Source organism: Citrobacter sp. GW821-FHT07H02, assembly GCF_059418505.1.
Map to the genome: position 1 here is coordinate 114,833 of NZ_JBWKPZ010000005.1, position 56,868 is coordinate 171,700.

At 51.0% G+C, this 56,868-nt stretch carries 59 protein-coding genes and 3 pseudogenes (2 of these 62 only partly in view); 28 read left to right on the top strand and 34 right to left on the bottom strand.

Going from position 1 to position 56,868, the window contains the following annotated elements; translation table 11 throughout:
* The 4 genes from AC07NP_RS08595 to AC07NP_RS08610 all read left to right on the top strand — a co-directional run.
* Positions 1-773, top strand: partial view of a type II toxin-antitoxin system HipA family toxin gene (locus AC07NP_RS08595; RefSeq protein WP_494660225.1) — the 3' portion only. It extends 496 nt beyond the left edge of the window; 773 of the gene's 1,269 nt are visible here — the last part of the coding sequence; its start codon lies off the left edge, out of view; its stop codon occupies positions 771-773.
* Between the two features lie 197 nt (positions 774-970).
* Positions 971-1,369, top strand: a complete 399-nt coding sequence (locus tag AC07NP_RS08600; RefSeq protein WP_494660165.1) for a RidA family protein — start codon at positions 971-973, stop codon at positions 1,367-1,369.
* A gap of 19 nt (positions 1,370-1,388) precedes the next feature.
* On the top strand, positions 1,389-2,357 hold the full coding sequence (locus AC07NP_RS08605; protein WP_276291779.1) for a threo-3-hydroxy-L-aspartate ammonia-lyase: 969 nt from the start codon (positions 1,389-1,391) through the stop codon (positions 2,355-2,357).
* Between the two features lie 79 nt (positions 2,358-2,436).
* Entirely contained in the window at positions 2,437-3,072 is a 636-nt protein-coding gene (locus AC07NP_RS08610) for a helix-turn-helix transcriptional regulator (protein WP_494660166.1), read from the top strand.
* A 69-nt stretch (positions 3,073-3,141) separates the two neighbouring features.
* On the opposite strand, the gene AC07NP_RS08615 is transcribed toward AC07NP_RS08610, so the two are convergent.
* From AC07NP_RS08615 to AC07NP_RS08635, 5 genes are all read right to left on the bottom strand, one after another.
* Positions 3,142-4,458, bottom strand: a complete 1,317-nt coding sequence (locus AC07NP_RS08615; protein ID WP_494660226.1) for a glycoside hydrolase family 10-like protein — start codon at positions 4,456-4,458, stop codon at positions 3,142-3,144.
* Positions 4,459-4,563: 105 nt separating this feature from the next.
* Positions 4,564-4,851: a VF530 family protein gene (locus tag AC07NP_RS08620; RefSeq protein WP_494660167.1), complete on the bottom strand. Its 288-nt coding sequence runs from the start codon at positions 4,849-4,851 to the stop codon at positions 4,564-4,566.
* Positions 4,852-4,943: 92 nt separating this feature from the next.
* A complete protein-coding gene (locus tag AC07NP_RS08625; RefSeq protein WP_494660168.1) occupies positions 4,944-5,273 on the bottom strand; it encodes a hypothetical protein in 330 nt (109 codons plus the stop codon).
* The gene (locus AC07NP_RS08630; protein ID WP_494660169.1) at positions 5,267-5,443 is read right to left on the bottom strand and encodes a hypothetical protein; all 177 of its coding nucleotides are present in this window, start codon (positions 5,441-5,443) and stop codon (positions 5,267-5,269) included. Before AC07NP_RS08630 ends, AC07NP_RS08625 begins: the two co-directional genes overlap by 7 nt.
* Before the next feature lie 194 nt (positions 5,444-5,637).
* The gene (locus AC07NP_RS08635; protein ID WP_494660170.1) at positions 5,638-5,793 is read right to left on the bottom strand and encodes a hypothetical protein; all 156 of its coding nucleotides are present in this window, start codon (positions 5,791-5,793) and stop codon (positions 5,638-5,640) included.
* 342 nt (positions 5,794-6,135) lie between these two features.
* On the opposite strand from AC07NP_RS08635, the gene AC07NP_RS08640 reads away from it, so the two are divergent.
* Positions 6,136-6,987, top strand: coding sequence for an aldo/keto reductase (locus tag AC07NP_RS08640; RefSeq protein WP_494660171.1), 852 nt, complete (start codon positions 6,136-6,138; stop codon positions 6,985-6,987).
* Positions 6,988-7,012: 25 nt separating this feature from the next.
* Entirely contained in the window at positions 7,013-8,002 is a 990-nt protein-coding gene (locus AC07NP_RS08645; RefSeq protein WP_494660172.1) for an aldo/keto reductase, read from the top strand.
* Positions 8,003-8,035: 33 nt separating this feature from the next.
* Here the strand turns inward: AC07NP_RS08645 and AC07NP_RS08650 are convergent, their stop codons facing one another.
* Complete coding sequence (locus AC07NP_RS08650; protein ID WP_494660173.1) at positions 8,036-8,929, bottom strand: LysR family transcriptional regulator; 894 nt, start codon at positions 8,927-8,929, stop codon at positions 8,036-8,038.
* A 265-nt stretch (positions 8,930-9,194) separates the two neighbouring features.
* On the opposite strand from AC07NP_RS08650, the gene AC07NP_RS08655 reads away from it, so the two are divergent.
* Both AC07NP_RS08655 and AC07NP_RS08660 read left to right on the top strand, forming a co-directional pair.
* Positions 9,195-9,584, top strand: coding sequence for a hypothetical protein (locus AC07NP_RS08655; RefSeq protein ID WP_494660174.1), 390 nt, complete (start codon positions 9,195-9,197; stop codon positions 9,582-9,584).
* Positions 9,585-9,624: 40 nt separating this feature from the next.
* Positions 9,625-10,251, top strand: coding sequence for an SMI1/KNR4 family protein (locus AC07NP_RS08660; RefSeq protein WP_494660175.1), 627 nt, complete (start codon positions 9,625-9,627; stop codon positions 10,249-10,251).
* Between the two features lie 93 nt (positions 10,252-10,344).
* On the opposite strand, the gene AC07NP_RS08665 is transcribed toward AC07NP_RS08660, so the two are convergent.
* Complete coding sequence (locus AC07NP_RS08665; protein ID WP_494660176.1) at positions 10,345-11,076, bottom strand: hypothetical protein; 732 nt, start codon at positions 11,074-11,076, stop codon at positions 10,345-10,347.
* A gap of 171 nt (positions 11,077-11,247) precedes the next feature.
* Entirely contained in the window at positions 11,248-12,162 is a 915-nt protein-coding gene (locus AC07NP_RS08670; protein ID WP_494660177.1) for a M14 family metallopeptidase, read from the bottom strand.
* A 247-nt stretch (positions 12,163-12,409) separates the two neighbouring features.
* Here AC07NP_RS08670 and AC07NP_RS08675 point away from each other — a divergent pair, with 247 nt between their 5' ends.
* Positions 12,410-12,760, top strand: a complete 351-nt coding sequence (locus tag AC07NP_RS08675) for a GFA family protein (RefSeq protein WP_494660178.1) — start codon at positions 12,410-12,412, stop codon at positions 12,758-12,760.
* Here the strand turns inward: AC07NP_RS08675 and AC07NP_RS08680 are convergent.
* The 7 genes and pseudogenes from AC07NP_RS08680 to sad all read right to left on the bottom strand — a co-directional run bounded on the left by AC07NP_RS08680 (position 12,723) and on the right by sad (position 20,472).
* Positions 12,723-13,637 (bottom strand): bestrophin family protein, encoded by a 915-nt coding sequence (locus tag AC07NP_RS08680; RefSeq protein WP_304521073.1) that lies wholly within the window; start codon positions 13,635-13,637, stop codon positions 12,723-12,725. The genes AC07NP_RS08675 and AC07NP_RS08680 overlap by 38 nt on opposite strands.
* Positions 13,638-13,860: 223 nt before the next feature.
* Positions 13,861-15,315, bottom strand: a complete 1,455-nt coding sequence (locus tag AC07NP_RS08685) for a tagaturonate reductase (RefSeq protein ID WP_494660179.1) — start codon at positions 15,313-15,315, stop codon at positions 13,861-13,863.
* A gap of 106 nt (positions 15,316-15,421) precedes the next feature.
* A complete protein-coding gene (locus tag AC07NP_RS08690; protein WP_494660180.1) occupies positions 15,422-15,949 on the bottom strand; it encodes a GNAT family N-acetyltransferase in 528 nt (175 codons plus the stop codon).
* A gap of 86 nt (positions 15,950-16,035) precedes the next feature.
* Positions 16,036-17,473 (bottom strand): annotated as a pseudogene (locus tag AC07NP_RS08695) (sensor domain-containing diguanylate cyclase).
* Between the two features lie 214 nt (positions 17,474-17,687).
* Entirely contained in the window at positions 17,688-18,047 is a 360-nt protein-coding gene (locus AC07NP_RS08700) for a DUF4186 domain-containing protein (protein WP_494660181.1), read from the bottom strand.
* Positions 18,047-18,973, bottom strand: coding sequence for a glutaminase B (glsB, locus tag AC07NP_RS08705; protein ID WP_203357873.1), 927 nt, complete (start codon positions 18,971-18,973; stop codon positions 18,047-18,049). The genes AC07NP_RS08700 and glsB overlap by 1 nt, the downstream gene beginning before the upstream one ends.
* 110 nt (positions 18,974-19,083) lie before the next feature.
* Entirely contained in the window at positions 19,084-20,472 is a 1,389-nt protein-coding gene (sad, locus tag AC07NP_RS08710) for a succinate-semialdehyde dehydrogenase (RefSeq protein WP_494660182.1), read from the bottom strand.
* 102 nt (positions 20,473-20,574) lie between these two features.
* Between sad and ptrR the strand changes: the two genes are divergently transcribed.
* Complete coding sequence (ptrR, locus tag AC07NP_RS08715) at positions 20,575-21,441, top strand: putrescine utilization regulator PtrR (RefSeq protein ID WP_494660183.1); 867 nt, start codon at positions 20,575-20,577, stop codon at positions 21,439-21,441.
* A gap of 210 nt (positions 21,442-21,651) precedes the next feature.
* Complete coding sequence (locus tag AC07NP_RS08720; protein WP_494660184.1) at positions 21,652-22,848, top strand: sugar transporter; 1,197 nt, start codon at positions 21,652-21,654, stop codon at positions 22,846-22,848.
* A gap of 43 nt (positions 22,849-22,891) precedes the next feature.
* On the opposite strand, the gene AC07NP_RS08725 is transcribed toward AC07NP_RS08720, so the two are convergent.
* On the bottom strand, positions 22,892-23,557 hold the full coding sequence (locus tag AC07NP_RS08725; protein ID WP_192612175.1) for a MarC family NAAT transporter: 666 nt from the start codon (positions 23,555-23,557) through the stop codon (positions 22,892-22,894).
* 259 nt (positions 23,558-23,816) lie between these two features.
* Here AC07NP_RS08725 and marR point away from each other — a divergent pair, with 259 nt between their 5' ends.
* From marR to marB, 3 genes are read left to right on the top strand one after another with little or no spacing between them, the layout of a single operon-like run.
* Positions 23,817-24,251, top strand: coding sequence for a multiple antibiotic resistance transcriptional regulator MarR (gene marR / locus AC07NP_RS08730; protein ID WP_203357877.1), 435 nt, complete (start codon positions 23,817-23,819; stop codon positions 24,249-24,251).
* Between the two features lie 18 nt (positions 24,252-24,269).
* Entirely contained in the window at positions 24,270-24,650 is a 381-nt protein-coding gene (gene marA, locus AC07NP_RS08735) for an MDR efflux pump AcrAB transcriptional activator MarA (protein ID WP_192612173.1), read from the top strand.
* A gap of 33 nt (positions 24,651-24,683) precedes the next feature.
* Positions 24,684-24,902: a multiple antibiotic resistance protein MarB gene (gene marB / locus AC07NP_RS08740; protein ID WP_203357878.1), complete on the top strand. Its 219-nt coding sequence runs from the start codon at positions 24,684-24,686 to the stop codon at positions 24,900-24,902.
* Between the two features lie 31 nt (positions 24,903-24,933).
* On the opposite strand, the gene eamA is transcribed toward marB, so the two are convergent.
* On the bottom strand, positions 24,934-25,833 hold the full coding sequence (gene eamA, locus AC07NP_RS08745) for an O-acetylserine/cysteine exporter (RefSeq protein WP_494660185.1): 900 nt from the start codon (positions 25,831-25,833) through the stop codon (positions 24,934-24,936).
* A gap of 198 nt (positions 25,834-26,031) precedes the next feature.
* Here eamA and ydeE point away from each other — a divergent pair, with 198 nt between their 5' ends.
* The 3 genes from ydeE (at position 26,032) to AC07NP_RS08760 (ending at position 27,788) form a co-directional block, all read left to right on the top strand.
* Entirely contained in the window at positions 26,032-27,219 is a 1,188-nt protein-coding gene (gene ydeE / locus AC07NP_RS08750; protein ID WP_494660186.1) for an efflux MFS transporter YdeE, read from the top strand.
* A 273-nt stretch (positions 27,220-27,492) separates the two neighbouring features.
* Entirely contained in the window at positions 27,493-27,588 is a 96-nt protein-coding gene (gene mgtS, locus AC07NP_RS08755) for a protein MgtS (protein WP_000901367.1), read from the top strand.
* Positions 27,588-27,788 (top strand): hypothetical protein, encoded by a 201-nt coding sequence (locus AC07NP_RS08760; RefSeq protein ID WP_494660187.1) that lies wholly within the window; start codon positions 27,588-27,590, stop codon positions 27,786-27,788. The genes mgtS and AC07NP_RS08760 overlap by 1 nt, the downstream gene beginning before the upstream one ends.
* Before the next feature lie 107 nt (positions 27,789-27,895).
* Here the strand turns inward: AC07NP_RS08760 and AC07NP_RS08765 are convergent, their stop codons facing one another.
* The 6 genes and pseudogenes from AC07NP_RS08765 to AC07NP_RS08790 all read right to left on the bottom strand — a co-directional run bounded on the left by AC07NP_RS08765 (position 27,896) and on the right by AC07NP_RS08790 (position 33,612).
* Positions 27,896-28,762 carry a diguanylate cyclase gene (locus AC07NP_RS08765; protein WP_494660227.1) on the bottom strand — a complete coding sequence of 289 codons (867 nt, stop codon included), beginning with the start codon at positions 28,760-28,762 and terminating at the stop codon, positions 27,896-27,898.
* 382 nt (positions 28,763-29,144) lie between these two features.
* Positions 29,145-29,270 (bottom strand): annotated as a pseudogene (locus AC07NP_RS08770) (hypothetical protein); the annotation flags it as partial.
* A 243-nt stretch (positions 29,271-29,513) separates the two neighbouring features.
* Positions 29,514-31,196 (bottom strand): DUF1302 domain-containing protein, encoded by a 1,683-nt coding sequence (locus AC07NP_RS08775; RefSeq protein WP_494660188.1) that lies wholly within the window; start codon positions 31,194-31,196, stop codon positions 29,514-29,516.
* 326 nt (positions 31,197-31,522) lie between these two features.
* Positions 31,523-31,727: pseudogene (locus AC07NP_RS08780) on the bottom strand (DDE-type integrase/transposase/recombinase); the annotation flags it as partial.
* Positions 31,709-31,921 (bottom strand): hypothetical protein, encoded by a 213-nt coding sequence (locus AC07NP_RS08785; protein ID WP_494660189.1) that lies wholly within the window; start codon positions 31,919-31,921, stop codon positions 31,709-31,711. The gene AC07NP_RS08785 and the pseudogene AC07NP_RS08780, both read right to left, overlap by 19 nt.
* A 356-nt stretch (positions 31,922-32,277) precedes the next feature.
* Positions 32,278-33,612, bottom strand: coding sequence for an aminotransferase-like domain-containing protein (locus AC07NP_RS08790; RefSeq protein WP_494660190.1), 1,335 nt, complete (start codon positions 33,610-33,612; stop codon positions 32,278-32,280).
* Positions 33,613-33,716: 104 nt separating this feature from the next.
* On the opposite strand from AC07NP_RS08790, the gene AC07NP_RS08795 reads away from it, so the two are divergent.
* Positions 33,717-34,601, top strand: a complete 885-nt coding sequence (locus tag AC07NP_RS08795; RefSeq protein WP_494660191.1) for a DMT family transporter — start codon at positions 33,717-33,719, stop codon at positions 34,599-34,601.
* 61 nt (positions 34,602-34,662) lie between these two features.
* Here the strand turns inward: AC07NP_RS08795 and dcp are convergent, their stop codons facing one another.
* The gene (dcp, locus tag AC07NP_RS08800) at positions 34,663-36,708 is read right to left on the bottom strand and encodes a peptidyl-dipeptidase Dcp (RefSeq protein ID WP_494660192.1); all 2,046 of its coding nucleotides are present in this window, start codon (positions 36,706-36,708) and stop codon (positions 34,663-34,665) included.
* A 137-nt stretch (positions 36,709-36,845) separates the two neighbouring features.
* On the opposite strand from dcp, the gene ydfG reads away from it, so the two are divergent.
* The 3 genes from ydfG to ydfZ all read left to right on the top strand — a co-directional run bounded on the left by ydfG (position 36,846) and on the right by ydfZ (position 38,756).
* Positions 36,846-37,592, top strand: coding sequence for a bifunctional NADP-dependent 3-hydroxy acid dehydrogenase/3-hydroxypropionate dehydrogenase YdfG (ydfG, locus tag AC07NP_RS08805; protein ID WP_494660193.1), 747 nt, complete (start codon positions 36,846-36,848; stop codon positions 37,590-37,592).
* An 86-nt stretch (positions 37,593-37,678) separates the two neighbouring features.
* Positions 37,679-38,365: a GntR family transcriptional regulator gene (locus AC07NP_RS08810; RefSeq protein ID WP_203357886.1), complete on the top strand. Its 687-nt coding sequence runs from the start codon at positions 37,679-37,681 to the stop codon at positions 38,363-38,365.
* 187 nt (positions 38,366-38,552) lie between these two features.
* Positions 38,553-38,756: a putative selenium delivery protein YdfZ gene (gene ydfZ, locus AC07NP_RS08815; protein WP_203357887.1), complete on the top strand. Its 204-nt coding sequence runs from the start codon at positions 38,553-38,555 to the stop codon at positions 38,754-38,756.
* Between the two features lie 91 nt (positions 38,757-38,847).
* On the opposite strand, the gene AC07NP_RS08820 is transcribed toward ydfZ, so the two are convergent.
* The 5 genes from AC07NP_RS08820 to AC07NP_RS08840 form a co-directional block, all read right to left on the bottom strand.
* A complete protein-coding gene (locus AC07NP_RS08820) occupies positions 38,848-40,314 on the bottom strand; it encodes a mannitol dehydrogenase family protein (RefSeq protein WP_494660194.1) in 1,467 nt (488 codons plus the stop codon).
* 150 nt (positions 40,315-40,464) lie between these two features.
* Positions 40,465-42,009: an MFS transporter gene (locus AC07NP_RS08825; RefSeq protein ID WP_494660195.1), complete on the bottom strand. Its 1,545-nt coding sequence runs from the start codon at positions 42,007-42,009 to the stop codon at positions 40,465-40,467.
* A 22-nt stretch (positions 42,010-42,031) separates the two neighbouring features.
* Positions 42,032-43,438: a glucuronate isomerase gene (uxaC, locus tag AC07NP_RS08830; protein WP_494660196.1), complete on the bottom strand. Its 1,407-nt coding sequence runs from the start codon at positions 43,436-43,438 to the stop codon at positions 42,032-42,034.
* Between the two features lie 33 nt (positions 43,439-43,471).
* A complete protein-coding gene (gene rspA, locus AC07NP_RS08835) occupies positions 43,472-44,686 on the bottom strand; it encodes a starvation-sensing protein RspA (protein ID WP_494660197.1) in 1,215 nt (404 codons plus the stop codon).
* Positions 44,687-44,793: 107 nt separating this feature from the next.
* Positions 44,794-45,120 carry a YnfA family protein gene (locus AC07NP_RS08840; protein WP_276291810.1) on the bottom strand — a complete coding sequence of 109 codons (327 nt, stop codon included), beginning with the start codon at positions 45,118-45,120 and terminating at the stop codon, positions 44,794-44,796.
* Positions 45,121-45,274: 154 nt separating this feature from the next.
* On the opposite strand from AC07NP_RS08840, the gene AC07NP_RS08845 reads away from it, so the two are divergent.
* Together AC07NP_RS08845 and speG are read left to right on the top strand one after the other, a co-directional pair.
* On the top strand, positions 45,275-45,616 hold the full coding sequence (locus AC07NP_RS08845; protein WP_192612160.1) for a DUF1283 family protein: 342 nt from the start codon (positions 45,275-45,277) through the stop codon (positions 45,614-45,616).
* 33 nt (positions 45,617-45,649) lie between these two features.
* On the top strand, positions 45,650-46,210 hold the full coding sequence (gene speG, locus AC07NP_RS08850) for a spermidine N1-acetyltransferase (protein ID WP_203357893.1): 561 nt from the start codon (positions 45,650-45,652) through the stop codon (positions 46,208-46,210).
* A gap of 8 nt (positions 46,211-46,218) precedes the next feature.
* Here the strand turns inward: speG and AC07NP_RS08855 are convergent, their stop codons facing one another.
* Both AC07NP_RS08855 and AC07NP_RS08860 read right to left on the bottom strand, forming a co-directional pair.
* Complete coding sequence (locus AC07NP_RS08855; RefSeq protein WP_494660198.1) at positions 46,219-46,929, bottom strand: YnfC family lipoprotein; 711 nt, start codon at positions 46,927-46,929, stop codon at positions 46,219-46,221.
* 151 nt (positions 46,930-47,080) lie between these two features.
* Entirely contained in the window at positions 47,081-47,464 is a 384-nt protein-coding gene (locus AC07NP_RS08860; RefSeq protein WP_494660199.1) for a cupin domain-containing protein, read from the bottom strand.
* Between the two features lie 245 nt (positions 47,465-47,709).
* On the opposite strand from AC07NP_RS08860, the gene AC07NP_RS08865 reads away from it, so the two are divergent.
* The 4 genes from AC07NP_RS08865 to clcB all read left to right on the top strand — a co-directional run bounded on the left by AC07NP_RS08865 (position 47,710) and on the right by clcB (position 52,884).
* Positions 47,710-48,015 (top strand): DUF1161 domain-containing protein, encoded by a 306-nt coding sequence (locus AC07NP_RS08865; RefSeq protein ID WP_370552334.1) that lies wholly within the window; start codon positions 47,710-47,712, stop codon positions 48,013-48,015.
* A gap of 154 nt (positions 48,016-48,169) precedes the next feature.
* Positions 48,170-50,608 carry a selenate/tellurate reductase subunit YnfE gene (gene ynfE, locus AC07NP_RS08870; protein WP_494660200.1) on the top strand — a complete coding sequence of 813 codons (2,439 nt, stop codon included), beginning with the start codon at positions 48,170-48,172 and terminating at the stop codon, positions 50,606-50,608.
* A gap of 211 nt (positions 50,609-50,819) precedes the next feature.
* Positions 50,820-51,434, top strand: coding sequence for a Tat proofreading chaperone DmsD (gene dmsD / locus AC07NP_RS08875; protein WP_494660201.1), 615 nt, complete (start codon positions 50,820-50,822; stop codon positions 51,432-51,434).
* A 160-nt stretch (positions 51,435-51,594) separates the two neighbouring features.
* Complete coding sequence (gene clcB, locus AC07NP_RS08880; RefSeq protein WP_494660202.1) at positions 51,595-52,884, top strand: voltage-gated ClC-type chloride channel ClcB; 1,290 nt, start codon at positions 51,595-51,597, stop codon at positions 52,882-52,884.
* On the opposite strand, the gene bioD is transcribed toward clcB, so the two are convergent.
* The 3 genes from bioD to ynfL all read right to left on the bottom strand — a co-directional run bounded on the left by bioD (position 52,840) and on the right by ynfL (position 55,909).
* Positions 52,840-53,535, bottom strand: a complete 696-nt coding sequence (bioD, locus tag AC07NP_RS08885; RefSeq protein ID WP_494660203.1) for a dethiobiotin synthase — start codon at positions 53,533-53,535, stop codon at positions 52,840-52,842. The genes clcB and bioD overlap by 45 nt on opposite strands.
* Positions 53,536-53,660: 125 nt before the next feature.
* Complete coding sequence (gene mlc / locus AC07NP_RS08890; RefSeq protein WP_494660204.1) at positions 53,661-54,881, bottom strand: sugar metabolism global transcriptional regulator Mlc; 1,221 nt, start codon at positions 54,879-54,881, stop codon at positions 53,661-53,663.
* 128 nt (positions 54,882-55,009) lie between these two features.
* Entirely contained in the window at positions 55,010-55,909 is a 900-nt protein-coding gene (gene ynfL, locus AC07NP_RS08895; protein WP_494660205.1) for a multidrug efflux transcriptional activator YnfL/SxtR(Kp), read from the bottom strand.
* Positions 55,910-56,129: 220 nt separating this feature from the next.
* On the opposite strand from ynfL, the gene ynfM reads away from it, so the two are divergent.
* Positions 56,130-56,868, top strand: partial view of a multidrug efflux MFS transporter YnfM/SxtP(Kp) gene (ynfM, locus tag AC07NP_RS08900; protein ID WP_494660206.1) — the 5' portion only. It continues 515 nt past the right edge of the window; only the first 739 of its 1,254 coding nucleotides appear in the window; the start codon lies at positions 56,130-56,132; the stop codon falls past the right edge of the window.

Sequence of the window (56,868 nt, forward strand, 5' to 3'; positions counted from 1 at the left end):
CACCGCAGGGCGCAAGACCCAAAGCGTTACTTTATCGTGACACTGTCACTAAAAAATTCACCACGTCACCGCAACCCGGATACGAAAGTTGGTTAATCAAGTTTCCGGCACAACATGAGCATGCGGAAGTCTGCGCCATTGAGGCGGTGTACTCTGAATGTCTGCGTCGGTGCGGTATTGCCACCCCGGACACCGCTTACTTCGCGCTGGATGATCAACAGGCAGCCTTTGCCACGCGTCGCTTTGACCGCAACAATGATCGTCGTGTTCCGATGCAAAGTCTGGCCTCTTTTACCGGGGCGAATTATCAGGTTCCGGGGGCACTGGACTATCGCAGTTTTTTACGCGCCACCCAAATATGCACCAACGATGTCAGAGAAAAAGCCGTCGCCTTTGAGCGTGTGGTCTTCAACGTGGTGTTTAATAATCGGGACGATCATCCGAAGAACTTTGCCTGGCTGATGTCCGCAGAGGGTAACTGGACGCTGGCTCCCGCATATGATGTTACCTGGTGTGAAGGGCCTGGCGGCTATCACCAGATGGATGTCATGGGCGAGGCATTAGATATCGAGAGAAAACATCTGCAGACGCTGGGCGAACAGGAAGCGGAGTTAATGCCGCAGAAGGTGGACGAAATCATCGCGAAGATTTGTGCGGTCGCCGCCAGATTCAGTGAGATAGCGAAAGACCTGTATCCCGGACACATTACCCAGGCAACGCTTAACACGATACAAAAACGGATCGCTGAAAATATCCGTCGTCTGAACGTATGATCTGACCAAACCACAGGCCGCTGATGCCTAAAAAGCCGTGTTGAATACCCTCAACACGGCTTTTTTATTGGATTTACGGTTGCTCAAAATGTGATCCAGGAGAGGATAAAAAGGTTGGCGAGCAGAAAGAATCGCGTTATATATACACAAAGTATTAAATTAGACATTTTGTATTATAACCTATACGGAGAGTACGTATGTCTTCCGACATTATCCTCAGAAACATGACGTCCGGCGTGAGTCCTGCAGGCCACTACTCGCACACCTGCACCGCCGGGGGTTTTGTGTTTGTCTCGGGTCAATTACCCGTTACCGCAGCAGGTGAGATCAATCCTACCGCCTCGTTCGAAGAGCAGGTACATCAGGTGCTGGCAAACCTCGATGCCTGCCTTGCAGCGGCAGGAACAGACCGCGCTTCACTGGTGTCGGTCAGAATCTATGTCACCGATGTCTCGCAATGGCCCTTGTTCAATCAGATTTACGCACAATGGCTGGGAGAGTTTAAACCTGCTCGCGTGGTGGCTGGCGTTGATGCGCTTCATTATGGATTTGCCGTAGAAGTTGAAGCCGTTGCCCTTGCTCGTTCGTCTTCCTGAACTATTCGGAGTTAACAACATGACTTCACTGCAATTCCCTGAGTATAACGATGTGGTTGCTGCGGCACAGCGCATCGAAGGCTATGCTAACCGCACGCCGGTGCTGACCTCCCGTACGGTGAATGACGCGTTTTCGGCGGAGGTATTTTTCAAGTGTGAAAACTACCAACGTATGGGCGCATTTAAGTTTCGTGGTGCGATGAACGCCCTCAGCCAGTTTACGCCGGAGCAGCGCGCGGCGGGCGTCGTGACGTTTTCGTCCGGCAATCACGCCCAGGCCATTGCGCTGGCGGCAAAGCTATTGAACATCCCGGCGACAATTGTCATGCCGCACGATGCGCCTGCGGCAAAAGTGGCGGCGACAAAAGGGTATGGCGGTAATGTGGTTGTCTACAATCGCTATACCGAAGACCGCGAACAGATTGGCCGGGATCTGGCGACAAAGCACGGACTGACGCTCATCCCGCCCTACGATCACCCGCATGTGATTGCCGGGCAGGGGACTGCCGCCAAAGAGTTGATCGAAGAGGTCGGCCCGCTCGATGTGCTTTATGTTTGTCTGGGCGGCGGCGGATTGCTTTCCGGTTCGGCGCTGGCCGCACGACATTTGTCGCCAGAGTGCAGAATTTATGGCGTTGAGCCAGAAGCGGGCAATGATGGACAGCAATCATTTCGCAGTGGCAACATCGTCCACATTGATACCCCCAAAACCATTGCCGACGGCGCGCAAACCCAGCATCTTGGGCAGTATACGTTTCCGCTCATTCAGAAACACGTCGATGATATTCTTACGGTTTCCGATCAGGAACTTATTGACTCAATGATCTTTTTCGCCGAGCGGATGAAAATGGTGGTTGAGCCGACCGGCTGCTTAGGGTTTGCTGCGGCGCGGGCCAATAAAGAACGGTTACACGGGAAACGGGTGGGGATCATTATCAGCGGCGGCAACGTCGATATCAGCCGTTATAGTGAGTTTCTGGCGGGCTAAATACGTGAGGATATCTGGCAGCAGATATCCTTTTTCTTTAGACTGCACCGGGAATATTGCGTCATTCGCAGGAGAGAAAATGTCTAAACCCGAGGAAAATTCACTGTTAGGTCAACTTGATATCATTGCTAAAGGGCTCAGTGAAACCTTTTCGCCATTCTGCGAAGTTGTTGTGCACGATCTTAAAAATCCCGAACATGCGATTCTCGCGATTCATAACAACTTATCCGGCAGGGAAGCAGGGCAGCCCGCAACCGAGTTGGGGCTTGCACGTATTGCCTCGCCGGATTTCCCCAACATTGTGGCGAACTACGGCAATCAATTTGCTGATGGCCGCCCGGTGAAAAGCACCTCTATTGGCATTAAAGACAATGATGGCAAGTACGTCGCGGCCCTGTGTCTGAACGTGGACATGACGCTATTCCGGGGCATGCAAAGTGCGTTAGCGCGCTTCACCGAGATCGAAAATACCGCCGTACAGGAACATATTGAACCGACAGGATCTGAGGCGATCCGCCAGCGTATCGACAGTTACGCCGCCAAACGTGCGACCACGGCACGCGCGCTCAATGTTACCGACCGCAAAGCCGTTATTCAGGAATTACGTAAAGACGGTCTTTTGGAGGTGAAAAAATCGATGGAGACCATTGCCCAGCATCTCGGTATTTCAAGAGCAACGGCGTATCTCTATGCCCGTCAGGAAAGTGAAATATAGCTCAACCCAACAACGTGCAATTACTGGCTGCACGTTGCCAGGCGTTAATTACAGGGAAGGGAAGGCTTGTTAACTGCCCCAGCGACTTCTCAGATAGTTAACCGCTTGCTGCGTTTGCGGCTGGTTGAGATAGTCTTCTCTGAACAGGATCGTGCCGCTAATTTGTGGCACCGATTCATTCAAATCAAGCTGCTTTTTAAGCTCCGGCACGCCGCCATTGACCATCCAGTCCGGTTCATTTTTGGAGGGTTCGCCCACTTTGTACAGGGCAATACCGATATAGAGCCGCGTGTTGGTCGGCTTCACGACATCGGCCCACCATTTTGCCAGCACATCATAACGGGCCGCGCTGCGCGAAAAGGGCCAGTAAATTTGCGGGGCGATGTAATCGAGTAATCCTTGCAGAACCCAGCGACGCGTGTCGGCAAAGGATTCATCGTAGGCAGCTGCGCCTCGCGTATCGGAACCGGCGGGATCGTGTGAGCGATTACGCCATACCCCGGCCGGACTCACACCAAATTCGACGTCGGGTTTTAGCGTGTTAATGGTTCGCGAAACTTGTTCTATCAGCAATTGCGTATTGTGCCGACGCCAGTCTGCTTTCGATGCGAACGCGCCGCCGTATTTTCGGAAGGTTTCGTTGTCATTGAGCGTGGAACCTGGAGACTCTGTATAGAAGTAGTCATCAAACTGCACGCCATCAACCGGATAACGTGAGACGACTTCGGCGACGATGCTGGTGATCCAGTCGCGTGCCTCCGGGATACCCGGGTCGAGGACAAAACGATCGCCCGCGGTTCGGATCCAGTCGCGATGCAACACAAAAACGCTGGAAGGATGTTGCGACACCGTGCTGTTCAGTTCGGCGACGGTCGACGGCTTCGTGTTGGTGGAAACGCGATACGGATTAAACCATGCATGCACTTTCATGCCGCGTTTATGCGCTTCATCAAGCATAAATTGCAGCGGGTCATAACCCGGGTTTTCGCCGATGGTGCCGGTCATGAGATCTGACCAGGGTAAAATCTCCGAGGGCCAGAGCGCCGTACCGTCTGGTTTGACCTGGAAAAATACGGTATTGATACCAATGCTTTTCAGCTGATCCAGCTTGTTGGTCAACGCGTTTTGCTGCTGACGGACTCGACTGGCGGTATCACTCACATTGACAGATGATACCGGTGGCCAGTCAAGGCGAGAAACCGTTGCCAACCAGATACCGCGCATCGGTTCCTGGCGCTGTTGAGGTTTACCCGGTGTGACTGGCGTTGACGGCGTGACAAGCGAAACCGGAGGTTCTGAGGAACAACTGGAAAGTAAAAGAGCCATTGCGATAAATGATAATGACTTTTTAGCCATGCGCTGGAGGCGACGAGAGCAGATATCCATGTATGCCAGTTTTCCGATGATCACGTGAGAAGGTCATTCTCGTATTATTCAAACGTAAGTCAATACGAAGCGTGCGGCATACAGGCGGCTTGGCAGAGTAGGGGATTAATCCTTCTTACTGCGCCCCTCGGTCCACGGATTAAACGCAGGTTCATCCTTTACTTCAGGCTCTGCATCATTCAGAGAATCAAGGTATAGCGCTTCAACTTCCGCGCGGGCCCACGGCGTACGTCGCAAAAATTTCAAACTCGATTTGACACTTGGGTCATTCTTAAAGCAGTTGATGTTGATCAGTTGAGCCAATTTAACCCAGCCATAACGCGCAACAAGTGCATTAACTTGCATTTCAAGCGTCACGCCATGCAAAGGATCTTTAGAAAAGTGAGCAGTCACAGGAGGTCCCGTCAATTCAGATTTGCGGTGAGAGTACAAGAAAGTGGCGTCATCAGCAACGTAGCGCCAGCAATAGAGACGCTGGCGGGAGATTATGTTGTACCAATAGTGTGAGTATTTCTTGCCTGGTAGATCAACTGGCGCCAGGCGCGATTATGCAGGGTGAACAGTAGCATCTTATAGAAGGCTGTAGACAGAATGCAGCCAGCGCTGAGCAGCAGCATGATGACACTCAGCAGCGCCGCGGTCAGATCGACCCCGGGCCAATTGGTGCCAGTCAGCGCAGAAACCAGGTAAGCGGCCGTCAACAGCAGGTTTATCACTGCCAGAGTAAGATGCACCCGTAAGGCGCGCATGCTGCCTTTACCAATCATAAATGTCGTCAGACCGTTGATGCCAGCGAACAGCAGCGCGATCAGCACAACCCACACACCAGGTCAGCAGGCTGGTTTAGTGCGGCGAGTACGCCGTAACCCAACCACAGCTGTGGAATAGCAAAACTGACGGTTACCCCGAGGGAACTGATCGCTGCCGGAATGCCCATGGTATGTAACCCAACCGGTTTCCCCATCTGTTCGTGTAACAGACACATCAGTTAGATGCTAACAGCGTTAACTCGACTGAAGCGTCAATATAACATGCAAGCCATGGTGGTCATGTTCAACCTGATGAGCTAATAACGCAAGAGGAGGGATGCCAGAGACTCTCAGAACGTGGGAGTGGTTTAAAGTTATCGGCCTTAATAATCAATTTAACATAATATACATTATGCGCACCAGCATGGAATCAGGCAGAATCCGTAGTTTTGTGGTTATGATTGTCCTGGTTGCTGATAGCCTTTGAACGCGCTTTCTTCAGCATCAATACCAACAACCTGGCCTGCTTGTCATGACGATTGGTTTTACCGGACATCACGTTCGCAACGCGCTCATATCTGATCATACTCAATTTTTGTATCGTACGTTTCATCCTATCGTCTTCTGGTTATCTGTGAACTTTGTTCATCTAAATTTGCGGATGATGATCATCTCTGTCTCGACTGTGAACGTTCAGGCACGCACATTAATATGATGTGCTGTCTTATAAAGCATCTGGCTCTCGCATAAAACGCGTCAAATCATCCTCAACGTTTGTTAGCAACCTTCGCTTTTGCCACTCATCCTCCCGTCAGGTTTCGGTCTATTAATGAGCCATTCTAATAAACCCTAGTTTATTACCCCATCTAATCAAATAAATCACTCTGCGTTATGCTTTTCCCCCGACAACAGTTTGAAGGATAACGTCATGCAAACGGTAAAACTGAACAACGGTATTGAAATGCCCCTGCTGGGTTTTGGTGTGTTTCAGATGACGGATGCCGCCGAGTGCGAAAGCGCCGTTATCGAGGCTATCGAAACGGGTTATCGCCTGATTGATACTGCGGCCTCTTACCAGAATGAAATCCAGGTCGGGAACGCGCTGAAACGTAGCGGCATTCCACGCAGCGAACTCTTTGTCACCACCAAACTGTGGCTTCAGGACACCCACTACCAGGGTGCGAAAGCACAGTTCGAACGTTCGTTGAATCGACTACAGCTGGACTATGTTGATCTGTATCTGATTCACCAGCCTTACGGCGACGTCCACGGTGCCTGGCGTGCCATGGAAGAATTGCAACAGGCAGGGAAAATTCGCGCGATTGGCGTAAGTAACTTCCATCCGGACAGACTTGCCGACCTTATCGCTTTCAACAACATCGTTCCCGCCGTAAACCAGATTGAAGTAAACCCTTTCAATCAGCAGCTGCATGCCGTTCCGTGGATGCAAAGCCGCGGCATTCAGCCACAAGCCTGGGCCCCTTTTGCTGAAGGTAAACATGGTCTTTTCCAGCATCCCGCATTAGCGGCGATCGGTCAGAAATACGGCAAAAGTGTGGGTCAGGTTGTCCTGCGGTGGATCTTCCAGCGTGGCATCGTTTCGCTGGCGAAATCGGTGCGAAAAGAACGTATGGAAGAGAACATCAATATTCTCGATTTTGAACTCAGTACGGAAGATATGCTGCAGATTGCGGCCCTTGATACCGCAACCAGCGCCTTCTTCTCTCACCGCGATCCTGCGATGGTGGAATGGTTAACAGGCCGAAAACTCGACGTTTAAGCCACGAAAAAGAGGTACGTATTAAATGCAAAAACGTTATTTGGGTAAATCTGGACTCGAGGTGTCAACGCTGGGTCTCGGTTGCATGGGGCTCAGCCACGGCTACGGCCCGGCGACAGATACCCGCCAGGCTATCGAACTCATTCGTGCCGCGGTTGAACGTGGCGTCACTTTCTTCGACACCGCCGAAGTGTATGGCCCCTATCAGAACGAAGACGTTGTCGGTGAAGCCTTAAAACCGTTTCGCGATCGCGTCGTTATCGCGACTAAATTTGGTTTCACTTTTGGTGATGACAACAAGCAGCAGATTTTAAACAGCCGTCCGGAGCATATTCGTGAAGCCGTGGAGGGATCACTGCGCCGTCTCAAAACAGACGTTATTGATCTGTTGTATCAGCACCGCGTCGATCCCAATGTCCCCATTGAAGATGTTGCGGGGACGGTGAAAGATCTGATTGCTGAAGGTAAGGTCAAACATTTCGGTCTTTCCGAAGCGGGCGTGCAGACTATTCGGCGGGCGCATGCCGTCCAACCGGTTACCGCTGTGCAAAGCGAATATTCAATGTGGTGGCGTGAACCTGAACAGGAAATCCTGCCACTGCTGGAAGAATTGGGTATTGGTTTCGTGCCATTCAGCCCGTTAGGCAAAGGTTTCCTGACGGGATCTATCACGGCAGGAACCACGTTTGGTCAGGATGATTATCGAAGCCAGGTACCGCGCTTTGCCGCACAAGCGCTGGAAGCGAATGAAAAACTGGTCGTGTTACTGGGCAAACTGGCAGCTGAAAAAGGGGTGACATCTGCGCAAATTGCCCTTGCATGGCTGCTGGCACAAAAACCGTGGATTGTGCCCATCCCAGGAACCACCAAACTGCACCGACTGGAGGAGAATCTGGGTGCCGCAGACATCCCTCTTTCTCAGGATGATTTGCAGCAGATAACCCAGGCGCTTGAAACGGTGAAAATCGTCGGTAATCGTTACTCCCCGGAACATCAGGCTCGTGTAGATCGTTAAACGCAAGCGGGTCTGCTGTGCGCTGCAGACCCGTTATTCAAAGTACCGAAGCGCGTCGATCATCAGTGCGAAAGCTGGCGGATGCTGTTTACGGTTGGGATAATAAAGGTAGTAACCGGGAAATAACGGACACCACGCCTGCAGAGCCTGAATAAGTTCTCCTGATTTCACATACTCCTGAATCATATCTTCTGGTACACAGGCAAGACCAAATCCGGATAACGCCGCATCAATTCGTTCTGACAACAAATTAAGCGTCAGTTGCCCTTCAACCCTAACGCGCAGCGGCTTCCCTTCCCTCTCGAATTCCCAATGATAAAGACCGCCGGCCGTTGGCAAGCGCATATTGATGCACCGATGATGTTGTAGTTCGTGCGGCGTTTCAGGTGCTGGGTTTGCGGCAAAATAAGCCGGTGCGCCGACCACTGCCATTCTCATATCCGGCCCAATTCTTACCGCGATCATATCCTTATCAACGCTTTCGCCAAGACGCACCCCGGCATCAAAACGTCCTTCAACAATATCGACAAAACTATTATCAACCACCAATTCGACATTGATTTCCGGGTATTCTCTGAGGAAGGATTTCAGCTTTGGCCATACCAGACTCCGCGCGGCATGTTCACCGGCGGATAGTCGGATATTGCCTGAGGGGGTGCCGTTCAGTTGAACGAGCGCCTCGAACTCTTGCTCAAGCTCGGCGATTCGTGGCTCCAGGCAGGCAATAATTCGCTCTCCGGCTTCCGTTGGCGCAACGCTTCGGGTGGTTCGCGTTAAAAGACGGATATTTAAACGTTCTTCCAGCGCTTTCATCGCATGACTTAGCGCTGACTGCGAAACGCCAAGCTTAGCGGCCGCTTTAGTAAAACTCCGCTCTCTTGCCACCACCAGAAAAATTTGCAGTTCATTGAAGTTTTCTTTGAGCATTGGCCATTTCCTTATTCAGGAACCCCCTCAAAGAGAAATTATGAAGGGTGTTCATGGGGAAAATCATTTTAGCCCCATTACTAATAATAATGATAATTGATATTCTATATGTATCGAAAATCTTCCTGTATGAACAGAGGCGTGGACATTACTACGCCGATGCTTCACAAGGCAGTTGCAGAAGACGCCACCCTGCTCCATCATCGCTTATGCGATACTGAGTAATACGCCGTAACGAAACAGGTCTTATAGAAAGGGAATTTTTATGAATTCAGATGAGCGACAGTTTTATGAAGACGACGAAGGCATTGCTGTTGATTTAATTCTGCAGGCCTTCGGTCCTGAACCGGTTCAGTGCATAAATCTTGAGGCGGAGTTTGCGGATCAAAAAATGAAGGATGACATCGATTTTCTCGTCAAGACACAAAATGATTTCTATCAGAAGATCACTGCAGAAGCTAAACAATATTGTGAACGCGTATACGGAGCCAGTGTGAAAAATCTGACACTGGTAAAAATATACCTTTCTCCTGAGAATCAGCATCAATTTGGCTTCATGCTTTCCACTTCCCTTGACCCGGAGCATGGGTTAGGGGTTAAATTTCATGGCATTGAAGTGAAAAAAACAGGAAGTAGTGAAACAGCATTTTTGTGAACCTTCAAATACATATTAAATATTAAGGCAGTGATAATAAATGAATTTATCTTCCACCGACGCCACATCAGCCAGTCATACCCCGCCATTGGTCTGGCCAGAATTTACCAATGACAAGGCGCAACTAGAGTGGTGGCTTGCCTGCGTCAAGGCATATCGCGCGGAGTGGGCAAAACCTGCGAGCCTCACGCCAGTTAACGCCCAGGAAATTGATGCGCTTGAACAGCGTCTTGCTTGCCCACTTCCAACGCCGTTACGCACGTATCACGAAAACATTGGTGTACTGGAACTCTCCGAAAGTTTGTGTAGCGTGACGCCTGTGAAATACAGCAATATTGAACCACTACTTGATGCTTATCCCGGTATTACAGATATTCTGGAGGATACGCCTGAATCAACCTCGCTATGGACGCTGGTTAATCAGCTTATTGTCTTTGGCGACTATCTTGGCAACGGTAATTTATGGTGTTTTCACCGCAATACCGGCGAAGTCTGGTATTTTGATCATGACAGCTCACCTATGCTAACGAAAATGTTTACCGATGTGGGTCAGTACCTCGATATTCTGATGTTCATGTGCCTGTTGTTTATTCATGATGAGGAAGGAAATGAGGAACTACTGCGAGAGCGCCTGGGCGATGAAATCGTAGAAAAATGGATGTATTAGGGGTTCAACGCAGAAAACTATTTTGCTACGCCCCTTAACGACATAATTTGTCACACAGATACCGGTTGACGATCACTAACAACCAATGTGTCCCTACTGAAACGGCCAGGCGACACGTTCCGTTATTTTTGGCTGAGTTGATGCTTTTTCAATAAACGCGGGCCAGGTGTATGATTTAGTAATAAATTTCCATGAGTAATACTCTTTACCCTCATCAATAAACTTCAGGTTCAAAAGCGCCCAATCCTCATCATGACAGTGTGAGGTTTTGGCATACTCTTCTGCGGTAAAACACGCCCTGATCATCGCCTTTGATGAAAAAAGGACATCCTTAAATGCCACCTGAGATGAGCCATCATCATTGAGCATGATAAAGTCAGCATACTCCTCTTCACGGCTACCACCGGAATACAATGCCTGCCATTTCGTCACTAAAGCAATGGCCTGTTTTGTTTTGCTCAAGGGATATAAAGCCGGATAGATATATACCTTATCTTTTATCAGGTCTTCACTCATCTCATTTTCATCGTTATTTTTATTGTCGAACTTCCATTGCCCTTCCTTGATGTAATCGTCATTTTTTTTGCGGAATTTTATCATCTCAAGTGTGGGTTCTATTAAGTAAAAAACATCCTCCAGACCTTTTGCTTTCCAGACCTTTGTTTCTTCCCCACAACGGTTTATAGCGGCCTTACATACGCCCGTATACTGCTCACTATTTTTTTTCAGTGCAATAAAAGCAGTGGGTTTTATTGTGTTGATATTCCCTTGCGCCGCCAGAGGGAAAGAAACTGCTGCAACGAATAAAACCACGCAATTCTTCATGATATTCTTCCTGAACTGAATATTTCACATGAAAGGAACTCCCTTTCACCTTGTCATTGTATCGCCCCCAATGCCAAAAGCAGATACAACAGTTGTTTATTTTACTCGCAAATTAAATGAAAATCCCTTTCCATTTTTTAGCTAAAATTTGCTTGAAAAATCCGGTTGGCTTTAATGCGCCAGCGCAAAGTTCAGCGCCGCTTTCACCGCCTCAACCTGGGCAATGATGCACGCTTCCGGATTTGTTTTTTCACTGTCCGGATACACTTCGGTCGTCGTGGTATAGCGAGCAGCGGTCATGGTTGCACAAAGATGGTAGTGACTATTCGGATATTCAACGACCCCTGGACTCGCGACCCGAAAGCCCAGCATCTTCCCTTCTGCATCGGACGGTGCGATGTGGGTCACTTTCTCAACGGCGGCAATGATCGCCCGTTGGAAATCCAGCTGAGAATTTTCTTCGTCGCTGACCAGGTAAAATCCATCCGGGACAACGTCCGGGATATATGGCCCACCGTCCCTGGCCGCAAGTGCCGGACGGAATTCGCTTTCGTCGCTATCCGTTGTCTCATGGAGATCGATATGCACCCGAAATTGTTCCCGCAACGGCGCAATCAGCGACATAAGCGCCTGGGACTCTTCCGCCTTACCTTCGGCGTAGAAACTTCTGTTCGGATCGATGAGATGATAGTTCCAGCGTGAGATCCGCTCAAATGCCCACGGACTGACACAAGGAGCAACCAACAGATTCATTTTGCCTTTGTATTCTTGCCCATGTTCTTGTAAAAACCGCAGCGCGCCCAACACGCCACTGGTTTCATAGCCATGTACGCCACCGGTGATGAGCGCCGACGGTAAAGATTCATCCCAGTCAACGCTGCGCAGCGCCATTAAAGCATAGGTATCACTGGCACAAGTAATTTCACCGTACTTAACAATCTTATAGTCGTTGCCAAGCGCTCGGATTTGACTTAACACATCGTCATAGGACCGTGACGGTAACTGGTTCTTACGCCATTGCTCACGCTCAGATTCTCCCCACGGCTGTCCGGGAGTGCCAATTGGATAGAAATTCGCTGATGTCATGGTTTCTGCTCAATGATCGATAAAAAGTGAATGAGGTATGACGCCCTCTCAGACATCATGTCTTAATTGAACGGAATCACAATAAATCAACAATCGGCAACCATCAATCCCGAACGCCCCCAAAATGCCGATGAATGTTGTTAGCAATCAGTATGTTTGAACGCTCCTCGCCTTTTTTCCACTGAAGACTGGTTGCCTGACAGATCATCTGATAGTGTTTTGAGACACAAATTTCAGGAGATGGGCGATGACGAAAGTGTACACCGGCGGCTGCCTCTGCGGTTTTATCCGTATTAGTGCCCGCTCGCCCAGAAATCCTCACACCTGCTCATGCACGCTCTGTCAAAAGCACACGGGAGCGCACAGCGTCAGATGGTTAGAATTTGATACTCAGGATGTCCAATGGACAGGAAAAGGCGGTAAACCGGCGACGTGGCGCTCATCTGAATTCTCCAGCAGAGCTTTTTGCTCCCGTTGCGGAAGCTCGATAGGCGCGATTGATGATGCGCCCACCATTGCTCTCTTAACCGGCTGTTTTGATGATGCTGTCGATGCGGAATTTACGTCAGCTGATAATGCCGGTCGGGGATGTGTTTGACCGGGATAGTTGCCTCATCGTTCATCTGCAACAAATCAATTTCGATGGCATTGCAGATGGCATCCAGCGGCAGATCGTTATTTTCAGTACCAAACGGATCTTCAAGTTCTTCAGCCAGCGTATCGAGCGAAATAAACGTATAGGAAATCAGCACTGAAATAAACGGCGTCATATAGTGCAAATCCATCACCAGCGCGAAGGGCAACATAATACAAAACAGATACACTGTGCGATGCAAAATGAGCGTGTACGCAAAAGGAATGGGCGTATTCGCGATGCGTTCGCAGCCTGCCAGCACCGCCGACATATCGTTTAACCTATTGTTTAAACTGTGAAATAATATATCAGACAGTTGCCCTTCCCGCCGACGAACCGCCAGCCACTCCCCCATCAACAATAAAATGCGGTTTGCCGGTGAATGGGAAGCAAAAACGCGCTGAAGATCCTCGGTACTGAGGTATTTCGCCAGCGGCTCTGCCTGCGGCTGTCGGCGTAACGTCATGCGTAAACAGTGTGCAAAGGCGATCTGCAAACGGACAAACTGCCCTAATTCACGATCGTCTGGCAACGTGGTTTTCACTTCACGCAGTAACGAGCGGGAAGCAATCATCAATTGCCCCCACAAATGCCGGGCCTCCACGTAACGCGCATAGCAGGCATTGTTGCGAAAACCCAAAAATATGGCGATGGCGACACCGAGAATACTGAAAGGCGCAAGGGTAAATTTGATACCCAGCATCGTATACCACGGCAGCATGATGATAACCGCGATAGAGAGTATGAAATTCAGTAGCAGTCGGGAGAAGATCTTGGATAAAACCGAGCCGTGCCAGACGAAAATCTGGCGGAGCCAGTGCTGTTGAGGTCGAACAATCATGATTATCTTCGGAAAATGGGAAAGCGGGGACATTAAACGTGATCGCGATCAATGTTGCAAGTTTCTCTAAAAAGAGAGCCAGCCCCTTTTCTTGCTGTCAGACACTTTCAGCGCAGGTGCTGCAAACCGGCTGAGTAAAATAAAACATCATTGTATGTTGTAACTAATGATGTTTTATTAAAAAACCCGGCCGCAACCGGGTTAACCTTTCAGAGAGCCGCAATTAGCACAGTGGTTTCACCGCGTCGCGCATCCCTTTCGTCAGGATGGCATCCAGGCAGGCACTGACCTGATCGACCAGACCGGAAACCTGAGTCAGGTCCTGTTCCCAGTGTTCTTCCACCGCCAGCACGGTATTGACCAGCTCATGCGTGCTGATCGCACCGTCGCGATGCTGATTCCACAGTTGCTGGTAGCGTTCGATCCAGTGCGCATCGTCCTGAACCGGATAAGACTCCCCGTTACGTTCTGCGCGATAAAACGCAATCAGCGCGGCCAGCGCAAACGTCAGACGCGCGGGTAATGTTCCTTCGGTCTGCTGCTGCCCAGCCAGTAACTGAGGTAAAATTCGGGTGCGGAATTTCGTCATTCCGTTCAGCGCGATAGAAAGGAGCTGATGCTTGATGTACGGATTACGGAAACGCCCTGTCACCGCACTGGCAAAAGAAATCAGCTCATCACGGGGAAGATCGAGTACCGGGATAATTTCTTCATAAATGGCTTTTTCAACAAAAGCACAGATCTCAGCGTCGTTCATCGCTTCGCCAACGGTATCCAGACCGGCCTGGAATGCCACCGGAACCAGTGCAGTATGCGCGCCATTCAGAATGGCAACCTTACGCTCTTTGTAAGGCTTAATGTCATCAACGATCAGTACATTCAGCGGGTATTTATCAAGACGTAACTCAGACGCCAGTGACTTCGGCCCCTGGATCACAAACAGGTAGAAATGTTCGGCGGTGTCGAGAAACGCATCGTGGTAACCCAGCGATTCTTCAAGTTGCGCCACTTCATCACGCGGGTAACCGGTCACAATGCGGTCCACCAGCGTCGAGCAGAAGGCGTTTGCCTGATCCAACCACAGCAAGAATGCCTCAGGAAGCGCCCACTCTTTTGCGTAGCGTTGAACCAGCTCTCGTAACGCATCGCCATTATAGTCAATCAGCTCGCAAGGAATGATTATCCAGCCTTTATCAGCCGCCCCGGCAAAGTGCGTGTAGCGCTCAAACAGCAGTCGGGTCAGTTTCGCCGGATAACTGACCGCAGGTGCGTCTTCGAATTTATCGCCTGCATGGTAGCTGATCCCGGCTTCTGTCGTGTTGGAGAAAACAAAGCGGATGTCAGGGTTATGCGCCAGTTTCAGGAACTCATCATATTCGCCATACACGCTGATTTCACGGTTCACTGAGCGGATCAGGCGGGCATCGCTGACCGCTTCGCCATTTTCGTTCAAACCGCGAATGATGGTGGTGTAGAGACCGTCTTGCGTACTGAGTGACGGAGGGAATGTGCTTTCGATGGGACGGACAATCACCACACCGGCATTCAAATCGGTATGCTCGTTCAGCAGATCAACTTGCCAGTCAACAAAGGCACGCAGGAAGTTCCCCTCGCCAAACTGAATGATACGCTCAGGATAATGGGCGCCAGGAAAATCGCGACGGTTTAGAGTTTTCACTATGGGTTCCCTTTTGGATTAGTCATACAACCTGATTAAATTGGTAGAACAGGTTAGCAAACTTTAATACAATGAACCCCTGTTTTGATCAACTCTCAAACACAAATCACAGGTATTTGTAGAAAACCGTGGTGCTAGTCAGCTTTCCGTCTGGCATCTGCGCGTAATCGGGTATCTCCCCCGCTTTCTGCCAGCCACAATTTTGGTAGAACAACTCTGCGTTACTTCCCGTTGCGGTATCCAGCACCAGCAACGATTTCTGATTTTGCTTTGCGCAGTTTTCCAGCATCTCCATTAAACGCCTGGCGACACCACCCCGGCGCGCGGATGAGTGAACCAACAGCTTGGCCACGTCGGCACGGTGCGGTTGATTTTCAGGTTGATCAAGCAAGAGTTGTACCGTACCGACGATCACCCCCGCGGCATTTTCAGCCGCCAGGACAATGCGCTCGCCACCAGCAACCCCTTGCGCGACGTTCGTCCAGAAAGGCAGGGATTTTTCACGACCAAAGGGCAATACAAAACTGACGGACGCGCCTTGATTGACGCAATCCTCAAGCACATCGCTCAGTTCATTGATTCTGTTGCGGATACGCTCAGCATCGAGGATAAAGTACGAATGAGTGGCAGCCATAGAGTCTCCTTGATTGACTGCACTACCCTGCACTGATCCTTTATTCTCTACAAGCGCGGCAACCATAGGATTGTGTTATGTTTCACTTACACCGCCTCATTACCGGGCACAATTTCTGCATTGTCGAACCTGGCGCTGGTTCGGTTACGCCCCTCTTTTTTTCGAGCGATATAAACATTCGTCGGCTTCAACGATAAGGGTATTAAACAGATCAGCTAAAGCGTGTGATTCGGTTCTTCCGCTACCCAAACCGATACTCACGGTCAGATAAAGGGTTTTCTGCTGCCAGCTAAAAGGCTGTAACTCAACCGCTTTACGGATTTTTTCCGCCAGTTGTATTCCCTCATTGCTATCCACAGAAGAGGCAACTACAGCAAACTCTTCACCGCCCATTCGGGCCACCAGTCCTTTGTCGCCGACAATTTTTTGCACGTGGCGAGCAAAGGTGCTTAACACCTGATCGCCGCACTCATGGCCGAAATTGTCATTAATCTGTTTGAAATAATCGATATCCAGCAGCATTACCGTCACGTGCTGTGGTTTCTGTTGTTCCTGTTTTTTAAGTGCTTCAAATAAACCGGAACGGGAATATACCCGCGTCAAATAGTCGAAATCGGCCCGTAAAGAGACTTGTTTTATCAGCGAATTGATTGCCGAAACGCTGACCGCAACCATCACCGGGCAAATCGCCATCGTGGCAATCCCCAGTCGTGCTGAGAACATGTGCGGCGCCGAAAGCGGTGAAGCCACAGAGATATTGATAATCGAATTAGCAACCAGGATTATCTCAACCGCCCCGGTCATAAAGGTCAACAGACAGGTAACCTGCGTAGGATAACGCACCGCACACCAGATAAGCGCGGGCAGCGGAAAGGCCAGGCTCCCTGCTCCACCAATGATCACCGAGGCCGCCACAGAGACTATTAACGCCACAACCGGCATTATCTGTTCCGGTTTAAACCGTGTAAATGTCCCTGGCAAAGAGAGCGTCAGCATACAGGGTATAATCAATACGCCAGTAGAGAATTGTTCGCTAAACCAATCGGCAAACAGCGGCCAGAATGATTGACTGTCAATGCCAGTCGATCCTGTCGCGCCTATTAACGCACACAGCAAAGCGGCAAACAGGCAATAATTGAATAGACGCAAGGCATTTATTGGTTCGTACGTATTGTTACCCCGTCGTTTATCCCACAATATCAGTTGAGCAAAGGTAATAATAAAGGCCATATTAGATAAATTAATGATTAGCGACACCCGTCCCCAATCAGTCGTTATCGCATCATACGCCAGCATGGCGACATAACAAACGGCATAGTAATGAAGACGGTTCAGCCAGACATAACGGGCAAACACCCCTGCCATCACGCCATTGAGAGGCCAAAACAGAGACAACGCCTCAACGAGACGCAATTGCGCGCCAATAAAATAAAATAGCGTGGTGACCATAAAAATGGCGAAAGCATTACGTAACGGATTATTTTCTTGAAACAGACGAAATGAGGAGGTAACGAGTGCGTGCATTAAATATCTATCCATATAATTGCCACTGGCAATTATTTCGACATAACGGAGTAATCTAATTAAGCATAGCATGCTTTATTTGCAAAAATGACTCACCCACGCAGGGGCGCATCACGTTATATTGTAAAACAGAGGAATTGTAACTATTTAAACCACAATATTTTCACGAGTTATTTTGTGGTTATTACCGCCCCACCGGGAATCGTTTATTTTGTTATGACTGATTCATCTGGATAACTAACCAATGATGAATCACCGCCACAACATACTGTTGCTGCTCCTCGCTGAGCGGTTGCCCCTGAGGGATTTGGTGCCATTTTTCCAGACAGCCGCGACAACAGGTTGCCGTGGCATGCTGAGCAATAAAAACGGGATGACCGCGCATGGGCGTTTGCTTGCCATCATTGGCAGGCATCGCCGGGGCCAGTCGTTTCGCCACAAAGTCTGCCGCATGTTGATCGATGACCTGCGCCCCTTTATCCCAGCAATACTGTCTCTCTTTCGCGCCAAGATGAAACCGGGAACGAAATGTGGAACGAGATAGCCGGGTAAACAGAGTGTCTGGCACGTTCATCAGTAGACTGAGCGTCCTAATTGTTGAGTCAGCTGTTCAAGTACGGCGATACCTGCCAGGGAGTTTCCGGCGGTATCCAGCTCAGGACTCCAGACGGCGATCGCCATTTCATGCGGCACAATCGCAACAATGCCGCCGCCAACGCCCGATTTCGCGGGCAGCCCGACTCGCCAGGCAAACTCCCCAGAGTTCTGATACATTCCGCTGGTTGCCATCAGCGCGTTGATTTGTCTGGCCTGCATCGGCGTCACCACCGGGTCATTAAGATGAAAAGCGTGTCCCTGGTTCGCCAGAAAAACAAACGTGCGGGCCAGTTCAACGCAATTCATTTTCAGCGCGCAATAGTGGAAATAATTCTGCAAAACCGTGGTGACATCATGCTGAAAATTACCGAATGATTTCATCAGCCAGGCAATCGCCGCATTACGCGCCGAATGCTCGAACTCCGAACGGGCCACGGTAGAATCATAGACAATATCAGGAACGCCGCTCAGTACGCGCACCACCTCAAGCATACGCTGACGCGGGGCGCTCAGCCGTCCTTGTAGCATGTCGCAGATAACCAACGCACCGGCGTTGATAAAAGGATTGCGTGGAATGCCCTGCTCCATCTCCAGCTGCACCAGCGAATTGAAGGGAGAACCCGAAGGATCTTTTCCCACCCGCTGCCAGATCTCATCTTCCTGGTAGTGACGCATAGCCACTGCCAGACTCAGCACCTTCGAAATAGACTGAATGGAAAAGCGTTCCTGCGAATCACCGGCCTGATAGAGTTGTCCATCAACGGTACAAATGGCGATACCCAGTTTTGATCCATCGACGGTGGCTAACGCAGGAATATAGTCGGCAACTTTTCCCTGACCAATTAACGGGCGAACCTGCGCCAGAATGGTCTCTAATACTGAATTGTCCATGGCCCTGGCCACACTATGCTCCTTGCCCGCAGGTCTGAATAGGTCTGCGAGTATAACAGAGCTGAATATGCGACGTCAGGCCGGGAGAGACATTTGCGCCTCCTGACGAGGCGCTTCATGCATCAGACGCGGTTTTTCCAGACCGTCTGGACGTTACAAAACTCATGCAAACCAAAATGGGAAAGCTCACGGCCAAAACCGCTTTTCTTCACCCCGCCAAATGCCACCCGCGCATCGCTGGCGCTATAGCCATTGATAAACACGCCGCCGCATTCCAGCTGGCTGGCCATTTCCTGGGCGCGCGTTTCATCGGCGGTGAAAATCGTCGCCGACAGACCGAAATCACTGTCATTGGCAAGTTGTAAGGCATGCCCGGCACTCTTCGCCACCGTGATTGCCGCCACCGGACCAAACAGCTCCTGGCGAAATGCCGTCATTTCAGGCGTCACATCACCCAAAACCGTTGCCGGATAGTAGTTGCCTTCCCCGGCGATTTTTTCCCCGCCCAGCAATAAACGCGCACCTTCTGCGACCGACGCCATCACCTGTTGATGGAGTTCATCACGCAAATCAAAACGCGCCATCGGTCCGAGATTGTTTTCCTCGTCAAACGGGTTACCCATTTTCAAGGCCGCCGCCGCGGCGACGAAGCGTTCGGTAAACCCGCGGGCAATGCCTTCTTCGACAATAAAACGTTTCGCGGCAGCACAAACCTGTCCGGTATTCTGATAACGGCCAGCAACGGCCGCTTTCACCGCCAGGTCCAGGTCGGCATCGTTCAACACAATAAACGGATCCGAACCGCCCAGTTCCAGCACGCACTTTTTCAGCGCCGCCCCTGCCTGAGCGCCAATAGCAGCGCCAGCGCGAACGCTGCCGGTGACTGTGACCGCCGCAATACGCGGATCATTAATCATCTGGCTGACGCCCGCATTGCTGGCGTTGAGCCAGCCGTAAACACCTTCAGGTATCCCCGCGTCAGCAAAAATATCGGCAATCAGCCCTGCACATCCCGTCACGTTCGGGGCATGCTTTAAGAGATAGCCATTACCCGCCAGCAGGATGGGGATCGCCCCACGCAGCACCTGCCAGAGCGGAAAGTTCCACGGCATCACCGCCAGAATGGTTCCCAGCGGGCGATACTCAATCACCGCTTGCTGATTTTCCACTAGCGTCGGCTCAGGTTTAAGCATTGCAGGACCGTGTTCCGCATACCAGTCGCACAGGCTGGCGGATTTTGCCACTTCGCCGCGCGCCTGGGCGATCGGTTTCCCCATCTCACGCGTAATGCATTGCGCCATCTCTTCAGCCCGCAGTCGCAATGCCTGCCCGACATTGCGCAGTTTCTGCGCCCGGTGCGCGACCGTCGTGCGCTTCCATGCGGCAAAACCACTGGCGGCCAGAGTGAGGGCCTGCTCAATTTCGCTGTCGCTACTCCAGGGCATAGCCGTCAAATGCGCTCCCGTTGCCGGGTCCACTGAAATGGCATGTGTCGCTGATGTCGGGTTCATAGGTTTCTCTCTTTATCACAGGGGATGGCGATATCATGACCCCGTTTACTCTTTCTGAAAATTGAATAATATTAACCACACCATTCACAAATAGAGAAAGCCATGGATCTGACGCAACTGGAAATGTTCAATGCTGTCGCCCAGACGGGTAGCATTACCCAGGCCGCCGCGAAAGTGCATCGTGTCCCCTCTAACCTCACGACACGCATTCGCCAGCTTGAAGCCGATCTCGGGGTGGATCTGTTTATTCGTGAGAATCAGCGTCTGAGGCTTTCTCCGGCAGGCCATAACTTTTTGCGTTATAGCCAGCAGATCCTGGCATTGGTCGATGAAGCGCGGATGGTCGTTGCCGGTGATGAACCGCAAGGATTGTTCTCTCTCGGCGCGCTGGAAAGTACGGCGGCCGTGCGTATTCCCGCCACACTCGCCGAATATAACCAGCGTTATCCTAAGATCCAATTTGCCTTATCCACCGGACCTTCCGGCACCATGTTGGAGGGCGTACTGGAGGGTAAACTGAATGCCGCCTTTGTGGATGGCCCCATTACCCACTCCGGTCTTGAAGGAATGCCTGTCTACCGTGAAGAGATGATGATTGTCACCCCGTGCGGTCACCGCGCCGTGCACCGTGCCAGTGATGTTAACGGCAGTAATATTTACGCGTTTCGCGCGAACTGCTCCTATCGCCGTCATTTTGAAAGCTGGTTTCATGCCGATCGCGCCACACCGGGTACGATTCACGAAATGGAGTCCTATCATGGGATGCTGGCATGCGTTATCGCCGGTGCGGGCATCGCGTTGATTCCTCGCACGATGTTAGAAAGTATGCCCGGACACCATCAGGTCGACGCCTGGCCGTTAACTGAGGAGTGGCGCTGGCTGAATACCTGGCTGGTTTGGCGACGCGGCGCAATGACCCGACAACTTGAAGCCTTTATGGAACTGCTGCCTCCTCAAACGCGCTCATAGTATTAGCGTATCGCGGGTGTGCGCGGCACAGAGAGCAAGTCAATTTGTGACAACGTCACCACCAGCAATGCGTACACGGAGCGTTCAGAAGTGGTGTCACTTTTTTAGCGACTAAAAAACGTGACACTAATCACAAAGTGATTGTGTTTTCGCCAGAAAACGTTTTAAGATCCTGATCTAACCCTTTCGCAATAAGCCCCATTACTTTTTATGTCAACACGCATTGTTTCCCGTAAAGTCGCGTGGCTACGGGTCGTTACGCTTGCTATTGCGGCTTTTATCTTCAATACCACCGAGTTTGTCCCTGTCGGCTTGCTCTCTGATATTGCGCAAAGCTTTCATATGCAGACGGCACAGGTCGGTATTATGCTGACTATCTACGCCTGGGTTGTGGCGCTGATGTCGCTTCCCTTTATGCTGCTGACAAGCCAGGTGGAGCGACGCAAGCTGCTGATCTGTTTGTTTGTGCTGTTTATCGCCAGCCATGTGCTGTCGTTTCTGGCGTGGGATTTTACCGTTCTGCTCATCAGCCGTATCGGCATCGCCTTTGCGCACGCCATTTTCTGGTCGATCACCGCCTCACTCGCCATCCGCCTGGCCCCTGCCGGTAAACGTGCACAGGCATTGAGTCTGATCGCCACCGGAACCGCACTGGCAATGGTGCTCGGGATCCCTATAGGGCGCATTGTTGGGCAATATTTTGGCTGGCGTACCACTTTCCTGGCTATCGGCATGGGCGCGCTGGTCACGCTCGTGTGTCTGTTCAAGCTCCTGCCCACCTTGCCCAGTGAGCATTCTGGCTCGCTGAAAAGCCTGCCGTTACTGTTTCGCCGCCCTGCGTTGATGAGTCTTTATCTGTTGACCGTGATTGTGGTGACCGCCCATTACACGGCGTACAGCTATATCGAGCCGTTTGTGCAAACCGTGGCCGGGCTGAGCGCCAACTTTGCTACCGTGCTGTTGCTTATCCTCGGCGGCGCCGGGATCGTCGGCAGCGTGGTGTTTGGTAAGTTGGGCAATCGGCACGCCTCCGCGCTCATCACTTTCGCCATTGTCCTGCTGGCGGGTTGTCTCCTCCTTTTGCGTTCTGCCGCCGGCAGCGAAACACACCTGGCAATATTGAGCATCTTCTGGGGGATTGCCATCATGGTTATAGGTCTGGGTATGCAGGTGAAAGTGCTGGCGCTGGCGCCGGATGCCACCGATGTCGCGATGGCCTTGTTCTCCGGCATCTTTAATATCGGTATTGGTGCGGGCGCGCTGGTGGGTAATCAGGTGAGTTTACACTGGTCGATGTCTGCCATCGGCTATGTCGGTGCCGTTCCGGCGGTTATCGCGTTAGTCTGGTCAGTGATAATTTTTCGCCGCTGGCCTGTCTCGCTGGAGGAACAGCCACAACCGCAGTGACAGGAACGAAAAGGCCCGACGTTTTTGCGCCGGGCCGTAGACGTTAATGATAGGTTTTAATAATTTCCAGAATACCGTTAATGATAAACTGTACGCCCATACAGACCAGCAGGAAGCCCATCAAGCGCGAAATTGCTTCAATTCCCCCTTTGCCGACCAGACGCATAATAGCCCCGGAACTGCGCAGGCTACCCCACAGAATGAGCCCCACAATGGCAAAGATCAGCGGCGGTGCGACAGCAATCACCCAGCCAGGAAAATCGGAACCATCACGCACGGTTGAGGCCGAACTGATGATCATAGCAATCGTACCTGGACCCGCCGTACTTGGCATGGCCAGTGGCACGAAGGCAATATTGGCCGACGGTTCGTCTTCCATCTCTTCAGATTTGCTTTTCGCTTCCGGCGACTCGTGCGCTTTCTGCTGTGGAAAGAGCATTCTGAAACCGATAAAGGCGACAATTAATCCCCCGGCAATCCGCAGCCCGGGAATCGAAATGCCAAACGTATTCATGACTAACTGACCGGCGTAATACGCCACCATCATAATCGCGAACACATAAATCGACGCCATCATCGACTGATGATTACGCTCTGCGCTGTTCATATTCCCGGCAAGTCCGAGGAACAGCGCCACGGTCGTCAGTGGGTTAGCGAGCGGCAGCAGAACAACCAGACCCAGCCCTATCGCTTTAAACAATTCTATCATTGGTAATCTCTTCTCCAGTCGCTCTTCAGTTAGCGGCAAGTATAAGTTCAAATGAGCGCTGACCGCCATTTCAGCGATGTAAGCATTCATTTTCCCATCTCATCTATAAACTGTAATTATCATTAAGTTATTAAAAGCTAAACCATCAGCGTCATGAACCGTTTTAGCAAATCGTGTCATCACACTATTCATTCATTTGACTTATACTTGCCTGGGCAATAGTATCTGCCGTGACTAACTACTTGCCGGGGCAACCATCGTGAAAAGCACCAGTGACCTTTTCAATGAAATCATTCCACTTGGCCGCTTGATCTACATGGTAAATCAGAAAAAAGATCGTTTGCTAAACGACTATCTGTCACCGCTGGATATCACCGCCTCGCAGTTTAAGGTGTTGTGTTCCATCCGTTGCGCGGAGTGCATTACCCCGGTTGAACTTAAGAAAGTGCTGTCTGTTGATCTCGGCGCATTGACGCGCATGCTTGACCGCCTGGTCTGTAAAGGCTGGATCGAAAGACTGCCAAATCCCAACGATAAACGCGGCGTGCTGGTGAAACTCACCGAACACGGCGCGACAATTTGTGAGCAATGTCATCAATTAGTAGGACAAGACCTGCACCAGGAACTAACAAAAAACTTAACGGCGGATGAAGTGGCAACACTTGAGTATTTACTCAAGAAAATCCTGCCGTAAACAGAAAGAGGTATGACGATGTCCAGACGCAACACTGACGCTATCACTATTCATAGCATTTTGGACTGGATCGAAGATAACCTGGAATCGCCGCTCTCACTGGAAAAGGTGTCAGAGCGTTCAGGTTACTCCAAATGGCACCTGCAACGGATGTTTAAAAAAGAAACCGGCCATTCATTAGGTCAATACATCCGCAGCCGCAAAATGACCGAGATAGCCCAGAAATTAAAAGAAAGTAACGAGCCAATTTTGTACCTGGCTGAGCGTTACGGCTTTGAGTCGCAGCAAACGCTGACCCGGACGTTCAAAAACTACTTTGATGTGCCGCCGCATAAGTTCCGCATCACCAATATGCACGGCGAATCCCGGTATTTGCTGCCACTCAATCAGTGTCATTGATAATCGCCTGTTAACGACGTAATCGAGGAAATCATGAAATTTTTGTCTTCTGCAATGCTGGCTCTGTTGCTTGTGGTCTCCGGCCAGAGTGTTGCGGAACAAACTGCCCAGCCCACAACACAAACGAATCGCGATGTGATGATCATACCCACTGCGCACGATCAATCCCCTTTCGATTTCAATCATATGGGGGCTGGCAGCGATAAGTCCGACGAGTTAGGCGTACCCTATTACAATCGGTATGACCTCTAATTCGTTTTGCCCCGTCACTGCGGGGCTTTTTTTACCCTCTCGCCGGTGCCGGTTTGCGTAAACGAAAACCGAACACATTGATATACAGCCCCGCCATAATCAGCACCGCGCCCAATAATTGCAGTCCGGTCAACGTTTCATCCAGCAGCACAGCGGCACTGGCCAGCCCAACTACCGGAACTAACAGGGATAACGGCGCCACGCGCCAGGTTTCATAACGCCCCAACAGCGTGCCCCAAATCCCGTATCCGACAATGGTGGCAACAAAGGCAAGGTAGACCAGCGATAACACCGTCGTGGTATCAAGGCTGACCAGGCTTTGCATCATGCGCTCGGAGCCATCCAGAAACAGCGAGGCGAGGAAAAACGGAATAATCGGGATCAACGCGCTCCAGACCACCAGCGACATGACGGCCGGGCGCTGCGCATGCTGCATGATCTTTTTATTAAAGATATTCCCGCACGCCCAACTGAGCGCAGCAGCCAGGGTGAGCATAAACCCGGTCATCGCCACATGTTGCCCGTTGAGGCTGGCTTCAATCAGCACCAGCACGCCAAAAATCGCCAGCGCAATACCTGCCACCTGTTTGCCCTGCAAACGCTCGCCAAACGCAAACGCCCCCAGAACAATGGTGAAAAAGGCCTGTGCCTGTAATACCAGCGACGCCAGTCCGGCAGGCATGCCGAAGTTGATCGCGCAAAACAGAAAAGCAAACTGCCCAAAGCTTATCGTCAGACCGTAGCCCAGCAGAAGCTTAAGCGGGACTTTAGGGCGGGCAACAAAGAAAATCGCCGGGAACGCCACCAGCAGGAAGCGTAATCCCGCCAGCATCAGTGGCGGCATATTGTGCAATCCCACTTTGATGACGACAAAATTCAGCCCCCACACTACCACGACTAACAATGCCAACAGCCCGTCTTTACGCGACATCCCCTGACCTCTGCAATTATTAAATTTTTGTAAACAAGTTAACTTAGCGGAAATCGTTGTCCTGCAACAGATCATTAATTCAGGTAGGCCGTGCAAGGCACTTTCGGACAACTTATTAGGTATACATCACAATTTTGCCGTGCTATTCCTTTCTGACAGTTAAAAAAAACAAAAAAACACGCATTGTCAGGCAGGAAAATGAACACCACTCTGAGACGGTCAACCCTTGCATTACTCGCCTCATCGCTATTGCTGACCATTGGTCGTGGCGCCACGCTACCGTTCATGACCATTTATCTGAATCGCCAGTATGCGCTGGGTGTCGACATGATTGGCTATGCCATGACGGTGGCGCTGACCATCGGCGTGATCTTCAGTCTTGGTTTCGGCATTCTGGCGGATAAATTCGATAAAAAACGCTACATGCTGGTGGCGATTTGCGCGTTTGCCTTCGGGTTTATCGCGATCCCGCTGGTGCATAGCGTCACCCTGGTGGTACTGCTGTTTGCGCTGATCAACTGCGCCTATTCCGTTTTTGCCACCGTGCTGAAAGCCTGGTTTGCCGATAACCTCTCAGCTACCGCGAAAACCAAAATTTTTTCGCTCAACTATACCGTGCTCAACATCGGCTGGACCGTTGGGCCACCGCTCGGCACCCTGCTGGTGATGCAAAGCATTAACCTGCCTTTCTGGCTGGCGGCCGTCTGTTCGGCCTTCCCGTTGGTGTTTATTCAGACATGGGTTACACGGTCAATGCCCCCTGTCGATAGCATGAACACCGCAGTATGGTCGCCGTCGGTGCTGCTGCGCGATAAAGCATTGCTCTGGTTTACCCTCTCCGCGTTTCTCGCTTCGTTCGTGGGCGGCGCGTTCTCATCCTGTATCTCCCAGTATGTGATGGTCGTCGCTGACGGTGATTTTGCCGAGAAAGTTGTCGCCGTGGTGTTGCCGGTGAACGCCGCCATGGTGGTCAGCCTGCAATATGCCCTCGGGCGCAGGCTCAGTGCCGCGAATATCCGCCCGCTGATGGCAGCAGGCACTCTGTGCTTCATTATTGGGCTGGTGGGTTTTATGTTCTCCGGAAACAACCTGATCCTGTGGGGTGTTTCTGCCGCGGTCTTTACCCTCGGTGAAGTGATCTACGCACCGGGGGAATATATGTTGATCGACAATATTGCCCCTGCGGGCATGAAAGCGAGCTACTTCTCTGCACAGTCGCTTGGCTGGCTGGGCGCGGCATTTAACCCGTTAGCCAGTGGCATTATTTTAACCACGCTTCCCGCCTGGTCGCTGTTTGCGGTACTGATTGTCGCCATTGGTCTGGCATGGGTGATGATGCTTAAAGGCATGCGTGTTAAACCCTGGCAGCAGCCAGCAACCTGTTAAATCATCAACCACCGTGCAGGCGTCGTGCTTGCACGGTCATGTCGCCATCATTCCTGATAAAGAATGCCTGATTAATACCCACCTTAATTCTCCCAGCATCGCCATTTTGGTTACTCTTTTTCATATTTCGCGCCATCGTACAGTCAAAAAATTTACGCTGAATTTGAAATAATCACCTAATTCATCTTTTGTTTAGGTTCATGCTGATAAGATTAATGTCAACGAGATGCAATAAAGGTAGACGAGGAAACACACCAAAACAGGAGACATCATATGCTGGGTAATATGAACGTTTTTATGGCGGTACTGGGAATAATTTTATTTTCCGGATTTCTGGCCGCGTACTTCAGCCACAAATGGGATGACTGATGAACGGAGATAACGCTACGCCGACATGGCCCCTTGTTGCATCACTGCACAAGGGGCCATTTTTTTACCTGGATAACGGGCAAAAAAAACCGCCGGATAAACCAGCGGTCAATGCTTGCATGGATAGATTTGTATTTTGCTTTGTGCGTTATCTGGCAATTCCCTGCGAAGACAACGGATCGCATACACCTTATCACTGACAATCTCAATGAAGGTTAAACAATACGGAACTAAGTCAGCCAACAGCCTGTTTTGTAAATGCCGGGTAAACGGGTTCACGACGGATAATCCGGGTAATTTTTTGCTGCTAATCCATAAACATGCAGCGATTTCTGCCCGTCTGCTTACCCTCATACATCGCCCGGTCCGAGCGCCCCAGCACCACATCCAGAGGTTCCCCAGGTTGCGCCCGGGTTACCCCTCCAGTCACAGTGATGTTAATCTCACCACCAGGGTAGTGAATGCTGTTTTCGGCGATTAAGTGGCAGATACGCATTCCAGCCTGACACGCCATATCGTCGGTCTGTGCTCTGATGATGATAATGAATTCTTCACCGCCGTAGCGGTACGCCGTTTCGTCATGCCTGGCCCACGCCGCGAGATTCGCCGCCAGTGTCCGTAACACAACATCGCCAACCAGATGCCCATAGGTGTCATTCACGGATTTGAAGCGATCGATATCCAATAAAAACAGATATAAATGAGAGGGGCTGGCATCAATAAGCTGGCGGTCAAAAGACTCATCCAGAACACGTCGCCCCGGTAATCCCGTCAATATATCCATATTGCTCCGGATATTAAGCAGGTATATTTTGTAGTCTGTCACTGCGGCAGTGAACGCTAACAATGCGTCCTGAAATTGCTCAAAATGTTCTGGCAGCCATCTTTTTTCGACAATCGCCAATAGCAAAACACGGCCACTGGCATGCATTTTGGTATGTGCTGCATTTATCTGATAGAGATATCCCGTCTCATCGGTGTCACGTGCTGGATGATTATTCAACCATTTCCCAAACTCGCACAAACAATGTGAGTCAACATGCGTAATTTCTGGCTGAGTTATATCAGATGAAGCCACGCAGCGAAACATTTTGACCAGCCACTTATAGTGGGCATCAATAGATTGATTCAGACTCAGTAAAATTACATCTATTTCGGCGGTTTTTCTAATCATCGTTCCTCCCCACTCATACATCCCTGATGTTATAGAGTCTAGCGATAGAAAAGCATATTTTTGTCAATTTAATCATAGAAACCCAACCATAGAATGCGGTCATTCACAACACTATGATTTTAAACAAAAGCTAAACAAAAAAAGTAGATAATCCTAAACCAGTAATAAAAATTCCAGGTAATATCCGTCATCTTTCTGGCTACTTGCGCGACAGTCCGAATTAATGAAGGGATAAATATAAAAATGAATAGCTCAATTTTCTCCCAAAGTATTCACTGTTCAATTATTCGACATTTGCGAAATTCATATAACCAATAATATGTTTGTGGAACCACCAGGATTCATGATCGGGTATTACCCCGATCATGCAGAATAAGAACGACTGACTTAACCCGCAATGAAGCTGCATCGGCTCAATACGCGGCTCCTGCCCTCGCCACGCCGAATAGAGCTGTTCCAAATCCGTACTGTTGCCCCGAGACAAAATCACCTCCCGGAAGCGCTGGCCCGGTACGCTGGGGCCACCATCATGATGGTGTTTATATTCACTTTCCTGCTGCTCTACTACGCGAAATATGCAAACCTGAAAGCTGGTAACGGCTATTCCTGGCGCAACCGGCCAAAATGGGCACCGATTGCGGGTTGGAGAGATTTCGATTGCGAGCCGCTACACATAGTGATCGTTGGCCTGTCAGGTAAACATATTAAGTTGATCGGGAGGCAATACGTCAGCTTGAGTCACGTCTGTCGTTTAGAACTTGACCCTGGAGGTTAGCCACAGGGTCTCACGATCACTAAGTAAGCTCGTCAGGCCAGCATACGAGGAGATCGTCCCGCTCGGTGTCGTCACGAATGGGCCGAAGAAATCGGTGTATTTCAATTCAATCTGATACCTGGACTGCACCATCGCGCTAAGACCAATAGAATAATTGCCCGTGTGCGCATTGCCCCCTAGTGGGACGGCAGATTCGCCTTTGAGGCCGACTGCATATGTCAATGGCATTGCCAGGTCAATCCCAGGGAACACCTGGTCCCAGGTTGGCATAAAGTTCAGGTTCAAACTAAAGAAATCACGAGTAGACTTATCGATGCCGGTGTACGCAGGATTACCACGATATTGCGCATATCCCTCGGTCACCGATAGTAAGCGGTCCCAAGCCAGTTCGGCCACTACCGTAGCGCTATCGAAGAAAGGCGTATTTCCGATTCCATTCACCCCGTTCAACACGGTATGAAAGGTCTTGCCAATCGCCCCACCGGTTTGACCATCCTGTGGCATCGCGCCGATGAAACCAGGCGTGCCTGCTTTAACTGGCGACACCGTGAGGACTTGCTGGCTATTCAGAGGCATGTTTCGGCGGTAGCTCAAATCCAGACCGACTTTCACTCCGGCAATGTCTTTGGACAGGCTAAAGCCGTAGATGTCGATATCGCCCGCATAGGTAATGGCGTATTGATTGGTTTTCTGGTTGAACACTACCGTATCCGGCAACTGATCTGCGGTGCGGCGGAAGAACAGCCCCATCGTACCTCCGAGCCAGCCAGGGCTCCACTTCACATTCAAACCAAAGTCTCCGACCTTATTTGGTGTCACATCATCGCCATGCGTAGCGAGATTACCGTTGGGCAGATATACGGTTTCACCGCCGTCTAACGCAAGGTCATACATGCCCATGTACGAACCGGACTCAGGAAAGCGTGCGTGCTGCCAGTCAAGGAAATATTCTGCGCCGAACGACCAGGTGGAGGAGACCACGTAATCAGCAGTCACCTGGTTACGTGGGAGAAATATTTCAGTACGCTCACTGAGTGGTGAACCAAACATCATTCCGAGATCAATCGGAAACTGGCCGTAGTTGATTCCATGCAGCGGAGCAAACAAGCTATTCCCCCATGACTGCAGGCTTTTACCCACACTGAGATTGAGTTTCTGCTGGCCGAACTCGAAAGTATGATAGGCGTAAGCTTCCAGCAACTGGCCAGATGGACCTTCCGCAAAGCGTTTAGTGTACGGGCTGAGAGCGCCGGCAGTCGGCTTACCGTCCACCAAAGTGTTCGGAGTATTATTATTACTCTCTAGATTGCTGTAGGCCGGGTCGTACCAGGCCGAACCGCTGACGCGAAACCCCATCTTCTTTTGGTAATCCAACTGGAGTTCGCTTAATAGACTAAGGCGCTCGGTAACCATAGCACCCTTGCCGAAGTTTAGATCTCCATCGTTGCTGTTGGGGCTGTGCGTGATCGCCTGATCTTGCTCGCCTATTCGCTTACCCAAATTGAGCCTTACGGTGTTGTTCCAGTGGACGTTCAGATCCGGGTTGTCGATATTGAAGTCGAATGCCAGTGCAGACACCGAGAACAGAGCCGTCGCCACGGCGATGGTCAATTCAGGCAGATGCTTCTTGAAGTGCAAAGTGTCGTTTTTCTCTTGCATGGTTTTTCTCCTGCCTGAATGTAGCTAATCGCATTTGAAATCCCGCAAAATCGCATTTACCCTGTCCGGATTGCATTCCATTGCTCTGGCGTCACAATAACTGCATGCCCATCACAAGCATTCTGTCTCGCACCTCTGCAATTTTGGCGATTGGTAATTGACATTCTCTCCGGCCTAAAAAAGCCCGCCCCAGCGAAACCTCACTCTGATTCCCGCCCCCGTATACTCCCGTCTCCAGGCGGCCAGCGACATGCCGTACTGGTTGATGAACCAGCGGCATTGTTGCAAATTTTACAATGAGGTAGACCTATGTGTGATTGAAAGCCTTATATTTCAAAGACTCTGCTTACCAGACATCTCGCCCAGGGGATTACCATAAGAAAACGGCGAGATCTGGCCTCTGCATAGTGCATGCATCACCTCAATACCTTTGATTGTGCCGTAAGCTCTCTTCATGGACTTGAATCCCAGCGTGACGCCGATTATCCGTTTCACTTTGCCATGATCGCATTTTATGAAGTTATTACGGTACGAACTGGGCATCCCATAGCCAGGCAGGCAATTCGGCTGAGCGAGTAGCGCAGGTTCTCCATGTAGCGCAAAACCCGTTCGAGGTGCACTTCGTTGATCAGGTAGCGGGCCTCCTCCAGGTAGTTGGTCAGGGCCGCAATACGAACCATTGGGGTCATGCCGATCGCCTTCTTGTTCTTGTGGCTGCGTCGCACCGGGGGTTCTGTCACGAAATGACAGCTGCCGAACCTCATCAGAGCGAGTTTGGTTTGTTCGATGACGATAGATTTTATCGGAAGATTCAGTAAAGCGCGTACGCACTTTTATATGTCACCCAGAGGTGTTGGAAGCCACCGAGAGGCTCTAGCCCGCGTGGTGCGCGGGATCTGGCTGCGGAACCGCATGTCGGATGACGTTTGCACTGTCATCAGTTGAAAAGTTCTTGACGTTCAATGTGTAGTTGTAAGTATTCCTGAAATCCGCGCCATTCACTTTTAGAGATCTTCCGACATACTGATTATGTCCCCTGGTTAGGGTTTAGCTGTCATCAATATTCATCATCTCCATATAGCTAACGGCACTGTTCTAATTCAATGGCATCACGGATCTTTTCCAGAGCCTGGCGCAAATTAGGAATACTCACTGAGCCAAGTGCGATTCTTATAGCCTGAGGCGTCGTGGACGAGGTACTGAAAGGGTCGGCCGCAGAAACCGAAATATTGCTGTTCATCAGATCTTTTACGACCCGATCCGCGCGTGATGCGTCCGGAAGAGGAAGCCAGGCAAAGTACGACACCGGATGTGTTATACAAGGGATATGACCTAAGGTTTCCCTCAGCACAGATTGCCGCTGGCGTGCGTCACGTCTTTTAAGTTTTTCGAAACGAGCCACTGTTCCATCCTGAATCCAGTTACATACCAGGGTGGTCATTAATGAAGGCGTATTCCAGGTTGTCGCGCGAACCGCTCTCTCCAGAGCAGGCCGGTATGCTTCAGGGCAGATAACAGCGCCCACTCTAAGGCCTGTCGCCACATTCTTCGAAAAACCCGTGACATACACGGTACGCTCAGGGGCAAAAAACGCAATTGGTAGTGGTGCTCTGCTTATCAGATACGCGTAGGCCGCATCCTCAATAATGATCAGGTCATGGGTGCGGGCTATTTTGACCAGTTCTGTGCGTTGGTTTTGAGTAAGCACCCACCCCAGGGGGTTATGCAGAGTCGGCATAGTGTAAACCGCCCTGACATGTCGTTTCTGGCAAAGCTGCCTTAGGGCGGCCAGATCTGGGCCATTGGCATGATACGGTATAGCGAGAAGCTCAAGGTGGTACAGTTCGGCCAGCGCTTTAAATCCCGGATAGGTGAGCGCATCCACTGCCACAACATCTCCTGGTCTTAACAGCCCCATGACAGTCACGGTCAGACCGTGTTGCGCGCCATTAACGATGACTACATTGTCTGCTGTGGGCTGAAACCCGTGGCATGAAAGATGACCTGCGATAATCTCGCGTTCAGACAGCCTGCCAGCATGAGGTTGATAGCGCAGATGCGATTCAAGATCGCCGACCGTAGATACCTGTCTGAGCGCGTCACGCAACAGCTCCCCCTGGCCGGGTAAAGCCGGATAGTTGAAGTTGAGGTCAAGAACGTCCGTCGCCACAGCATGTTGATCAACGCCGTGGCCATATGGCAGTGAAATTTCTCTAACAAACGTTCCTCGCCCGGTTTCCCCACTGACCAGGCCCATTGCTTCCAGTTCACTATATACCCTTGTTGCCGTAGCCAGGGAGATGTGTTCCTGCGCCGAGAGTTCCCTGTGCGTCATCAAACGGGTACCGCCCGAAATATCCCCGTTTCGAATCATATTCGCAAATCTATCCACAATGGCTTTATAACGTGCTTTCACCCAATGTATCCATGACAATTATTTGATTGTATCAGATTGGCGAGATTACCATCCGCCTCACGAACGCTCAAGAATGTGGGCAAAATGTATAAAGTGAGGAAACTATGGTTAATTCAGTGATACATAAAACGGGTTCGGTTTCGGGCTGGCTAAATGGTTTGCTGGGCGTTGTGATTTTCAGTGGTTCGCTGCCGGCCACGCGTGTTGCCGTACTTAATTTCGACCCCCTATTCCTTACGTTCCTGCGAGCATCCATTGCCGGCATGCTGGCAATAATGCTGATTTTCGGTTTACGAGAAAGACGCCCACATGCCTCGCAAATTGCGCCGCTGCTCATTGTGTCACTCACCGTTGTCATTGGATTCCCTCTACTGACCGCTATGGCACTGAAACATGTAACCTCAGCGCATTCCATTGTATTTTTAGGGCTTCTGCCTCTTATGACCGCTATCTTTGGCGTTTTGCGTGGTGGTGAGCGTCCCAGACCGGCATTCTGGATCTTCTCGGTCATCGGCAGCCTGCTCGTTATTGGCTTTGCACTCTCAAAGAACGCGTCTGGCTCAGTGACGGATGATCTTCTGATGCTTGCTGCCGTAGTTGCCTGCGGTCTGGGGTACGCTGAAGGCGCAAAACTGACTCGCGTTCTGGGGGGATGGCAGGTTATCAGTTGGGCATTGATTCTTTCGCTGCCTTTTATGCTGACGGCATCCCTTTTTACGATACCTGATACCTTCAGTGGCATAGGCACTTCAGCCTGGATTGCGTTGGGATATGTCTCTCTTTTCAGTATGTTGATAGGTTTTATTTTCTGGTACAAAGGGCTGGCGATTGGTGGTATTGCTGCTGTCGGTCAACTACAGCTTCTACAGCCCTTCTTTGGCCTTGGTCTGTCAGCCACCCTCCTTCATGAAACCGTCAGTCCTCTTATGCTATTCATAACGCTGGGCGTCATTCTGTGCGTTATCGCTTCCCGTCAATTTGCCCGATAACGAACGTCATGATGGAAAACCGGGCATCGCACCCGGTTCTTTTTTGAGGCAATAAAATGCCTTATCCGTTTAACCCACGGTTCAACAACATCGGTTCGATTTGTGGATCGTGGCCGCACCACTGGCGATAAAGTTGAGCTAAATCAGTGCTATTGCCCCGAGACAAAATCACCTCCCGAAAGCGCTGGCCATTTTCACGCGTTAATCCGCCATGCTCGACAAACCACTGATAGCCATCATCTGCCAGCATTTGCGTCCACAGATAGGCGTAATACCCCGCCGCATAACCGCCGCCAAAAATATGGGCGAAATAACTGCTACGGTATCGCGGTGGGACGGCGTGAAGATCTATCTCCTCAGCCGCTAACGCCTGCGGTTCAAAACTGTCCACTTCCGCTACGGGCGAATCCGCCGACAGGGTATGCCAGCGCATATCCAGTAAAGCAGCGCTCAGTAACTCTGTCATGTCATAGCCTTTATTGAACAGGCTCGCCTTGCGCATTTTGTCTTGTAGCGCCTCAGGCATTTTTTCCCCCGTTTCAACATGCCGGGCATAACGCGCAAAAACAGCAGGATGGCTCGCCCAGTGTTCGTTGATCTGCGACGGGAACTCAACAAAGTCACGCGGCGTATTGGTTCCGGAAAGCGTCGCGTAACGCTGGGTCGCAAATAGCCCATGCAACGTGTGTCCGAACTCATGGAACAGCGTGATCACATCATCCCAGAGCAATAACGCCGGTTGTCCTGCAGACGGTTTTTGATAGTTACAGACGTTGTAAATCACCGGTCGGGTTTCGTTGAGCGTGGACTGTTCGACGAAGTTACCCATCCAGGCGCCACCGCTTTTTGACTCACGCGCGAAGAAATCACCGTAAAATAACGCCAGTCCTACGCCGTCACTGTCGAATATTTCCCAGACGCGAACATCAGGGTGGTAAACCGGGATATCAAAACGCTCAATAAATTTGATGCCAAACAGCTGGTTTGCCGCCCAGAAAACGCCCTCGTTCAGAACCGTGTCTAAAGCGAAGTACGGCCTGAGCTGCGTTTCATCTAACGCGAACTTCTCGCGCCGTACCTGCTCGGCATAGAACGCCCAGTCCCACGGCTGCACCGTGAATTCCCCCTGCTGTTGATCAATGATTTTCTGGATCTCAGCCTGTTCATCAAGCGCACGCTGACGCGCAGCGGGAACAATAGCCCGCATAAACGCCAGTGCGGCCTCGGGCGTTTTCGCCATCTGGTTGGCAATTTTCCACGCCGCATAATGGGCAAAGCCCAGTAGTTTTGCCTGCTGAGTACGAATTTCCACCAAGCGCAGCACGATGGCGCGCGTGTCATTGGCATCATTTTTTTCTGCCCGGTGCCATGCCGCCTTGAAGAGATTTTCCCGCGTCTGTCGGTCACACAGCGCGGCGAGCGCCGGTTGTTGCGTGGTGTTAAGCAAGGGAATTAACCAACGCGCCGAAAGCCCCTTCTCTGCGGCGGCTTGTGCGGCAAGGGCAATCTCTTCGGCACTTAAACCTTCCAGCGAATGAACCGCATCCACCACCAATCCACCCGATTTGTTCGCCGCCAGCAATCGCTGGTTAAACTGGCTTGTCAGCGTCGCTGACTCGGTGTTCAGCCGTTTCAGTTTGTCTTTATCGGCATCACTGAGTTGCGCCCCGGACAGGACGAAGCGCTGATGAATCACCTCCACCAGCCGTAAGGATTCTGCATCCAGTTTCAGCGTTTGACGCTGCTGCCAGACGGCGTCCACGCGCGCAAACAGGGCGCTATTGAGATAGATATCATTCGCCAGCGCGGCGAGTTCGCCGGAAAACGCCTCATCAAGACGCTGCAATTCATCGTTGGTATGCGCCGCCGTCATGGCGAAAAATACGCTGGTGACGCGCGTCAGTAACACTCCGCTTTGCTCCAGCGCTATGCAGGTATTGGAAAAATCCGCAGCCTCGGGGTTGTGTACAATCGCATCGATTTCTGCGCGTTTTTGCCGCATTCCTTCATCAAAGGCGGGACGGTAATGGCGGTCTTCAATCAGATCAAAACGCGGGGCCTGATACGGCAACACACTGTTACTTAAGAATGGATTTGTTAACGACATCTTTCACTCCCGAAAACGATTTCTTGAATAGAGTAGGCCTCCCTGGAAATGACCGCAATCTCGTTAACCAGAATTACCCCCTAACAGATATCGCGTGCTATGGTAGTACAACACAAAAAGCGTTGAGGAACAGTGAGATGATCGTTTTAGTTACCGGTGCAACGGCAGGCTTTGGTGAGTGCATTACACATCGTTTTATTGCGAATGGTCATAAAGTGATTGCCACAGGCCGCCGCCAGGAACGCCTTCAGGAGTTACAAGATGAGCTGGGAGAGAACCTGCTAACGGCACAACTGGATGTGCGCAATCGCGCAGCCATTGAACAAATGCTGGACTCGCTCCCTGCCAACTGGCGCAATATTGATATTCTGGTCAACAACGCCGGGCTGGCTCTCGGGCTTGAACCTGCGCATAAAGCCAACGTTGACGACTGGGAAACCATGATCGATACCAACAATAAGGGATTGATTTATATGACGCGTGCCGTGCTGCCAGGCATGGTTGAACGTAATCGTGGCCATATCATCAACATTGGCTCTACGGCGGGCAACTGGCCGTACGCGGGTGGCAATGTCTATGGCGCCACCAAGGCGTTTGTCCGTCAGTTCAGCCTTAATCTGCGCACCGATTTACACGGTACTGCGGTTCGCGTCACGGACATTGAGCCGGGGCTGGTCGGTGGAACCGAGTTCTCAAACGTTCGCTTCAAAGGTGACGATGCGAAAGCGGGCAAAGCCTATGAAAACACAACGGCATTAACGCCAGAAGATGTCACCGAAGCGGTATGGTGGGTGGCCACATTACCCGCTCACGTCAATATCAATACCCTGGAAATGATGCCCGTAACACAATCCTTTGCCGGACTGAGCATTCATCGAAAGTAATTACGTTACCCGGCCTCTGGCCGGGTATAGCCCACGGCAAATAAATGGTAGAATAACCGGGTTAACTCTCTAAAAAGTAAGAGCACATGACCGTCGAAACGCAACTCAACCCTACACAGCCGGTAAATCAGCAAATATACCGTATTCTTCGTCGTGACATCGTGCATTGCCTGATTGCACCTGGCACCCCGCTTTCTGAAAAAGAAGTTTCTGTACGCTTTAATGTTTCGCGCCAGCCCGTGCGAGAAGCGTTTATCAAGCTGGCGGAAAATGGACTGATCCAGATCCGTCCACAGCGCGGTAGCTATGTGAACAAAATTTCGTTGTCACAGGTGCAGAATGGGTGTTTTGTCCGTCAGGCGATAGAGTGCGCAGTTGCCCGTCGCGCCGCGTCAATGATGACGGACAGCCAGTGCTATCAACTGGAGCAAAACCTGCACCAGCAACGTATTGCGATTGATCGTAAACAGCTTAATGACTTCTTCCAGCTTGATGATGAGTTTCACCAGAAACTGGCGACCATCGCCGATTGCCAACTGGCCTGGGACACCATTGAGAATATTAAAGCGACCATTGACCGTGTGCGCTATATGAGCCTGGATCACGTGTCGCCGCCTGAGATGCTGCTCAGACAACATCACGATATTTTTGCCGCGCTCGAAAAACATGACGCAGATGCCGTTGAACGTGCGATGACCGTCCACCTGCAGGAAATCGGTGAATCCGTACAGCTTATTCGCCAGGAAAACAGCGACTGGTTTAGCGAAGAATAATTCTCCCCCTCACCCCTCACGGGGTGAGTTCTCTCTCGTTTTTCTCCCTGCACATCCTTACCCAAAAAGCCGTGAGCTTGATCAAAAACAAAAAAAATCCTTCGCAAGAGGCGTATTTATATGACGCCCGTTACGTGGGACTAAAAGCCCACGGGCTTTGACGGTAAGTTAGAAAGGAGAAAACACCATGATGACATACGATCGTAACCGTAACGCAATCACCACTGGCAGCCGGGTCATGATTAGCGGCACTGGACATACGGGGAAAATTACTTCAATTGACACCGATGGCCTTGATGCAGCACAGATCCGTCGCGGGAAAACCGTGCAAGTTGAAGGTTGTGAGGGTAAGTTTGCGCCCATCGAACTGATTCGTCTCGGCATGAACTAAGGGTGTCAATGCCGCCCCTGGCGGCATAACGATGATGTTACTGCCGGGAAGCGACATCGCTATTCCCGGCTACATATCCATTTCTACAGCGTTATTTCAGTTTCGCGACGTACGTTGCCACGGTCGCTTTCGCACCATCAGCCAACAAAGACAGATACGCGTCAGTCACTTTACGGGTAAACAGACCTTCATGCGGCAGCTCATTGCCGAAGATCGCATCAATGCCCAGCAACGCCTGAACGCGGCTTTCACCTTCCTGACTCGCCTGAACCGCTTTCTGAATAACAGGAAGCAGCGGATCGTTGACCTCAATCGCATTGCCCTGCTCGTCCACACCCCCGACATAGCGCATCCATCCTGCAATACCCAGCGCCAGTAAATCAAAGCTGCTGTTATGCGCCAGATGCCAACGCACAGAATCCAGCATACGCTGAGGCAGTTTCTGGCTACCGTCCATCGCAATCTGCCAGGTCCGGTGACGCAGCGCCGGGTTGCTGTAGCGTTCAATCAGTAAGTCGGCGTAACGTTTGAGATCAACCCCTGTCACTTTCAGAGTTGGCGCCTGTTCCTGCAGCATCAACGCATGTGCTGCGAGACGGTAATTTTCGTCTCCCATACAATCATTGATATGCTGATAACCGGCCAGATAGCCAAGGTATGCCAGGAAAGAGTGGCTACCGTTCAGCATGCGCAGTTTCATCTCTTCAAACGGGATGACATCGGCAACCAGTTCAGCACCGGCTTTTTCCCATTCCGGACGCCCTGCTGCAAAGTTGTCTTCAATCACCCACTGACGGAACGGCTCACACGCTACACCCGCAGGGTCGCGAACACCGGTTAACTGTTCAATTTTGTCCAGCGTATCAGGAGTGACGGCAGGCACGATTCGGTCAACCATCGTGGAAGGGAACGTGACGTTTTGTTCAATCCACTGCGCCAGTTCGGCATTAACGGCACCGGCATACGCGGTCACCACATTACGCATCACATGACCGTTCTCAGGCATGTTATCGCAGGACATCACGGTAAATGCAGGCAAACCTGCCGCTTTACGGCGCGCCAGCGCTTCAACGATAACCCCCGCTGCGGATTTAGGCTGCTGTGGGTTTTGCAGATCGGCGGCGATCATTGGGTGATCCAGCATCAGTTGCCCTGTCGCCGGAGAATGACAATACCCTTTCTCAGTAATCGTCAGGGAAACAATGGCAACCTGCGGCTCGCACATCGCGGCCAGTACAGCGTCCAGACCATCAACCTGGGCATGCAGAGCAGTTTTCACCACGCCGACAACTCTTGCCGTCCACGCATCTGCCGACATTTCTGCCACGGTATACAGGTTATCTTGTTGTTTCAGGTCGGCAATCTGCTGCTCGCCGCCGATCAGATTGACTTCACAATATCCCCAGTCACTGTTGTGCTCTGCTGCCAGAATATCGGTGTAGACTCCCTGATGCGCACGGTGAAACGCACCAAACCCCAGATGAACAATACGCGGCACCAGTTTGGTACGATCGTATTCCGGAAGCGCAGCCTTTGCCGTTAAGAGCTTGTTTTGCATTGTATGACCTACTTTTTAATGAAATCAGGACTGTCTCAGAGTAACGCCTGTATGGTTGTATGTTTTGATTTGAATTAAGCTTTTAGCAATTGGTATGACATCATTTTGAAGTTATCTGACATCCCTGACTCGCGCCAGGGATGTCTTTTATTAACTCATCGTGATGGTTGAGTGCGTTTTCTTGACGGCCGTCTTATCCGTTTCGCACCATAGCGCGTCATAAGAATAGCCCGTCAGGTCTTCGACAATGCGGCGGGTTTCAGGGTCCACATCCTGCTTCGCACCGTGGGCTTTTAAACGATCAACTTCATCGACAAAAATTTTGTGGGTTCGTTTATTCAGATGGAAGGTTACCGCCTGCCACAAAGCCAGAATTAACAGCCCCGCAGTCCCTGCAAACAGCAGCGTAGCAATGGTATTAACGGCTTCTTCAGGCTGAACCTGACTCCCCTTCACAAATCCGCCACTCTGCAACATCAACCCCACGATGAAGGTCGCGATAGCGACTGTCGTCTTACGGGAGAACGTCATCACTGCGGCAAACAGACCTTCACGACGTTGGCGGGTGATCATTTCATCAATGTCCGGAATGAACGGGAAGACGTTCCATGGCGTGAACTCCAGCACGCAACGCCCCACCTGGTACACCGCAGCAAGAACCACCAGCAATGTGACTTTGCTATCCCCCGGGAACTGGTACACCATAAAGAGGCCGATCAGACACAGCATCATCAATGTGTAGGCAAAAACATAAAGCCGTGATGGACCGTATTTAATGATCGCGACCCCTGCCAGAAGTGTGACGGGTAATCCAACGATGCTCATTGACAACAATGTCCCTGCCAGTGCTGAAGAAACGTTCAGGCAGTAAACACAGAAAAAGACAAAGACGGTGTTGTAGACATCTTTCGCGGTAAAGGAAAAAAGATAAATGGCCAGATGTTTTCTGAACGCACGCACTTTTAACGTTGAGGCATATTCTTTGAACAGTTGTCCTACCATCGCCACCTTTTCCGCAAGCGTAGTGGGCTGACTACTGCGCTCAAGTTCTGCCTGCATTTCCGGCGTTAACTCACGTTCCCATGTCACTTTCCAGGAAATAAATACGCAGACCATAAACATCACAGCAAAGACCACGCCGTTGATAAAATAGGCATTCGGGTCATGTTCCCCGAAATGACCGATCAACAACCCCGGAATGAAGGTCGCGAGAAAAGTCCCGGTTGCAGAAAGAAACATACGACAGGTGGAAAGCTTCGTCCGTCCGTTAAAATCCTTTGTCATTTCCGAAGGCAATGTTTCCCACGGGATCAGGACCATCGCAGCGATAATTTCAAACGCCAGGTATACTGAAAGGTAGAACCAGAAATTCATTCCAGTCACCCACAGTAAAATATAAACCAGCATTAATGGCGCGCCAATGAGCAAGAAGAAACGTCTTCTGCCAAATTTTTTACCCAGCGCATTTTTATAAAAGTGGTCAGTAAAAGAGCCCATAAATAAGCTAACAATCGCATCGACTATCCTTGCGATCGCCACTATTGATGCAGCCTCAACTGGCGACAGACCAACAAAAGTGGTATAGAAAAAAAGGAGCCATGCGCCAATAACCGTAAATGCGCCGCCTCCCATGATATCGGTCATGCCATAGCCGATACTAGTTGGAATCGTTATTTTTCTATTGGTACGAGTCATGTTCTATCCTCAACAAAACGTCTCAGAATTTAAAATAATTATTGGCATTATCGTGGCAAATATTTCTAATCATTCGCGTCAGGATTTGTTGGTTATTCGGCACCTCACCTTTTTCGACCCATCCGCCGATAAGATTGCAGAGTATTCTGCGAAAATAGTCGTGCCGGGTATAGGAAACAAAACTACGTGAGTCCGTCAACATACCGATGAAATGCATCAGTAATCCCTGATCGGCCAGGCTATTTAACTGATTCTCCATCCCGCGTCGCGTATCATTAAACCACCAACCTGAACCAAACTGCATTGGCGAATTAACACCGTATTCCGCACTCTGGAAATTAGCGATAGTCGTCGCAACCACATCGTTATAGATCGCATTGAGGTTATAAAGGATCGTTTTTGGCAACGCGTTTGCCTTTGCCATTGCATCCAGCAACTGATTGAGCGAGGACGCCAGAGATGACTGATCGTTAATCGAATCAAAACCCGTATTAATGCCCAATTGCTGACGCATTTGACTGTTGTTACTGCGCAGCGCACCGAAGTGAATCTGCATCGCCCAGTCTCTGGCCTTGTAGTGCCCAGCGAGCATGACAAAAATCGCGCTATTGAGCTGCGCTTCTTCTGCCCCCGTCAGGAGCACGCCTCCCGCCTTCCGGGAAAAAAGGTCATTCACCTGTTCCGGTTCACTGGCCTGGTAATCAATACTGACCGGACCATGATCGGAAATACGACAACCGTTCAGATGAAACCAGTCAATACGTTTGCCAATGGCCTCGGCAAAACTTCCGAACGAGTCTATCCCAACATCCGTAAGATGAGAAAGTTGCGTAATAAAATGTGCAAACTCAATTGCATTTTCATTAAACACATCATCCGGGCGAAATGTCGGCAGAACCTTAATAGAAAAGGTTTTATCCTGTTTTAATAATCGATGATACTCGAGAGAATCCAGCGGCGCATCGGTTGTACAAATAGCCTCTACGTTTGAATGCTCCATTAAATAACGTGGTTTAAAATTGTTTTGCTTAATAACCCGATTACAATGATCCATCACTTCACGCCAGTTCTGGCTATCGAGGTTCACATTGCAGTCAAAATATTTACTCAGTTCCAGATGAGTCCAGTGATAAAGTGGATTACCAAAAGCAGCTTCTACTGTTTCGGCCCATGCCTGGAATTTCTCTTCAGCACTTGCATCACCGGTAATAAAACGCTCATCTATGCCATTTGCCCGCATCGCACGCCATTTATAATGGTCGCCAGCAAGCCAAAGCTGGGTAATATCTTCAACTCTTTTATTTTCGTAAATATCTTTTGCTTCAAGATGGCAATGATAATCGATGATCGGCAGATCTTTTGCGACGTCTTGATACAACCGAGCACCGACTTCATTGTCGATCATAAAGCGATCATTAATGAAGTCCATGTTTAATATCCTGTATTAACTAATTCGCTTAAATTACCAGTTCCACAAAGTGCCATCTTCCAGACGTGCTACAGGCAAATAGGCCGGTTCGTAGGGATATTTCGCCGCCAGTTTTTCATCAAACTCAATACCCAGACCCGGTTTATCGCCAGGGTGCATATAACCGTTGTCAAACGTCCAGTTATACGGGAAGACTTCCAGCATTTGCTCGGAATACCCCATGTATTCCTGAACCCCGAAATTCGGCACCCACAGGTCAAAGTGCAGCGCCGCAGCCATACAAACCGGTGAGAGATCGGATGGACCATGTGAACCGGTACGAACCTGATACAGTGAGGCAAAATCAGCAATACGCCGCATACCAGTAATGCCGCCTGCGTGTGTAATCGTGGTACGGATGTAGTCGATCAGTTGCTCTTCAATCAGCTGTTTACAATCCCAGATGCTGTTAAAGACTTCGCCGACCGCGATAGGCGTAACCGTATGCTGGCGGATCAGGCGGAAACATTCCTGGTTCTCCGCAGGTGTGGGATCTTCCATCCAGAACAGGCGGTGATCTTCAATGCTCTTACCAAAACGCGCCGCTTCGATGGGTGTCAGGCGGTGATGCATGTCATGCAATAAGTGCTCATCAAAACCAAATTTGCTGCGCACGGCTTCAAACAGTTTGGGGGTAAAGTCGAGGTATTTCTCCGTTGACCACAGTTGCTCTTCCGGCCACTGCCCTTTTGTCGCAGGCTCGTAAGCCAGCCCTTTCCCCTTCGCCATGCCGTAGGTGGTTTTCATACCCGGTACGCCGCACTGCACGCGGATCGCTTTAAACCCCATCTCTTTATGACGCGCATAATCTTCCAGCACATCATCGACCGTATGACCGGTAGTGTGGCAATACACCATCACGCCTTCTCGAGAAGCACCGCCCAGTAACTGATACAGCGGCATGTTGGCGGCTTTCGCTTTGATGTCCCACAGCGCCATATCAACAGCAGAGATGGCCGACATCGTGACCGGGCCACGACGCCAGTAAGCGCCTTTATAAAAGAACTGCCAGATATCTTCGATCCGGTGCGCGTCACGGCCAATCAGTTGAGGGCAAAGATGATCTTTCAGATACGATGCGACCGACAACTCACGCCCATTCAGCGTGGCGTCGCCAAGACCGGTAATACCGTCTTCCGTCGTAATCTTCAGCGTAACAAAGTTACGTCCCGGACAGGTGACAAAGACTTCAGCCCCTACAATCTTCATTTTTATTCCTTACATCTCTTGTGTGATGCAGGGAATTTACCGGACTGAGCTACTACCATACAAGTATAGCGATCAAAAAATCGCTCATTCGTCACAAAATGGGATGCTTAAACGCGCCCCCAGCCTGCCACGATGATCAACATTCCACAGAGCGCTATCGCGGCGCCTGACCAGTCATAGACACTGAGCTTTATGCCGTCGACAAAACGCAGCCACAGCAAGGCCGTGCAAACATAGACACCGCCATAGGCCGCATAGACTCGTCCGCTGGCCGCCGGATGCAATGTCAGCAACCAGACAAACAGCGCCAGTGAAACGCCCGCCGGAACCAGCAACCAGGCCGTTGCGCCCCGCTTAAGCCAGAGCCAGGGTAAAAAGCAGCCGATGATTTCGCAGAGCGCGGTAACAAAAAAGAGTAGCGTGATTTTTAACATTATGGGTATTGAGTGACCGTTGATTTAACCATGATACGTCAGAATATCCTCAGCGTATCCATGCCCTTAAGGCGGGTATGCCCTGCGCGCCGAAATAGTGTAGAATTTGGACGCATTAATTTGCTTTTAGCCCATTCATTTAAAGGAACTGACAATGAACAAAACACTTAGCAAACGCCTGTGCCTGACGGCAATGCTTACGCTGGGTGCCGTCATGTACACCACTTGTGCAATGGCAGAAACCAGCAAACTGGTGATTGAATCCGGTGACAGCGCACAAAGCCGTCAGCAGGCCGCGATGGAAAAAGAACAGTGGAACGATACGCGTAAGCTGCGCAATAAAGTGAATACACGCACAGAAAAAGAGTGGGATAAAGCTGACGCGGCGTTTGATAAGCGCGATAAATGTGAACAAAGCGCGAATATCAACGCGTATTGGGAACCGAATACCCTTCGCTGCCTGGATCGTCGCACCGGCCGCACTGTTGCACCTTAAATAAAAGTTCACGAAGGAATGTAAGGATATCGTATGACAAGCGCCCAGAGTGTCAAACTACGCCCGCTTGAGCGCGAAGATTTACGCTTTGTACACCAGCTCGATAATAACGCCAGCGTGATGCGTTATTGGTTTGAAGAACCCTATGAAGCCTTTGTCGAGCTGTCAGATCTGTATGACAAACACATTCATGACCAGAGCGAGCGCCGCTTTGTCGTGGAATGTAACGGCGAGAAAGTCGGTCTGGTTGAACTGGTCGAAATTAACCATGTGCATCGCCGGGCCGAATTCCAGATCATTATTTCTCCGGATTATCAGGGGAAAGGTCTGGCCTCTCGCGCAGCAAAACTGGCGATGGATTACGGTTTTACCGTGCTCAACCTCTACAAGCTGTACTTGATCGTCGATAAAGAAAACGAGAAAGCGATTCACATCTATCGCAAATTAGGATTTATGATAGAAGGTGAATTAATTCATGAGTTTTTTATCAACGGCGAATACCGCAATACCATTCGGATGTGTATCTTCCAGCAGCAGTATTTGGCGCAACACAAAACGCCAACGTCTAACCTGCTAAAACCCACCGCGCAGTAAACTGCGGTTTAGTAATACTCAATGGTATTTTTAATGGTGTAACTCCGTTCAACTGCTGGTTTAGCGCTTTCATCGACAATAATAAGCTGGCAGTTGACCGGGTTGGCGTGGGCGTCATATTCGCAGGTTTGCTTCACATTCCCCACGGGCCGGTCGTTAAGCAGAGTCACGGCGGTATAATCCATTTTTTTTAGCGGGTCCGCAGACGGTTTAGAATTGACCGACAATTTATTGTCTTTGGTGACCGTGGTCTTACCCAACGGATATCCATCGGCGTCGTAGCGGTACTGTACGTTCATCTCTTTACCCGCTGCGCTAACGACGAAACCGTTATCATCGGTATCCCAGACAACCCCTGCCGAAGGCAATTCCGCCAGTTGGCATTTCCCCTGCAAGCGCACCCTTTTTTCCAGCGTTTCGGCATCTCGATAAAAATTGGCGTCCAGCACTAATGCCAGGCCGGTATTGTTTTCCACATCGTGAAGTTCAAGCGTATCAAAGCAGCCTTCCTGCGATAACGTGCCGCTGACCCGTTTCGCCACTTCGCCTTTATCATTCATCAATGTCTGGCTGAAATCTTTTACCGGGCCACGTAACGGATCAAAATCAAATTCATTGGAAAAGCTGGCCATTTCCGGCGTGTACGAAACCAGACTTGTTGCGTTGTCACATCCAGCAAGCATCACACACAGAAAACTCAGGAGCGCCTTTTTCGTCACATTATTCACCGCGTTACAGGGAAGAGTCTCAATCATATTAGCAAATACAGAGGGTTACACCACAGTTTTGTCCACAAAGAAAAGGCCCACGCCGAAGAATGGGCCCTCTACACGATGATAAATGACGATCATCGTACAGGTCTTTTTTGCTTTATGGCGAGTCAGTACAACCGCCCTCTTTATGCCTGGCCCAGTCGACCATTCCCTGGAAGTCAACAATGATCACCGGTTCATCCCCCACCACCCAGGCATCGTGGCCGGGGGGAATGCGTGACAAATTACCGGGCAGACAATCGAATTCAGAACCATCGTCCATTTTTACCCGCAGCACCCCGGCAACGTGATACTGAAAATGAGGTGCTTCACAACTCTTCGTTCCCGCGATGGGCTGCACGGAGGTCGCCCAACGCCAACCTGGCTCCAGCACCGCACGACCGACTATCGCTCCCCCTATATTCAGGAGTTCCAGTCGCCCATTCGGAAACTTGCGAACTTCGTCTGGTGTACTGAATGATTTCACTTCTGCTATGTCCATTGCGCACCTCCTTAGATTGAATACGCGCATGGTCGCTCTCAAAGTATACCAACGGCGGTTATTTTTTGTTCGCGATCAGGGCAGCTCGTCGCAATAAGTCTGGGGGCACACGAGCGGTATCGTTTTGGCGATATTTGGGGGAGTGGCGTTATTTTTAAGAACCTTCAACGGGTTGCGTTCAAATGCAGAGGGGTATACTACAAATGCTATGCTTTATTTATCGTTTTCTACAGAAGGAGTGAATGATGAACCTAACCAGAGGAATTGCCGTCTTATTACTGGTGACCGCGTCCCCGTGGGTCATGGCTGCACCGGAATCGTGCGAAAGAGTCAAAAGCGATATTGAGCAGCGGATCATCAACAACGGGGTGGCAGAATCGAGTTTTACCTTAAACATCGTGCCGAACGATCAGGCAGATCAGCCTGATTCGCAGGTTGTGGGGCATTGTGCAAACGACACCCACAAAATCCTCTATACCCGTACAAGTAGCGGAAACGCCCCTGCAAATAGCACTCCTGCTCAGGATGGGCACACCGTCGAACCGCAGTGATCCCCCTTTCGCCCTCCGCTCCCGGAGGGCATCCCTTATATTGACGTGGATTAATACCCCTTCATTACACAAGGGTAAACTCATTGCATCATTAGCAGGGTACTAATTCCCATATAAAACAATTTATATAACGATTGCGATAATGGAGTGAGTGATGTCCAGAGTTGAGCAACATGGAGGCATTAGCCGCAGAACGTTGGTGAAATCCACAGCCATTGGCTCACTGGCGCTCGCCGCAGGTGGCCTCTCTTTACCCTTCGGAGTTCGTACTGCGGCGGCAGCTGTGCAAAAAGCAATGCAGCCGGAGGACGATAAAGTCGTCTGGGGCGCCTGCTCAGTTAACTGCGGCAGTCGTTGCGCTCTGCGCCTTCACGTCAAGGACAATGAAGTCTGGCGGGTTGAAACCGACAACACGGGCGACGACATTTACGGCGATCATCAGGTACGCGCCTGTCTGCGCGGACGCTCTATTCGTCGACGTATTAATCACCCGGACCGCCTCAATTACCCAATGAAACGCGTGGGCAAACGAGGTGAAGGAAAGTTTGAGCGGATCAGCTGGCAAGAGGCGCTTGATACTATTAGCCATAGCCTCAAAAACACCGTAGACAAATACGGCAATGAGGCCGTGTATATCAACTACTCCTCCGGCATCGTCGGCGGCAATATTACACGCTCCTCGCCTTATGCCTCGCTGGTGGCCCGCCTGATGAACTGTTATGGCGGTTTTCTCAGCCACTATGGCACTTACAGCACGGCGCAAATCGCCGCCGCCATGCCTTATACCTACGGCTCAAATGACGGCAACAGTACCTCGGATATTGAAAACACCAAACTGGTGGTGATGTTTGGCAATAACCCTGCTGAAACCCGGATGAGCGGCGGCGGTGTTACCTATTTCCTTGAACAAGCCAGGGAACGCTCGAATGCCAGGATGATCGTCATTGATCCCCGTTACACCGATACCGCAGCGGGTCGTGAAGATGAGTGGATCCCCATCCGGCCGGGTACCGACGCGGCGCTGGTCGCGGGAATCGCCTGGGTGTTGATCACTGAAAACCTTGTCGATCAGCCATTTCTCGACACCTGTTGTGTCGGCTACGATGAAAAAACACTCCCCGCTGACGCGCCAGCCAACGAGCATTACAAAGCCTACATTCTGGGTCAGGGCGAAGACGCCACCGCCAAAACGCCGCAGTGGGCATCGCACATTACCGGCATTCCGGTCGATCGCATTGTGAAACTCGCCCGTGAAATTGGCACCGCCAAACCGGCCTATATTTGCCAGGGATGGGGGCCACAGCGCCAGGCGAATGGCGAGCTAACCTCACGCGCGATTGCCATGCTGCCGATTCTGACCGGCAACGTGGGGATCCACGGTGGCAATAGCGGTGCGCGCGAATCCACATACACCATCACGATTGAACGTATGCCGCTGCCGAAAAATCCGGTTAAAACACAAATTTCCTGTTTTAGCTGGACAGACGCCATTGTCCGTGGCCCGGAGATGACGGCCTTACGTGATGGCGTTCGTGGCAAAGAGAAGCTGGACGTGCCGATTAAATTTATCTGGAACTATGCCGGCAACACCATCACCAACCAACACTCGGATATCAATAAAACGCACGAGATTTTGCAGGATGACTCAAAATGCGAAATGATCGTCGTGATCGAGAACTTCATGACCTCTTCGGCAAAGTATGCCGATATCCTGCTACCCGACCTGATGACCGTCGAGCAGGAAGATATTATTCCCAACGAATCGGCCGGTAATATGGGGTATTTAATTTTTATCCAGCCGACCACTGCGCCTAAATTTGAACGTAAGCCGATTTACTGGATTATGAGCGAAGTGGCAAAACGCCTTGGCCCGGATATTCACCAGCGGTTCACTGAAGGGCGAACACAGGAGCAGTGGCTGCACTATTTGTATGCCAAAATGCTGGAAAAAGATCCGGCGCTTCCCGCCTATGACGACTTAAAGAAAATGGGCATTTATAAACGTAAAGACCCGAATGGTCATTACGTCGCCTATAAAAAATTCCGCGAAGATCCGCTGGCGAACCCGCTCAAAACCCCGTCGGGAAAAATCGAAATCTACTCCAGCAGGCTGGCAACCATTGCTAACACCTGGGAGCTGGAAAAAGGCGATGTCATCAGCCCTCTGCCGATTTATGCCTCCACGTTCGAAGGGTGGGACGACCCTAAACGGAGCATATTCCCACTTCAACTCTTTGGTTTTCATTATAAATCCAGAACGCACTCCAGCTACGGAAACATTGACGTTCTGCAAGCAGCCTGTCGACAAGAGGTCTGGATCAATCCGATAGACGCCCAAAAACGCGGCATCGCCAATGGCGATATGGTGCGCGTGTTTAATGACCGTGGAGAACTTCGTATTCCCGCGAAGGTTACGCCGCGTATTCTGCCTGGCGTAAGCGCCATGGGCCAGGGAGCCTGGCATGACGCCGATATGTCAGGCGATAAAGTTGACCATGGCGCTTGTGTCAACACGCTGACCACGCACCGCCCTTCACCATTGGCAAAAGGGAATCCACAACACACCAATCTGGTGGAAATCGAGAAAGTCTGAGCCCTGTCACTGCGTCGCCGCTGGCGTTTCAGCGGCGCGTTTGGTTACAGCCTGGGGGCAAATTCTGGTCGTGGCTGGCGATTCCCGCTAAAATGCTGCAAAACCCTGGCTAAACTGCGGTTACTGGCCCACACGATTCAGGACGCCCGGTATGGCAGTTACAGGTTAATAAACTCGTGCGGGAAATTCGCACCTTTCAGGATATTTTTGCATGACCTCATTTTCACAATCTAACGAATTCTCGATGGCGGCGCGGGTGCTTGGCGCCCTGTTTTACTACGCCCCCGAAAGTAGCGAAGCCACCCCGCTGGTCCATGCTTTAACCACTGAGGGCTGGCAGGAACAGTGGCCGCTTTCGCAGACGCTGTTAACGCCGCTGGTGACCTCTTTTCAGGCTGAGTGCGATGAATCGCTGTCTGAAGCCTGGCAGAGATTATTCGTTGGTCCGTGGGCGCTGCCTTCACCGCCCTGGGGATCCGTCTGGCTAGACAGAGAAAGCGTGCTCTTTGGCGACTCCACGCTGGCGTTACGCCAGTGGATGCGAGACAACGGCATCCAGTTTGAGATGCAGCAAAATGAACCCGAAGATCATTTTGGCTCCCTTCTGTTGCTGGCCGCATGGCTCGCTGAAAATGACCGCCACACGGAATGCGAACAGCTTCTGGCCTGGCATCTGCTGCCCTGGTCGAGCCGTTTTCTGGAAGTTTTCATTGAGAATGCCAACCATCCATTTTACCAGGCATTGGGCGAACTGGCACAGCAAACGTTAGCCACCTGGCAATCACAGCTGTTGATCCCCGTCGCGGTAAAACCGCTGTTCCGGTAAATTTGCCAGGAAACAGACTGGGCGAACGCTTATCGTCTCTACGGGCCGATAAGCGTTAATGCCCTCCGCTAACAACGGCAATCACCACTGACGGTTTTGCTTCTTTTCGCATTTCACCGCAAACTACCGTTATCAAAATCACATCACACTGCGATTATTCATGCATCGTTTACATGCTTACCCCGATCTTCGCACCCTGTTTCGCCGTTTATGGCTCGCCGCATTAATGGGGATTTTTGCCGCGCTGGCGGTGAGCGGATTTCGCCATGCGATGCTGCTCCTCGAAAGGTTATTTTTGAGTAATGACACCGGGAGTCTGGTCAATGCGGCAGCCGGTCTTTCGCCGCTGAGGCGTTTACTCACCCCCGCCCTCGGTGGGTTCGTTGCCGGAGCCCTGCTATGGGGCTGGCAAAAAATGAACCAGCAACGCCCACATGCGCCTACCGATTACATGGAAGCCCTGCAGACGGATGACCCCTTTGATTACCGTTCCAGCCTGGTGAAATCGCTGGCGTCATTACTGGTGGTTGCCACGGGGAGCGCCATTGGTCGTGAAGGTGCCATGGTGCTGCTGGCTGCGCTGGCCGCCTCTGCGTTTGCGCAACGTTTTGCGCCCCGTGAGGAGTGGAAACTCTGGATTGCCTGCGGTGCCGCGGCGGGTATGGCGAGCGCTTATCATGCACCGCTGGCCGGAAGTCTGTTCATCGCGGAGGTTCTCTTCGGCACATTAATGCTGGCGTCACTGGGGCCGGTTGTGATCTCTGCCGTTGTGGCGTTGCTAACGACTCATGTACTCAACGACAACAGCGCGCTGCTTTATACGGTTCACCTGTCACTCGATCTGCATATGCGGGAATACGCCCTGATTATCAGTATGGGGCTGGTCGCCGGTCTCTGCGGTCCGTTGCTGACGTGGTCAATGACGGCGGCTCACAATGTTTTTTTACGGCTTCAGCTAACGCCGCCCTGGCAACTGGCGTTGGGGGGACTGGCGGTCGGATTACTTTCTCTGTTGACGCCAACCGTCTGGGGAAATGGCTATAGCGTAGTGCAATCCTTTTTGTTATCCCCACCGCTGCTTTCCGTGATTGCCGGGATCTTCATCTGTAAATTGCTGGCCGTGCTTGCCAGTAGCGGTTCCGGCGCACCCGGCGGCGTGTTTACCCCCACCCTGTTCGTCGGTCTGTCAATCGGTATGCTGTTTGGTCGTTTGTGGGGGATCTGGCTTCCGGGCCCGGATGAAATAGCGATTCTGCTGGGATTAACGGGGATGGCGACGCTACTGGCGGCCACTACGCATGCGCCAATAATGTCTACGCTGATGATTTGTGAAATGACCGGGGAATATCGTTTACTCCCCGGACTGCTGATGGCTTGCGTAATCGCGTCGGTATTATCGCGAACGTTACGCCACGACTCTATCTACCGACAGCACGCTGCCAAGCATTGACATGCGGATGTACTGCCCAAGTTCACGCTGCTCTGCACGAGGAAGATACGGCAGTTCGCCAATCAAAGGTGCAGGGATTTTTTTACCGAGCACATCAATGATTCCTGCATAATGCGCAAGGCCTGGGTTGATTCGGTTTGCGACCCATCCCATTAAAGGCAGCCCATCATTGGCAATGGCCTGCGCCGTCAACAGCGCATGGTTGATGCAGCCTTCCTGGATCCCCACCACCATCAGTACCGGGAGTTGCTCCTGCACGACCCACTCGGATAATGGACGAAGGTCATTCATCAGACTCCGCCATCCTCCTGTGCCTTCCACAACAACGTGATCCACCTTTTCGCTCAGACTCGCCAACCCATTGGACAGCAAGGTGTAATTGACAGGACCACTGTGCGCCACGCTACTTTCATCTTCGCTTAACGCAATCGGGTTGATGGCCTCATAAGGCAATTCAATCGAAGAGACGCTCTGCAGCACCAGCGCATCTTTGTTGCGCAGCCCTTCAGGGGTCTCTTTGCTTCCTTTGGCGACCGGTTTGTAACCCGCGACAGTTTTACCCCCTGACGCTAACGCTTGTAGTAATGCGCGGGAAACCACTGTCTTCCCAACAGAAGTGTCTGTACCTGTAATAAAGAAACGCTTCAGCATCACTAACTCCACCGTTATGCTTCAAAAATATAAGCCAGGAAAATAATACAGTGGAGAAAGTCTAAGGTATGACAAGGGGGATCGGCTTGAGATAGCGCAATTTTTCGTACGACAGTGAAAAAATGTTAACCCTGTAATAGACGAATCAACAAAGAGCCGTTATACATCGCATCTTTTACCAACGCCGCGCCCGCCATCGTCCCCTGATTTGAAAACTGCGTGCTTTCAACGACAATGTTCTTACTGTATGCCGGGAGCGCTTGCTGGCGTATGCTGTCGGCAATGGCGGGGAAAAGAATATCCGCCGCTTTGCTTAACGGAGAACCGATCAGGATTTTTTGCGGATTAAATAAATTCACCATGATGGCCAGAATACGCCCCACATGGCTTCCGACGCCGCTGATGATATCCTTCGCCAGCAAATCCCCTTCGAGGGCAGCCTGACACAGTGAGTCCACCGTTAATGGTTGGCCGTGCAGCGTAGAACTCATCGACTGATTGAGGCGTAATTGCGCCAGTTCGAGGACGCTGTCCACGCTGGCAATGGTTTCCAGACAGCCGTGATTACCGCAATAGCAGCGTTTACCGTAGGGATCCACCTGCGTATGACCGATCTCAACCAGGCTACTGCTCCCCGCATGCAGCAAATGACCATCGGTGATGACGCCCGCCCCCACGTTGTGATCAATCACCACCTGAATAACATCGCGCGCGCCGCGCGATGCGCCGAACAGCGCCTCGGCCATCGTCCATGCGCTGATATCATGCTGAATATAGACCGGCACACCGGTATGCTGCACCAGCGTTTCACCCAGCGCCATCTCTTTGACATCATCATAAAACGGCATACGGTGGACGATGCCATTCTCAGTATCAATAATGCCTGGCATGGTGACGGCGATAGAGGTTAACCGCTCAAGTTGCTGTTGATGACGGATAAAAAACTGATCGACCAGCGTGATGATACGATCAAGCAGCGGAAGGTCGGCAACAAGGGGAAGTTCAAGACACTCCTCCACAACCAGCTTGCTGCTCAGGTCGCGCAAGGCGAGGAAAATCTCTCCGCGACTGATGCGGATAGACAGGTAGTGCCAGGCTTCGGTTTCCACCACCAGCCCAACAGCAGGACGACCACGGCTACCCGCTTCTTTGATCTCCAGCTCCTGCACTAAATGCGCTTCAAGCATTTCGCGGACAATTTTTGTAATACTGGCAGGCGCCAATTGCGCAAGGCGAGAAAGATCAATACGCGATACCGGTCCGAGCTGATCAATCAGGCGATACACCGCGCCCGCGTTGGTCTGCTTGATTTGATCGATATGCCCAGGCTGACTATCAGCAACCACCTCTGACTCCCTTTATTTTCGCGCTCCGAAATAATCTGTAGGCTATGGTGAAGGACTTCAACACTTGCCGTCAAATTTTTGCGTAGCCGTGTGATTTACCGCACATTATTACCGCTTTTTAAACTAAATTAAGCACGACTTACTGCGGATAACAACTGATGACGAAACCGTTGCGCGGCATGACTTTGCTCATGGTGTTTCGGCCAGACCAGCCACATTTCCGACACAGCATCGGCTTCAGCGATCGGTATCCAGCACATTTCATCAATCTGCACGCGTTTAAAAGAGGCGGGCAGAATCGAAACGCCCAGCCCCGCCGCCACCAGCCCAATGATGGTCATCGCCTCCCCGACCTCCTGGGTGATGACCGGCGTCAGGTTATAGCGACGCATCAGCCCGAGGATATCGTCATACAAACCTGTCCCGACGTGGGGATCAAAAAAGACAAACGGCTCTTTCGCCAATTCGACCAACGTCACCACCGGTTTTTGCGCCAGACGATGCTCGCGCGGGATCATCGCCATCAACGGTTCATGCAGTATCACCTCCCGGTTCAGCGTATCCGGAAGCAGCGTATTGCGCAGCAATCCCATATCCAGCGCCCCCTCACTCAGCGGCGCAATCTGCTCACGGGTATTCATTTCGCGGGTCTGCATGTGTACATCAGGAAATTCCATGCGAAACCCGGAAAGGGTATCGGAGACCGCCTTAATAAAGGGCGCAGAGGAGGTGAAACCGATGCGTAATTCGCCCGCCTCTCCCTGATGCAGACGCTCCGCCCGCGCCGCAGCCTCATTGACCAGCCCCAAAATTTGCCGACTGTCGGCCAAAAACTGCCGCCCGGCGGCCGTCAACGCCACGCTGCGATTGGTTCGCGCCAACAGCCGCGCCCCAACCTGCTGCTCAAGGATCTGAATCTGCTGGCTCAGCGGCGGTTGCGAAATATTAAGACGGGCGGCGGCGCGACCAAAATGCAGTTCTTCCGCAACCGCCACAAAATAGCGTAAGTGACGCAACTCAATATTCATATTTTAAAAGTATTATTTGAGATTATTAATATATTAGACAGAATATTTTGATTTTCCTACTCTTAAGTCTGATTCTTCAGCCGTTATAGTTGCAGCCCGTCTGGATAGGGGATGGACACATTCCCAGACCCAAATGGCGCGAAAAATGGCTTAAGGAGTCAGTTTTACAGGTGGTCATGCCCGTCACCTCAACTACGGGGATGCTAAGCAAGGATTTCACGTGAGCCGTACTACTATTGTCGATACCGCCCCGGCAAGCGATGTTGATGAACAGATTATTTCCCAGCCAAATCAATTTATAAAACGCGGCACCGCCCCGTTTATGCGCGTCACACTGGCGCTTTTTTCTGCCGGACTGGCGACATTCGCCCTACTCTATTGCGTACAGCCAATTTTGCCTGTGCTGTCCCATGAGTTTGGCGTATCGCCAGCCAACAGCAGTATCTCGCTTTCCATCTCGACCGCCATGCTGGCCATCGGTTTGCTGTTTACCGGCCCACTTTCCGATGCCATCGGCCGCAAACCGGTGATGGTGACCGCACTGCTTCTCGCCTCCTGCTGTACGTTACTGTCAACCATGATGACCAGCTGGCATGGCATTCTGATTATGCGGGCATTGATTGGGTTGTCGCTAAGCGGCGTTGCGGCGGTGGGAATGACCTATTTGAGCGAAGAAATTCACCCCAGTTTTGTGGCGTTTTCTATGGGGCTGTACATTAGTGGCAACTCCATTGGCGGAATGAGCGGGCGCCTGATCAGCGGGGTCTTTACAGATTTTTTCAACTGGCGAATTGCGCTGGCGGCGATTGGCTGTTTTGCGCTCGCCTCGGCATTAATGTTCTGGAAAATATTGCCGGAGTCCCGTCATTTCCGTCCCACCTCGCTACGACCTAAAACGCTGTTTATCAACTTTCGTCTGCACTGGCGTGACCGGGGTTTACCGTTACTGTTCGCCGAAG

Bases quoted from the DNA above. Each gene is read 5' to 3' on its own strand.
- AC07NP_RS08655 (WP_494660174.1), top strand. From the start codon at position 9,195: ATGAATTCAGATGAGCGACAGTTTTATGAAGACGACGAAGGCATTGCT.
- eamA (WP_494660185.1), bottom strand. From the start codon at position 25,833: ATGTCGCGTAAAGACGGGCTGTTGGCATTGTTAGTCGTGGTAGTGTGG.
- AC07NP_RS08630 (WP_494660169.1), bottom strand. From the start codon at position 5,443: ATGTGTCTGTTACACGAACAGATGGGGAAACCGGTTGGGTTACATACC.
- AC07NP_RS08775 (WP_494660188.1), bottom strand. From the start codon at position 31,196: ATGCAAGAGAAAAACGACACTTTGCACTTCAAGAAGCATCTGCCTGAA.
- AC07NP_RS08725 (WP_192612175.1), bottom strand. From the start codon at position 23,557: ATGATAGAATTGTTTAAAGCGATAGGGCTGGGTCTGGTTGTTCTGCTG.
- AC07NP_RS08650 (WP_494660173.1), bottom strand. From the start codon at position 8,929: ATGCTCAAAGAAAACTTCAATGAACTGCAAATTTTTCTGGTGGTGGCA.
- AC07NP_RS08640 (WP_494660171.1), top strand. From the start codon at position 6,136: ATGCAAACGGTAAAACTGAACAACGGTATTGAAATGCCCCTGCTGGGT.
- ydfG (WP_494660193.1), top strand. From the start codon at position 36,846: ATGATCGTTTTAGTTACCGGTGCAACGGCAGGCTTTGGTGAGTGCATT.
- AC07NP_RS08810 (WP_203357886.1), top strand. From the start codon at position 37,679: ATGACCGTCGAAACGCAACTCAACCCTACACAGCCGGTAAATCAGCAA.
- AC07NP_RS08690 (WP_494660180.1), bottom strand. From the start codon at position 15,949: ATGGCTGCCACTCATTCGTACTTTATCCTCGATGCTGAGCGTATCCGC.
- sad (WP_494660182.1), bottom strand. From the start codon at position 20,472: ATGAACCCGACATCAGCGACACATGCCATTTCAGTGGACCCGGCAACG.
- ydeE (WP_494660186.1), top strand. From the start codon at position 26,032: ATGAACACCACTCTGAGACGGTCAACCCTTGCATTACTCGCCTCATCG.
- AC07NP_RS08865 (WP_370552334.1), top strand. From the start codon at position 47,710: ATGAACCTAACCAGAGGAATTGCCGTCTTATTACTGGTGACCGCGTCC.
- ptrR (WP_494660183.1), top strand. From the start codon at position 20,575: ATGGATCTGACGCAACTGGAAATGTTCAATGCTGTCGCCCAGACGGGT.
- speG (WP_203357893.1), top strand. From the start codon at position 45,650: ATGACAAGCGCCCAGAGTGTCAAACTACGCCCGCTTGAGCGCGAAGAT.
- AC07NP_RS08700 (WP_494660181.1), bottom strand. From the start codon at position 18,047: ATGAACGTGCCAGACACTCTGTTTACCCGGCTATCTCGTTCCACATTT.
- AC07NP_RS08680 (WP_304521073.1), bottom strand. From the start codon at position 13,637: ATGATTGTTCGACCTCAACAGCACTGGCTCCGCCAGATTTTCGTCTGG.
- AC07NP_RS08665 (WP_494660176.1), bottom strand. From the start codon at position 11,076: ATGAAGAATTGCGTGGTTTTATTCGTTGCAGCAGTTTCTTTCCCTCTG.
- AC07NP_RS08670 (WP_494660177.1), bottom strand. From the start codon at position 12,162: ATGACATCAGCGAATTTCTATCCAATTGGCACTCCCGGACAGCCGTGG.
- AC07NP_RS08720 (WP_494660184.1), top strand. From the start codon at position 21,652: ATGTCAACACGCATTGTTTCCCGTAAAGTCGCGTGGCTACGGGTCGTT.
- AC07NP_RS08825 (WP_494660195.1), bottom strand. From the start codon at position 42,009: ATGACTCGTACCAATAGAAAAATAACGATTCCAACTAGTATCGGCTAT.
- AC07NP_RS08675 (WP_494660178.1), top strand. From the start codon at position 12,410: ATGACGAAAGTGTACACCGGCGGCTGCCTCTGCGGTTTTATCCGTATT.
- bioD (WP_494660203.1), bottom strand. From the start codon at position 53,535: ATGCTGAAGCGTTTCTTTATTACAGGTACAGACACTTCTGTTGGGAAG.
- AC07NP_RS08605 (WP_276291779.1), top strand. From the start codon at position 1,389: ATGACTTCACTGCAATTCCCTGAGTATAACGATGTGGTTGCTGCGGCA.
- marB (WP_203357878.1), top strand. From the start codon at position 24,684: ATGAAATTTTTGTCTTCTGCAATGCTGGCTCTGTTGCTTGTGGTCTCC.
- marA (WP_192612173.1), top strand. From the start codon at position 24,270: ATGTCCAGACGCAACACTGACGCTATCACTATTCATAGCATTTTGGAC.
- AC07NP_RS08845 (WP_192612160.1), top strand. From the start codon at position 45,275: ATGAACAAAACACTTAGCAAACGCCTGTGCCTGACGGCAATGCTTACG.
- AC07NP_RS08860 (WP_494660199.1), bottom strand. From the start codon at position 47,464: ATGGACATAGCAGAAGTGAAATCATTCAGTACACCAGACGAAGTTCGC.
- clcB (WP_494660202.1), top strand. From the start codon at position 51,595: ATGCATCGTTTACATGCTTACCCCGATCTTCGCACCCTGTTTCGCCGT.
- ynfL (WP_494660205.1), bottom strand. From the start codon at position 55,909: ATGAATATTGAGTTGCGTCACTTACGCTATTTTGTGGCGGTTGCGGAA.
- rspA (WP_494660197.1), bottom strand. From the start codon at position 44,686: ATGAAGATTGTAGGGGCTGAAGTCTTTGTCACCTGTCCGGGACGTAAC.
- ydfZ (WP_203357887.1), top strand. From the start codon at position 38,553: ATGATGACATACGATCGTAACCGTAACGCAATCACCACTGGCAGCCGG.
- AC07NP_RS08765 (WP_494660227.1), bottom strand. From the start codon at position 28,762: ATGATTAGAAAAACCGCCGAAATAGATGTAATTTTACTGAGTCTGAAT.
- dcp (WP_494660192.1), bottom strand. From the start codon at position 36,708: ATGTCGTTAACAAATCCATTCTTAAGTAACAGTGTGTTGCCGTATCAG.
- AC07NP_RS08795 (WP_494660191.1), top strand. From the start codon at position 33,717: ATGGTTAATTCAGTGATACATAAAACGGGTTCGGTTTCGGGCTGGCTA.
- AC07NP_RS08660 (WP_494660175.1), top strand. From the start codon at position 9,625: ATGAATTTATCTTCCACCGACGCCACATCAGCCAGTCATACCCCGCCA.
- mgtS (WP_000901367.1), top strand. From the start codon at position 27,493: ATGCTGGGTAATATGAACGTTTTTATGGCGGTACTGGGAATAATTTTA.
- AC07NP_RS08610 (WP_494660166.1), top strand. From the start codon at position 2,437: ATGTCTAAACCCGAGGAAAATTCACTGTTAGGTCAACTTGATATCATT.
- AC07NP_RS08615 (WP_494660226.1), bottom strand. From the start codon at position 4,458: ATGGATATCTGCTCTCGTCGCCTCCAGCGCATGGCTAAAAAGTCATTA.
- AC07NP_RS08635 (WP_494660170.1), bottom strand. From the start codon at position 5,793: ATGATCAGATATGAGCGCGTTGCGAACGTGATGTCCGGTAAAACCAAT.
- AC07NP_RS08645 (WP_494660172.1), top strand. From the start codon at position 7,013: ATGCAAAAACGTTATTTGGGTAAATCTGGACTCGAGGTGTCAACGCTG.
- ynfE (WP_494660200.1), top strand. From the start codon at position 48,170: ATGTCCAGAGTTGAGCAACATGGAGGCATTAGCCGCAGAACGTTGGTG.
- AC07NP_RS08820 (WP_494660194.1), bottom strand. From the start codon at position 40,314: ATGCAAAACAAGCTCTTAACGGCAAAGGCTGCGCTTCCGGAATACGAT.
- AC07NP_RS08600 (WP_494660165.1), top strand. From the start codon at position 971: ATGTCTTCCGACATTATCCTCAGAAACATGACGTCCGGCGTGAGTCCT.
- AC07NP_RS08760 (WP_494660187.1), top strand. From the start codon at position 27,588: ATGAACGGAGATAACGCTACGCCGACATGGCCCCTTGTTGCATCACTG.
- dmsD (WP_494660201.1), top strand. From the start codon at position 50,820: ATGACCTCATTTTCACAATCTAACGAATTCTCGATGGCGGCGCGGGTG.
- AC07NP_RS08840 (WP_276291810.1), bottom strand. From the start codon at position 45,120: ATGTTAAAAATCACGCTACTCTTTTTTGTTACCGCGCTCTGCGAAATC.
- uxaC (WP_494660196.1), bottom strand. From the start codon at position 43,438: ATGGACTTCATTAATGATCGCTTTATGATCGACAATGAAGTCGGTGCT.